The 57,671-nt window shown below is 68.2% G+C and carries 33 protein-coding genes (2 of these 33 running past the window's edge); 24 read left to right on the forward strand and 9 right to left on the reverse strand.

Annotated elements, in window-relative coordinates; translation table 11 throughout:
- The 4 genes from SPI01S_RS09815 to SPI01S_RS09830 form a co-directional block, all read left to right on the forward strand.
- Window positions 1-1,415, forward strand: partial view of a TonB-dependent receptor gene (locus SPI01S_RS09815; RefSeq protein ID WP_066721668.1) — the 3' portion only. 1,528 nt of this gene lie to the left of the window's left edge; the window shows 1,415 of its 2,943 coding nt (coding positions 1,529-2,943); its start codon lies off the left edge, out of view; the stop codon is at window positions 1,413-1,415.
- A gap of 913 nt (window positions 1,416-2,328) precedes the next feature.
- Window positions 2,329-5,340, forward strand: a complete 3,012-nt coding sequence (locus SPI01S_RS09820) for a TonB-dependent receptor domain-containing protein (RefSeq protein ID WP_218017593.1) — start codon at window positions 2,329-2,331, stop codon at window positions 5,338-5,340.
- Between the two features lie 136 nt (window positions 5,341-5,476).
- Window positions 5,477-6,148 (forward strand): response regulator transcription factor, encoded by a 672-nt coding sequence (locus SPI01S_RS09825; protein ID WP_066721670.1) that lies wholly within the window; start codon window positions 5,477-5,479, stop codon window positions 6,146-6,148.
- 91 nt (window positions 6,149-6,239) lie between these two features.
- Entirely contained in the window at window positions 6,240-7,235 is a 996-nt protein-coding gene (locus SPI01S_RS09830) for an AAA family ATPase (protein ID WP_066721672.1), read from the forward strand.
- A 52-nt stretch (window positions 7,236-7,287) separates the two neighbouring features.
- Here SPI01S_RS09830 and SPI01S_RS09835 read toward each other — a convergent pair whose 3' ends face one another.
- Window positions 7,288-10,050 carry a M16 family metallopeptidase gene (locus SPI01S_RS09835; RefSeq protein WP_169804492.1) on the reverse strand — a complete coding sequence of 921 codons (2,763 nt, stop codon included), beginning with the start codon at window positions 10,048-10,050 and terminating at the stop codon, window positions 7,288-7,290.
- Between the two features lie 186 nt (window positions 10,051-10,236).
- Here SPI01S_RS09835 and SPI01S_RS09840 point away from each other — a divergent pair, with 186 nt between their 5' ends.
- From SPI01S_RS09840 to SPI01S_RS09890, 11 genes are all read left to right on the forward strand, one after another.
- The gene (locus SPI01S_RS09840) at window positions 10,237-11,697 is read left to right on the forward strand and encodes a hypothetical protein (protein ID WP_066721674.1); all 1,461 of its coding nucleotides are present in this window, start codon (window positions 10,237-10,239) and stop codon (window positions 11,695-11,697) included.
- Window positions 11,698-11,776: 79 nt separating this feature from the next.
- A complete protein-coding gene (locus SPI01S_RS09845; RefSeq protein ID WP_066721676.1) occupies window positions 11,777-12,688 on the forward strand; it encodes a DUF58 domain-containing protein in 912 nt (303 codons plus the stop codon).
- Window positions 12,685-14,385 (forward strand): hypothetical protein, encoded by a 1,701-nt coding sequence (locus SPI01S_RS09850; RefSeq protein WP_066721678.1) that lies wholly within the window; start codon window positions 12,685-12,687, stop codon window positions 14,383-14,385. The genes SPI01S_RS09845 and SPI01S_RS09850 overlap by 4 nt, the downstream gene beginning before the upstream one ends.
- A gap of 8 nt (window positions 14,386-14,393) precedes the next feature.
- Window positions 14,394-16,832, forward strand: a complete 2,439-nt coding sequence (locus SPI01S_RS09855) for a VWA domain-containing protein (protein WP_066721680.1) — start codon at window positions 14,394-14,396, stop codon at window positions 16,830-16,832.
- Window positions 16,829-22,324, forward strand: coding sequence for a hypothetical protein (locus SPI01S_RS09860; RefSeq protein WP_157084630.1), 5,496 nt, complete (start codon window positions 16,829-16,831; stop codon window positions 22,322-22,324). The genes SPI01S_RS09855 and SPI01S_RS09860 overlap by 4 nt, the downstream gene beginning before the upstream one ends.
- A gap of 20 nt (window positions 22,325-22,344) precedes the next feature.
- The gene (locus tag SPI01S_RS09865) at window positions 22,345-23,811 is read left to right on the forward strand and encodes a sensor histidine kinase (protein ID WP_084253372.1); all 1,467 of its coding nucleotides are present in this window, start codon (window positions 22,345-22,347) and stop codon (window positions 23,809-23,811) included.
- A 75-nt stretch (window positions 23,812-23,886) separates the two neighbouring features.
- Window positions 23,887-24,765, forward strand: a complete 879-nt coding sequence (locus SPI01S_RS09870; protein ID WP_066721686.1) for a retroviral-like aspartic protease family protein — start codon at window positions 23,887-23,889, stop codon at window positions 24,763-24,765.
- Between the two features lie 74 nt (window positions 24,766-24,839).
- Window positions 24,840-25,802: an SGNH/GDSL hydrolase family protein gene (locus SPI01S_RS09875; protein ID WP_169804494.1), complete on the forward strand. Its 963-nt coding sequence runs from the start codon at window positions 24,840-24,842 to the stop codon at window positions 25,800-25,802.
- Complete coding sequence (locus tag SPI01S_RS09880) at window positions 25,799-27,079, forward strand: GDSL-type esterase/lipase family protein (RefSeq protein WP_066721690.1); 1,281 nt, start codon at window positions 25,799-25,801, stop codon at window positions 27,077-27,079. Before SPI01S_RS09875 ends, SPI01S_RS09880 begins: the two co-directional genes overlap by 4 nt.
- A 5-nt stretch (window positions 27,080-27,084) precedes the next feature.
- Window positions 27,085-28,488, forward strand: coding sequence for an MBOAT family O-acyltransferase (locus SPI01S_RS09885; RefSeq protein WP_066721692.1), 1,404 nt, complete (start codon window positions 27,085-27,087; stop codon window positions 28,486-28,488).
- 11 nt (window positions 28,489-28,499) lie between these two features.
- The gene (locus SPI01S_RS09890; protein ID WP_066721694.1) at window positions 28,500-28,862 is read left to right on the forward strand and encodes a hypothetical protein; all 363 of its coding nucleotides are present in this window, start codon (window positions 28,500-28,502) and stop codon (window positions 28,860-28,862) included.
- A gap of 290 nt (window positions 28,863-29,152) precedes the next feature.
- Here the strand turns inward: SPI01S_RS09890 and SPI01S_RS09895 are convergent, their stop codons facing one another.
- Complete coding sequence (locus SPI01S_RS09895; protein ID WP_066721696.1) at window positions 29,153-30,148, reverse strand: phosphatase PAP2 family protein; 996 nt, start codon at window positions 30,146-30,148, stop codon at window positions 29,153-29,155.
- Window positions 30,149-30,363: 215 nt separating this feature from the next.
- On the opposite strand from SPI01S_RS09895, the gene SPI01S_RS09900 reads away from it, so the two are divergent.
- A complete protein-coding gene (locus tag SPI01S_RS09900) occupies window positions 30,364-30,918 on the forward strand; it encodes a hypothetical protein (RefSeq protein ID WP_066721698.1) in 555 nt (184 codons plus the stop codon).
- Window positions 30,919-30,922: 4 nt separating this feature from the next.
- On the opposite strand, the gene SPI01S_RS09905 is transcribed toward SPI01S_RS09900, so the two are convergent.
- Both SPI01S_RS09905 and SPI01S_RS09910 read right to left on the reverse strand, forming a co-directional pair.
- Window positions 30,923-32,368, reverse strand: coding sequence for a hypothetical protein (locus tag SPI01S_RS09905; protein WP_245653542.1), 1,446 nt, complete (start codon window positions 32,366-32,368; stop codon window positions 30,923-30,925).
- On the reverse strand, window positions 32,365-33,099 hold the full coding sequence (locus tag SPI01S_RS09910; protein WP_066721700.1) for an ABC transporter ATP-binding protein: 735 nt from the start codon (window positions 33,097-33,099) through the stop codon (window positions 32,365-32,367). The genes SPI01S_RS09905 and SPI01S_RS09910 overlap by 4 nt, the downstream gene beginning before the upstream one ends.
- A gap of 115 nt (window positions 33,100-33,214) precedes the next feature.
- Between SPI01S_RS09910 and SPI01S_RS09915 the strand changes: the two genes are divergently transcribed.
- Window positions 33,215-33,424: a hypothetical protein gene (locus SPI01S_RS09915; RefSeq protein ID WP_245653543.1), complete on the forward strand. Its 210-nt coding sequence runs from the start codon at window positions 33,215-33,217 to the stop codon at window positions 33,422-33,424.
- A 114-nt stretch (window positions 33,425-33,538) separates the two neighbouring features.
- Window positions 33,539-37,273 (forward strand): LamG-like jellyroll fold domain-containing protein, encoded by a 3,735-nt coding sequence (locus SPI01S_RS09920; RefSeq protein ID WP_066721704.1) that lies wholly within the window; start codon window positions 33,539-33,541, stop codon window positions 37,271-37,273.
- A gap of 93 nt (window positions 37,274-37,366) precedes the next feature.
- Here the strand turns inward: SPI01S_RS09920 and SPI01S_RS09925 are convergent, their stop codons facing one another.
- The 4 genes from SPI01S_RS09925 to SPI01S_RS09940 form a co-directional block, all read right to left on the reverse strand.
- Window positions 37,367-38,857, reverse strand: coding sequence for a tryptophan halogenase family protein (locus tag SPI01S_RS09925; protein ID WP_066721706.1), 1,491 nt, complete (start codon window positions 38,855-38,857; stop codon window positions 37,367-37,369).
- 37 nt (window positions 38,858-38,894) lie between these two features.
- Complete coding sequence (locus SPI01S_RS09930; RefSeq protein WP_066721708.1) at window positions 38,895-39,602, reverse strand: SapC family protein; 708 nt, start codon at window positions 39,600-39,602, stop codon at window positions 38,895-38,897.
- Between the two features lie 69 nt (window positions 39,603-39,671).
- On the reverse strand, window positions 39,672-42,848 hold the full coding sequence (locus tag SPI01S_RS09935; RefSeq protein ID WP_066721710.1) for a TonB-dependent receptor: 3,177 nt from the start codon (window positions 42,846-42,848) through the stop codon (window positions 39,672-39,674).
- Between the two features lie 115 nt (window positions 42,849-42,963).
- Entirely contained in the window at window positions 42,964-45,195 is a 2,232-nt protein-coding gene (locus SPI01S_RS09940; RefSeq protein WP_066721775.1) for a beta-glucosidase, read from the reverse strand.
- A gap of 335 nt (window positions 45,196-45,530) precedes the next feature.
- Here SPI01S_RS09940 and SPI01S_RS09945 point away from each other — a divergent pair, with 335 nt between their 5' ends.
- The 3 genes from SPI01S_RS09945 (at window position 45,531) to SPI01S_RS09955 (ending at window position 48,595) form a co-directional block, all read left to right on the forward strand.
- On the forward strand, window positions 45,531-46,748 hold the full coding sequence (locus SPI01S_RS09945) for an MFS transporter (RefSeq protein WP_306305022.1): 1,218 nt from the start codon (window positions 45,531-45,533) through the stop codon (window positions 46,746-46,748).
- Window positions 46,749-46,760: 12 nt separating this feature from the next.
- On the forward strand, window positions 46,761-47,774 hold the full coding sequence (locus SPI01S_RS09950; protein ID WP_066721712.1) for a LacI family DNA-binding transcriptional regulator: 1,014 nt from the start codon (window positions 46,761-46,763) through the stop codon (window positions 47,772-47,774).
- A 65-nt stretch (window positions 47,775-47,839) separates the two neighbouring features.
- The gene (locus tag SPI01S_RS09955) at window positions 47,840-48,595 is read left to right on the forward strand and encodes an IclR family transcriptional regulator (RefSeq protein WP_066721714.1); all 756 of its coding nucleotides are present in this window, start codon (window positions 47,840-47,842) and stop codon (window positions 48,593-48,595) included.
- 12 nt (window positions 48,596-48,607) lie between these two features.
- On the opposite strand, the gene SPI01S_RS09960 is transcribed toward SPI01S_RS09955, so the two are convergent.
- Window positions 48,608-52,264: a TonB-dependent receptor gene (locus SPI01S_RS09960; protein ID WP_066721716.1), complete on the reverse strand. Its 3,657-nt coding sequence runs from the start codon at window positions 52,262-52,264 to the stop codon at window positions 48,608-48,610.
- 308 nt (window positions 52,265-52,572) lie between these two features.
- Here SPI01S_RS09960 and rpiA point away from each other — a divergent pair, with 308 nt between their 5' ends.
- The 3 genes in view from rpiA to SPI01S_RS09975 are tightly spaced (at most 58 nt apart) and all read left to right on the forward strand, a layout consistent with a single transcriptional unit that may run on beyond the window.
- Window positions 52,573-53,268: a ribose-5-phosphate isomerase RpiA gene (rpiA, locus tag SPI01S_RS09965; RefSeq protein ID WP_066721718.1), complete on the forward strand. Its 696-nt coding sequence runs from the start codon at window positions 52,573-52,575 to the stop codon at window positions 53,266-53,268.
- 58 nt (window positions 53,269-53,326) lie between these two features.
- Window positions 53,327-55,402 carry a transketolase gene (gene tkt / locus SPI01S_RS09970; protein WP_066721720.1) on the forward strand — a complete coding sequence of 692 codons (2,076 nt, stop codon included), beginning with the start codon at window positions 53,327-53,329 and terminating at the stop codon, window positions 55,400-55,402.
- Window positions 55,399-57,671, forward strand: the 5' portion of a protein-coding gene (locus SPI01S_RS09975) for a bifunctional transaldolase/phosoglucose isomerase (RefSeq protein WP_066721722.1). 538 nt of this gene lie beyond the right edge of the window; the window shows 2,273 of its 2,811 coding nt (coding positions 1-2,273); the start codon lies at window positions 55,399-55,401; its stop codon lies off the right edge, out of view. The genes tkt and SPI01S_RS09975 overlap by 4 nt, the downstream gene beginning before the upstream one ends.

Here is a 57,671-nt window from a genome sequence, read left to right on the forward strand (position 1 = left end):
CGGCCGGGACCCTGGGACTTACTCCCAATGCATTCCGCGGCAACGTGCAGGGCTGGACGAGCTGGTTGATGCCAAGCCGCCAGGGCATCGAAGGCAATGCCGCCGCGCTCCGCGAATTCTCGCGCCAGGCGCTGGTGCGGATCGTCGCGGCCAATCCGAACGACGGCGGCTATCGCGACGCGCTTGCCCGCTTCTCGGTGCCGGAAGTGCAGCTCGATCCCTTGCAGGCGTTCTTCGCAACGGAGAAGACCTACGCCTTCTACGGTCAGGCCAAGTATGAATTCCGCATCGGCAGCTTCGACTTCGACGGCTTGATCGGCACCCGTGTGGTCAACACGGTCGGACAGTATAGCGGGCGCGGGACCCTGCCGGTGGTGGTGAACGGGGTCGTCCAGACCGACGCGAACGGGGTTCCGATCACCGCCACGCAGGACGTGGCCGTGCGCCAGAACTTCATCGACGTACTGCCGAACTTCAGCCTGCGCATCCGGCCCACGGACAAGCTGCAGATCCGGTTCGGCTTCACGAAGACGCGAACCGTGCCCGATTTCGGCCAGCTGAACCCGGCATATTCGGTAACACCCAATCAGTCGCCGCGGCCGGGCACCGTCATCACCAATCCCGATGGCAGCACGACGGTCGTCACCCCGCCGCCGAGCGACCCGCGTTTCCCGGCGAGCCTCCAAGGCCGTCCGGACTATTTCGGAAGCGGCGGCAATCCCAACCTGGCACCGCTCACCTCGAAGAACTTCGACGCGACGATCGAATATTACTTCTCGAAGAATTCGTCGGTGTCCGTGGCATTCTTCTATCGGGATCTGTTCGGCTTCTTCAACAATTACGTCCAGCGTTTCCGCGATCCGGTCTACGGGCTTGTCGAGGTCAATCGTCCGCTCAATGCCGGCGCCGGTCGTATCCAGGGCGTGGAAGTCGGCGGCCAGACCTTCCTCGACTTCCTGCCGGGCGTGCTCAGCGGCTTCGGCGTGCAGGCGAATGCCACCTATCTCGACGGCCGGCAGCGCTTCCCTGCGGACCTGGTCCCCGCGAGCCAGCTGCCGCCGTTCGTGGCCATCCCCAGCCTGTCCAAGTGGAGCTACAACGCCGCGTTGTTCTACGAGAAGGGCAAGATCTCGACGCGCCTTTCCTACAACGGGCGCTCCCGCTTCCTGAACGGCAACCTCGTTGTCGACGGGGTTTATTCCGGCGAAGGCACCGAGGCGATCACGCGGCTCGACTTCTCGTTCAACTACACGCCGGTCAAGCAGCTGACGCTGAGCTTTGACGCGACGAACATGTTGGCGCAGCCGTTTCGCAACTATGCCGAATATGCCGTCAACGGCCAAAGCCGCTCCTACCCCCGCGATGTGCGGGATGAAGGGCGCTACTACGGTGTCGGCGCGCGGTTCCGCTTCTAGGAAGAAGCCCGTGAACAGAATCCCAGCGGCGTGAGGAATGTGATTCACCCTCCACGTGGATGTGGAGGGTGAGCGCTGCCGCTGGCAACAAGCCTCGGAGCGTGGCGCAGGTCGACGACCCTGGCGTGATCAGCGGCAGCCCCCGTCTTGCAGGGGGCTGCCGCCAGACGCGGTGCGTCGCGCGCCCATGGCCCATACAAGACGCTGTACAACCGGGATAAGCGCTGGCCGCAGCCGGCGGACTGCCGGCTGCGGTTCTGATCGACGGTACGCATGTGCAAGCCGATCGCTCGACTGCCGATGGGAAAGGGGGCTATCGCCCCGGCGATCGGCATCAGCCGTAGCGGCTGCAACACCAAGATCCACACCATCGCCGACGACCGGGGGAAGGTCGCTCGCTGCAGGTCTTGACGTCTGGTCAGGCAGAAAGGGTGGAGTCCCCTACATTCCGGCCCACGCCAATCGACGCCGGAAAAAACTGCTTCAGCCGTACCCTCTGCAAGGGCCCCACGCCATCGAACGCAGATTGCCCCGGCCCAATGACCACCAATGCCTCGTCACGCCCTGGTCGTGCCGCCACCGTCTTCCACGTCGGCATCGACCTCGCAGCGAGTCCTGGCGCGTCGGCACGCCGCCATCTGCTGGATACGCTGCCGCATGGTGCCGGACGTCACCCAATATGGCTCCAGCTGCCGCTCAACATGTTCGGTCGATCCCCCGTGCCCGCACCAAAGCAATGCCTCAGCGCACACCTGCGCAAGGTTTGTGCAAGCTTCGCGACATAGCCATTACAAAATAACGGACGCCGCAGCGCAAAAGCGTGCGGGCACATCGCAGTGGGAGCGCCGGTCACGAACCGGCACCGGTTGGAAACGCGGCGAACTCGAAAAGTTTCCGCATTGGGGGCACGACCTTGAAGAAAATTCGACAAAACGCTTCGATGCTCGCGGTGGCAGCCATGCTGGCGACACTGCCTTCCGCAGCCTTCGCGCAAGACGAGGCGCACACTGCGAACCAGACCGATCCAGACCAGACCGCGGCGCAGCAAGACAAGCCCGTTGTCCTCGCGCCGGAAGATCGCCCCACCTCCCGCCCGAAAGGGGCCAAGAATCGGGACGAGGACGCGATCGAAGTCACCGGCAGCCGCCTGTCGAACGGTGATCCGACGACGCACGTGATCGTGCTCACGCGACAGGATATCGAGCGGCGCGGCGTGACCAGCATCGAGGATCTGGTGCGCACCTTGCCGCAGAACCTCGCCACCATCGGGCCGATCACCAATGATCGGCGGAGGGGGCCTCTCACCAATGGCAACAACTCTACTCCGTCGGCGCTTACGACGCTGGGTGTGTCCGCAGCCAATCTCGGCGGCATCGGCGCAGGGAACACGTTGATCCTGGTCAACGGCCGCCGGCTTGCAGGTGCGGCCGGCTTGGAAGCCGGGTTCGTCAACCTGAACGGCATTCCCCTCTCAGCTGTCGAGCGCGTCGAGATCTCCCAAAGCGGCGCTTCCGCCATCTACGGCGCCGATGCCATGGGCGGCGTCATCAACTTCATTCTCAAAAAGGGCTATTCCGGCCTCACGCTCACCGGCCAATATGAAAACTCGAACAACGGTGCAGATCGGCTGCGCGTCAGCGGCTATTTCGGCAAGAGCTGGGGTTCGGGCAGTATTTCATTGACTGCCGACTATAGCCGCACGGATCCGGTCGAGAACGCCAAGACCGGTTACGTGACGGAGGATTACTCCTCTCGCTACGGCGGTGATCAATCTTACAACCTGCGCAGTTTCGAACGCGGCCTGCAGCCTGGCCTGATCGACACGTCCGGCTATGCGGTTGATCCCGTGACGGGCCAGACCGACTTCAGCAACTACATCCGCACCGCGATCACGCCGCGGGCGGGGCTTACTGCACGGCCGACGCTCAATGACTTCACGACGATCACGCCCGCATCGGCTCGCGAATACATCGCGCGATACGCAGGGCCACGATCCCATGCAATCAGTGCGACGTTCAACCTGGACCAGGATATTACCAGCCGGCTGCATTTCTTCGCCAACGGACTGATCAACCGGACCTCGAACAGCCAGCAGCAGGATCTGGGCACTGGAATGACGCTGCCCATCGCGCCGGGGCAATATTACAATCCATTCCCGGCCGGCTATTTCAATTCCTTCACGCCCAACATCTACGTCCCCTATTTCCCGGCTGCCGAAATCGCCGACGGCAGCCTGGTTGCGGGCACCCTTTCCAACCGTGCCACCAACTGGACGGTCAATACCGGCCTCACCTACCGGTTCGGTCGCGATACCAAGCTGAGCCTCATCTACACCCGCTCGCGCAGCTCCAGTTCGGCAACGGGAAGCACGCTCGGCTCGGTCGTCAGCTTCCAGGAAGACCCGACCTCGCCGAACGGCCTGTCCTGCTACGATTTCTCGCTGATGTCGCCCAGCAGCACGCTCTCCGCCCAGGAGCGCGCCGCGCGGCAGCAGGCCTTTGATCGCCAGTGCCGCGCGCTCACCAGCAGCGACCCTGCGGTCGCCTTCAACCCCTGGCGGTCGCCGACCTTCACCGGTGGCGGCAGCATCCAGGACTTCGTCTACGACAGCGGCTTCGAGACGCCGAGTTCGACGACCCAAATGTTCGAGGCGCGCTTGAACGGCGCGTTGGTCGCCCTGCCCGGCGGCAAGGTCCAATATGCCGTGGGCGGCGAATATTCCAAGGACGGCGTCAGCAGCAAATTGGTGAACACCTTGACCGGGGGCAGCCAGAGCCGGGATCGGTTCGCCTTCTTCGGCGAGGTGAACGTGCCGGTGGTCGGCGGCGACTTCACCCTGCCGCTCATCCGTTCGCTGCTGGTGAACGTCGCGGTCCGAAACGACACCTACCGCACCACAGGCGCCGTGGGGACCGTCGACAATGTACCGGTATCGGCCGGGGGGCAGTTCCTGTACCGCAGGAATGCGTTCAGCCGCTTTACGCCCGCTTATGGCTTCCGCTGGGAACCGGCGGACGGCCTCTCCCTCCAGGGACGCTGGACCACGGGTTTCAAGGCACCACCCTATACCCAGTTGTTCAGCCCGGCGGGAACTACCCCATTCACGACGACGATCTTCTCGGACCCCCTATTCAATAACCAGACCTATCGCGTGCAAGCAGTGGCAGGCCCCAATCCGAATCTGCGCCCGCAGACTTCAAACTCGCAGGCGTTCACTCTCTCCTATACGCCGCGGGACTTTCTGCGCGGCCTGCGCCTGAACGTCACGTACAACCACACGAAGATCAACAACGAATACGCCAATTCGCGCGACCTGAATCAGTTTCTTCCGCAAAACGCGATTTACGGCCTCAGTCTTTTCTATCCGCGCGATGCCACCGGACGGGTCACCGAAGCCCGCTTCCTAACGTACAATCTGATCGGGTCGGACTATAAGTCGATCACCTATGAACTCGCGTACGAACTTCAGACAGCGAAACTCGGATTTTTCCAACCGTCGGTAACCGTCGTCCAGAACATCAAGGCAGAGCGACGCACGCTGCCGGGCGCGCCCGTTGTCGAGCAGGTGGGCTATGTCCTGGGACCCGACAGCTATCGTATTCAGGGGCAATTGGCGTGGTCCAAGGGAGCGTTCAACGCGACTCTGCTTGGCTACTACACGCCCAGCTATCTGAACGACTATCGCGTACAACGCTTCGCCGGAACGATTTCCAATCCGGACGCGGAGGATCGGGTGAGCCCCTACACCACGTTCGATCTCTCGGTGACATGGCAGGCCACGCGTGCCGCGAAACTCAGCCTGGTTGGCCGCAACATCTTCGACGCCCAGCCGCCGTTCGCGCTGGTCGATGCGCGGCCCTATGATACCGCGCGCTACAATGTCGCCGGCCGCACGCTTTCGGCGCAGTTGAGCTACAGCTTCTAGTCCGGGGGGTAGCCGATCCTTGTCGTGCGCGTGTATTGTGCATCGACGGGATCGTCTGCTCTCCGTGGGGGCGGGTCCGTGTTTCCTCCTGGCCCGCCCCCGCCCCCCCACGAGGGAGATCGAGCGAGAACCGAAGATGCGCTTGCTGCTGGTCGAAGATGACGAGGACATCGCCGAGACGCTCGTCGCGTTCCTGGAACGGGACGGCTTTGTCGTCGACGTCGCCGATTCCCTCGCCATGGCGCAGGACGCGCTGGAAAGCGGCGGGTTCGACCTTGTGCTGCTCGATCGCGTACTGCCCGATGGCGACGGCGTATCGCTCATCACCGCGGCCAAGACGGCCAATCGGCCACAGCGCTTCCTGCTCCTGACGGCGCTGAGCGAGATCGACGACCGGGTCGACGCGCTGGAACTGGGCGCGGACGATTATGTGAGCAAGCCGTTCGAACCGCGCGAACTGCTCGCCCGCATTCGCAATGCCCTGCGCCGGCCGCTGAACAGCCAGCGCGAATCGCGCCGGTTCGGTCCGCTGGTGCTCGACGTCGAGGCCTGCAGCTTCACCGTCGACGGCAAGCCCTTGATGCTGCGCCGAACCGAGGCGCTGGTGCTGGAAGCGCTGATGGCGCGACCGGGTCAGCTGGTGCTGCGAGAGACGCTGGAAACCCGCGTCTATGGCTATGACAAGTTCGTCAACGCGAACTCGCTGGAATCGCAGATCTCGCGCCTGCGCCGCAACCTGACCGAACACACGCCGCAAGTGAAGATCAGCGCCGTGCGCGGCATGGGTTACCAGTTGATCCTGGAGTGAGCACCCGTTCCCCGGTGCGCAAGACTGGTGCAAGCAGGTCGTGCGAATGCGCTCGACCAGTTCTTCCCTTAAATGACGGAATTTCCACGTGATGCACGACATGGTTGAAGCCGCCCGCCGCGACGCGGCGGAGTTCAAGCAGATCTTCGGCGACATTCGCGCCGAGGTCGGCAAGATGATCGTCGGCCAGGAAGGCGTAATCGCCGGCGTGCTCACCGCGCTGATGGCGGGCGGCCATGTCCTGCTCGAAGGCGTGCCGGGCCTCGGCAAGACGATGCTGGTCAGCTCGATCAGCCGTGCCGTCCACCTGCCCTTCTCGCGCATCCAGTTCACGCCGGACATGATGCCCGCAGACATCATCGGCACCTCGATGCTGAGCGAGGCCGAGGGCGGCGGGCATGTGCTCAGCTTCCAGGAGGGGCCGATCGTCTCCAACCTGGTCCTCGCCGACGAGATCAACCGCGCCACGCCCAAGACGCAGTCCGCCCTGCTCGAAGTGATGCAGGAACGCCAGGTCACCGTCGGCCGGCGCACGATCCGCATGCCCGAGCCGTTCTGCGTGATGGCCACCCAGAACCCGGTGGACCAGGAAGGCACCTATCCGCTGCCCGAGGCGCAGCTCGATCGCTTTCTGTTCAAGCTGATCGTCGGCTATCCTACCGAGGCGGAATACCATGCCATCATCGACCGGACGACCAGCGGCGAACAGGTGGTGCTGAACCCCGTTACCGATGCGGAAGCGCTCAACCGGATGCGCGCGGTGGTCCGCCAGGTGCCGGTGCCCGACGTGGCCAAGGCCTATGCGATCCGGCTGGTGATGGCGACCCAGCCGGGCAGCGACTACGCGACCGATGCGGTCAATCGCAACGTCGCGCTCGGCGCGTCGCCGCGTGGCATCCAGGGGCTGATGCTGGCGGCCAAGGTGCAGGCGCTGGTGGACGGCCGCTTCTCGGTAAGCACCGACGACATCAAGGCCGTGGCGCTTTCCGTCCTGCGCCACCGCGTCGTCGTCAATTTCCACGCCCAGGCGTCCAACGTCACCGCCGACGATCTGATCGCGGAGCTGCTCACCAGCGTCCGCGCCTGAGGCCGGCGGTTCGGTCGGGGCCCCGGCAACGGCCGGGGCCCGTTCCGCCTGCTCAGCGCAGGCGCTTGCCGAACACGTCCCACACCTCGACCGGGCCGAAGTTCAAGGCCCGTACCTCAGCCTCGATCCTGGCGAGATCGCCGACGATCACCCACGTCATCGCGTCCGGACGATAGGTTTGCGTCGCCAGGGCCCGCACCTGATCGAGCGTGACCTCCCCGATCCGGAGCGTCGTCCCCTTGCCGTAATCGAGCGGCAGGCCGTGCGCGTCGGCCGAAACGATCGCCCCCAGATAGGCGCCGCTCCCGACATAGCCCAGCGGGATCGATCGGATCGCCGCCGTCTTCTCCCGCGAAAGCTCCTCCTCGGTAACCGGACGATCGCCGACAAGGGCGCGGATTTCGGTACGGATCTCGAGCATGCTCGCAGCCGTCTTGTCGGTCTGCACGGTCCCGCTGGCAGTGAACAGCCGGTTGCCCGCCACCGCATCGCCGATGCCGGCGGTGAAGCCATAGGCCCAGCCCTTGCGCTCGCGCAGGTCGAGATTGAGGCGGCTCTGGAAACTGGTGCCCAGCACCGAATCCGCCATGCGCTCGACGGACGCGCGCTCCCGGTCATAGGGGCCCACGAAATGTCCCGCCGTGATGCTCGTCTGCGGTGCACCGGGGGCATCGACCAGGATCACCCGCGGGCCCGAAGCCGAAGCGGCCGGGCTGGCAGCGATCGGCGTCGGCTGCACGGGCTTCCAGTCGCCGAAGTAGCGTTCGGCCAGCATGCGCGCCTGCGCCGGCGTGATATCGCCGATCAGGTACAGCGTCGCGTTGTTCGGGCCGAGCTCGCGATCGTGGAACTGCTGGATCGCCGCGCGGTCCAGCGTCTTGGCCTGCTCGCGGGTGACGAGGCGGCCGTTCGGATGACCGTCCCCCCAGAGGGCTCGGGCATAGAGCAGGCCCGCGGCGTCGATCGGGTTGCGCGCGAACGCATCATATTGGGTGTCGATGCCCTCGAGCTGCCGGGCCACCCTGTCTTCGGCATAGCCAGGGCGGCGAACGGCATCCGCGGCCAGTGCGAAGGTGGCGTCGAGCGCCTGCGTGGTCGACGACCAGTTGGCCGCCGAACGCCGTGCCCCGGCCCCGGCCGAGAAGCTGGCGCCGAGCGCGGAAAGCCGCGCCGCGAAGCTGCCTGCATCGAGCGCGCCGCTCCCTTCGTCCATCAGCCCGAACGCCTGCCGCGCCGCCCCGGGTCGATAGGCCGGATCGGCAAGGGTGCCGGTATCGAACTGCAGTTGTGCATCGACGATCGGTACCCCGTGCCGCTCCGCGACCACCACCCGCAGCCCATTGGCGAGGCGCAATTCCTGGATCGGCGGGAAGCGGATCGCCGCGGGCTGCGTATCGACCGGCGGGGGCGCGCGGCGATCGACATCCTTCGCCGTGGCGCTCCGCAGCGGGTTGGGCAGCATCCGCAGCTCGTAATAGGGCCGCGCCAGCCATTTGGCAGCGGCAGCCCGGACCTCGCCGGCCGTGGCGCTGGCGATCCAATCGCGCTGCTTCAGGAAATGGACGGGGTCGCCCTGATCGACCTCGCTGGCGAGCAGCCAGGCGCCAACGCCCGCAGGGCTCTCCATCAGCCGCAACAGCGAAACGTCGGTATTCGCGATTACCGAGCGCAGCGCCTGCGCATCCGGCCCTTGCCGCAGGAACCGTTCGAGGGCCGCATCCAGCGCGGCACCGGCCTGCTCCGGCGTCACACCGGGCCGGAGCGTCATCGACAGCGTGAAGGTGCTGCCAAGCTGGCTTTCCTCGAATTGCGCCGCAACGCCGAGCGCCACCTGCCGATCCTCCACCAGCTCGCGGACGAGCGGCGTGTCCGGCGTACTTGCCATGGCAAGGGCGGCGAGTTGCAGCAGTGTCTTCCCGCGCGGATCGTCGTTGGAGATCGGCCAGCTCCGGCCGATCGTGATCGAGCCGACGCTGTCGTACAATGTCTCGCGCTTGATCTCGCTGAAGCTGGGCAGCCATTGGTCGGTACGGTCGATCGCCACGCCGGGCCGCACGGCGCCGAAATAGCGGGTGATCTTCTCGCGCGCCGTGTCGAAGTCGATGTCGCCGGCGAGTACGATCACCGCGTTCGATGCACCGTAATAGTCGGTGAACCATTGCTTCACGTCCGCAAGCGAGGCGCGATCGAGATCGGCCATCGATCCGATCACCGAATGGGCATAGGGGTGGCCGGCAGGGTAGAAGCCGGCAAGGTAGCGGTCGACCGCCTTGGCGCCCGGCTGCAACTCGCCCTGGCGCTTCTCGTTCTGCACCACGCCGCGCTGTTCCTCGAACTCCTGCTGGGTGATGCCATCGGCCAGATAGCTCATCCGATCGGATTCCATCCATAGCGCATAATCGAGCGCGCCGGTCGGCACCGTCTCATGATAGTCGGTCCAGTCGGTCGTCGTCTGCCCGTTGACCCCGCTCGCGCCGATCGCCTCCATCGCTTCCATGAAGCCGCCGGCGCGATTGCGGGTGGATTGAAACATCAGATGTTCGAACAGATGGGCAAAGCCGGTGCGGCCGGCGGGCTCGTCCTTGGAACCGGTCCGGAACCGAATGCCAAGGTACACGCTGGGAGTCGTGTGATCGGTATAGACAATCGCGGTCAGGCCGTTGGGCAAGGTGAACTGCCGATAGGGGATCTTGACGGCGCCGCGAGACGGCGCGGCGGGCGGCACCGAACGCTGCGGGGCAGCGACGACGAAGGAAGGCAGGAAGGCGGCACCGGCGTACAGGCCAATGCGCAGGGCGGTGCGAGCGAAGGTCAATGGAAGTGTCCAGCGTTGGAGAAGGTGGGGAGATCCCACGCCGCCAGTCTGCACGAATAGCTTGCAGCAGCCTTGCAGCGCAGTTTTCGCCGGGCAAGGTTGGTGCAAGCCAGCAGCCGTAGCACCGGAGGGGAGTCGCGAAGCCTGCCCTGCGGGATTGCGAACGCCTCTCACCCGGGACCGTGGATGACCGACGAAGCTACCCTGCATCTGGCCGAACGGATCGCCGCGATCGAAGCGCGCGGCACCGGCCATTTGCGGGCGGCCGCGCGGCGCCAGGCGATAGAGATCGGTCTTAGGGTGGCGATCCCGGCGACGCTGCCGGTGCCGGCCCTCGCCGCCCTTGCCGGCTGGTTCGCGCCGCTCCGCTGGGACATGGTGGGCCCGGCAACGCTGGCCGTTCCGCTGGCCGCGTTCGGCATCGGTTTTCTGCACCATTGGCGCCGGCAGCGGATCGAACGCGCCGCGGCGCTGGCGCTGTTCGACCGCGAACTCGCCCTGAAGGACCGGATCACCACCGCGGACGAATTCCTGCGCTATCCGGGCAGCGACGGCTTCCGCGCGGCGGCAGTGCTGGAGGCGCGCCCCTGGATCGAGCGCGCCGCCACCGCAGCCGTTCCGCAATCCCCCCGCCCCGTCTCTGCCGGAAGGCGCTGGCCGCTGATGCTGGCCGGGGCCGCGCTGCTGCTTGTTGCAGGCGCCGTGGAACAGCGCTTCGTCCCTGCAACCGGAGCCGGCCGGCAGGTCGCTGCCGCGCTGGTCGCGGCGGGCATCGCCGCACCGGGCGCGGGCGCCGAACGGCTCGACAACCCCGCTCCCGACACCGCAGGAAGCAGCGGGGCGAGCACGGTAAACCCGGCTCCATCCGGCACCAGTGCCGCCCACGAAGCCGGGCAGCAGGCAGACGGCGCGGGTAAGGACAGCGGCCGGCTGGGCGGCGCGCAACCGGCGGCGGGCTCGGACCAACCCGGCACGCGTGCTAGCGGCACTGACAGTGCATCGGCACCCCAGCCCGGCGAAGCCCGCCAGGCAGGCGCCGGAGCCGGTGCCGCCGGCAACCCCGATCGCAACGGAGCCGACCAGGACCGTCGCCAGGGGGCGGCCGGACGCATCGACGCCGATCGCAACGCAGGGGCCGACGGCCAGGCCGGCCAGCGCAGCGGCACCGCACCGCAGAACGGCGCCAATGCCGGCAATCAGCCGCCTTCCTCCTCCCCGCTGGGATCCCAGCAACGCCCGCAAACGGGCCAGAGCGGCAATGGCAGTCAGCCGAACCAGCAAAATCGCAGCCAGCAGGGCGCGCAGGACCAGTCACAGCCGGGACAGGGCAAGGGACAGGGCCGCGACGGGCAACGCGCGGGCCAGGACGCGCTCAAGCGCGCCAATGGCCTCGCCGCCCTGCTGCTTGCCGTGCCGATGCGCGATCGGCTGGGTGGCACGGCCAATGCGGGGCCCGTTTCCAGCCTGCCGCGCCAGGCGCCGCCGCACGCCGGCAGCGCCGGTGCGGCAACGGCAGCAGATCGCGGCTCCGCGACGGGGGATGTAGGACGCATCGTCCACCAGCCCGCCACGCCGCAGGACCAGCAGCTTCTGCAGCGCTATTTCCGCCCCGCCCGACGCGCTTCCGATGGCGGAGGCGAACGCTGACCGATTCCCGCACCGCCCGTTCCCGGCCTGCGGACCCGCCCGCGCACGCCGCTTCGCCCTTTGCCCCCGGAGTCCGGTCTTGAACGCCCCGCCCCTCAGCTTCGATGCGCTTTTCGACCCAGCGTTCCTCACCCGCGTCCAGCAATTCGCGCTGTCGCTTGATCGCGTCCAAAAGGGCGGGCGGCTGGCGGAGCAAACCAGCACCGCACGCGGCCAGGGCATCGATTTCGCCGACTTCCGCCCCTATGTCGCCGGTGACGATCTTCGGACCATAGACTGGAACATCTATCAGCGGCTGGGCCGGCTGTTCGTCCGCGTGTTCGAGGAACGCCAGGACATGCCGGTCTATTTCCTGGTCGACGTTTCCAAAAGTATGTTCACGGGTGAATCGCCCCGCATCGCTGCCGGCCTCCGCGCCACGCTGGCCCTTGCCGCCATCGTTCTCGGCCAGCATGACTCGATCGGGCTCTTTCCGTTTTCCGATGCGATGACGATCCAGACCCGCCACCTTTCGGGCAAGAACAATCTGGTGCGCGCCGCACGCTACCTCGCCGACTATGAACCGGGCGGCGGCACGGCGCTGGCCGAATCGATCGAGCGGCTGGCAAGCATGCGGCTGCGGCGCGGACTGGCGGTGGTGGTCTCCGACTTCTTCGACGAAGCGGGGCTGGACCGGGTGCTTCCGGCACTCACGCTGCTGCAGCATCGTGTGCTGCTCGTCCAGCTGGTGCGCCCGGAGGACGCCGATCCGACGCGCCACCCCGCGCTGAACGGCGACGTGGCGCTCGAGGACTGCGAAACCGGCGCACAGGTGGAGCTGACGATCACCCCCGATCTTCTGGCACGCTATCAGCAGGCCTATGGCGCATTCAACGACCGGCTTCAGACCTCTGCCATCGAGCGCGGCCATGCGCTGGTGCGGATCGACGCCTCGCGCGATGTGCTGGACCAGCTGAGCACCGTCTTCCGGGGCGGGAAGCTGGCGTTGTGACCTTCGCAAGCTTCGGCCTCGGCCCCCTCCTGGTCGGTGCAATGCTGATCGCCGGCCTGCTCGCCCTGCTCCAGCGGCTGCGGGTGCAGCGGCAGGTGGTGCGGGTCGCAACGACGATGTTCTGGCGTGCCGCCGCTCAGGCCGCGCCCGCGCGCGTGCTGCTGGAGCGGTTCCGGCACTGGCTCGCCTTCCTGCTGATCCTGGCCATCGCCCTGACGCTGTGGTTTGCCGGCGCGCGGCCGAGCTTGATCCCCGCCGCAGGATCGCATCTCGAACTCTTCTACCTCGACGCTTCCGCAGGGATGACCGCAGGCGATCGCTTCGCCGAAGCCCGGCGCGCGCTGATCGCCGATGCGGGTGCCGTGCCGGCGCAGCGCCGTGCAATCTATCTGGGTGATCCCTACGGCACGCGGCTACTCGCTCCCGGCGAGGACCTCGCGCTGCTTCCCCAGCGGCTCGCGAACGTCCGTGCCGGGCTGTTCCCCTCGCGCTTTGCGGCCTGGGCCGAGGCGATCCGCGCGCAGATCGACGCCCGACGGCCGATCACCCTTCATTATTACGGCACAGCCGCCGCGTTCCGCGCGGCGGATGCCCCGGCAGCTGTGCCGCGGATCGCCGGCTATGTCGGGCCGCCCATTCGCGGCAACCGCGGAATCGTCGCGATCGGCGCGGTGCCGGCCGCATCGGGCGCGTGGGACAAGGCGGATCTGGTACTCCGGCTCGCCGCTGCCCAAGGCGTTGCAGCAGGCATCGACCAGCTGGTGTTTCGCCGCAACGGCGCCCCGTTCAAGCCGGGGCCGGCAACCGCGAGCCAGGGCCGGATCGCGCTGCGCGACATGCCCGCCGACGGCAGCCTGATCGAGGTCGCCTTCCGCGATCGTGACGGCTTCCCTGCCGACGACCGCGTCGCGCTGCGGCTACCCGAACGCCACCCGATCCGCGTCGCGCTGATCGGCGATCTGCCGGCAACCCTGCGCGCGGTGATCGCTGCCGATTCCGGCATGCGCATCGTCTCCCCGCAGGAAGCCGAGGTCGAGGTGCGGGGCCCGGCGGTCACAGGCTCCACCCGAGGCAAGCCGGCCTTCATATTGCAGCCGATGGACGTGCGTTCGGCTGCCTTTGCAGTGACCGATACGGCGTCGCGCACCGACCTGAACGACGCGCTTGACCAGCTTGGGCTCGGGCAGCTGGATGCGACCGCCATCGCTGACTCGCTGCACCGCCCCGTATCGATCGAATCCGGCATGGGGCCTGTTCGTACCGTCTCGGCCTGGCAAGCGCTGTTCGATTCCGGGAGCAGCTTCGCGCAGAGCCGGACCATGCCGCTGTTCGTCGCGCGGACCCTGCGCTGGCTGGCCAGCCCGCAGCCCTGGCTTCCCTATGCGGCCGCCGGCGGCACGCTGGTCGACCTGGACGGTGCCGGCGCTACCGGTTCCGCTGCGCTGGCCGGGCGCACGCCTGGTGGCGCCATCGCGCTGCCGCAGGCGGAGGACCGGGGGATCGCCGGCCTGCCGGTCGCGACGAGCCTGACGGACATCGAAACGACGCGCGGCGCCGGCGATATCCTCGCCGACACCGCTTCCGCACCCGCGGCCTCGGGACCCGCGCTCGACCTGCCCTTCACCCTCGCGCTGGTCGCCGCAGCGTTGCTGCTCGCGGTGGAATGGATCCTGTTCCAGCGCGGCCGCCTGCCATGAGAGACGTGTTGCCGCTCGACTTGACCCTGCTCCACCCGGAAATCCTCTGGGCGCTTCTGTTGCTGCCGCTGGTCTGGTGGAAGCTCGGCAGCCGGCCAGGCGTCGCGCAGCGGGCGCTGCGGACGGCGGTGTTCGCCTGCATCGTCGTGGCACTTGCGCAACCGAGCCTGTTGCTGCGACGCGCCGGAACGGCGCAGATGGTGGTGCTGGATGCGCGTGGCGGCCCCGCCGCGCAGGCGGCGTTGCGCCGCCTGCTTACCCGTGTAGCGCCGGCGGATCGGGTGACCCTGATCACCCTGGGCGGCGACCTCCGGGACAAGGATCCCCGCATCGTCGAGCGGATCTCCCTGCCGGCGGCCGCGCTTTCCGCCGGGCTGGACCGCGCCCTTTCGGAACTTCCGGCAGGCAGTCCCGGTGCCGTCACCGTGATCGGCGACGGGCGTGCCCGCGACGCGCATTGGGAGCGTGCGATCGACGGGCTGCGCCGCCGCCGCGTGCCGGTCAGTACGATCCTGGTGGAGGGCGGCGACCCCGCCCCGTTCCTGGCGGACTTGCGGGTATCGGCGGTCCGCGTCGGGGAGGTGGCGCAGGCGAGCCTGACCATCGCCGGCCGCGGGGAAGATCTGACCGTGCAGCTGCTGGCCGACGACCGCGAGGTCGCGCGCTCCGAACCTTTTGCGGTAAGCGGCGACGCGCGGCTCGATCTGCGCTTTCCGATGCACCGCACAGGTTTCGTGCCGCTTCGCGCCCGGCTGGTACGCGGGGGCACCGCTGTCGCGACGATCGACGGCGTCGCCGCCGTGCAGGATCCGCTGCCACTGCTCTATCTGGACGGGCGCCAGCAGGGCGCTGCGCCACGCCTGCAGGCACTGGTGGGCAACGCCTTCGCCGTCGATGCCCGCGACCCGCAGCGCCTGGCCGCCGGCATCGACTTTGCGGACTATGCCGCGGTGATGCTCGACGATGTTCCCGCCGCGATGCTGCCCGCCCCGCTACAGGCGCGGCTGCTCGACAGCGTGACGCGGGGCGGGACCGGCCTGTTCTACAGCGGCGGAGCGCACGCATTCGGCATGGGCGGCTATGCCGGCACGCCGCTCGCCGCTGCCCTGCCGGTGACGCTGCGGCAGGAAGACAAGCTCGAACAGCCAAGCGTTGCACTGGTGATCGTGATCGACACCTCGGGCTCGATGGCGGGCACGCCGCTGGATCTCGCCAAGCAGGTGGCCCGCTTCGCCGTGCGCAAGCTGGGGCCGATGGACAGCGTCGGCGTGGTGGAATTCTACGGCGCGAAACAATGGGCGGTGCCGCTGCAGCCGGTCCGCGATACCGTCGAGGTGGAACGCGCGATCGGCCGCATGCAGGCGCAGGGCTCCAGCATCCTGTTCCCGGCGATCCAGGAGGCATATTATGCGCTGAAAGGCAGCAACGCCCGCTTCAAGCACATCCTCGTCATCTCCGATGCCGGCGTCGAGGAACAGCGCTACCAGGCGCTGCTGACGCACATCGCCGATGATCGCATCAATGTCTCCACCGCGCTTGTCGGCAGCGATGTCGAGGGTGAGGAGCGGATGGTGCAATGGGCACGCTGGGGCCGCGGCCGTTATTATGCGGTGCCGGACGAGTTCAGCATGGTGGAGCTCAACCTCAAGCAGCCGCAGGACAAGCCGGCACCCGGCTACCGGAACGGCACGGTGGCGCTCTCTCCACGTCCGGGACAACCGCGCTGGGAGGGCGTGCAGATGACCGGCATGCCGCCGCTCGCCGGCTTCGTGCCCGCAGGAAAGCGCCCCGAGGCGGAGACCTTGCTCGCCACTGCCGGCGGTGACCCCGTGCTGGCGACCTGGCAATATGGCGCGGGGCGGATCACCGCACTGACCACCGAACCGCTGGGGGCGGGCACGATTACTTGGGCGCGCTGGCCCGGCTACGGGCAATGGCTTGGCCGCCTCCTCGCCCGCACCGCCAATCCCCAGCCGTCCGCCACGCTCAGCCTCGCGCGTCGTTTCGATCGGGTGACGGCGACGTTCCGCGACCCTTCCGGTAACGGTGCCGCGCCGCTCGTCCGATTCGTCGATCCGAACGGCAGGGCCATCGGCGCACCGCTGGCATTGGTCGAGCGGGCACCGGGCCTGTTCACCGGCGAACGCCGGTTCGATCCCGCCCGGCCGGCACTTGCCGAAGCCCGGCGCGGCGCGCTGGTGCTGCGTGCAGCGGACCGCGCGGGATCCGATGTCGGCGGGAACTACCGCCTCCCGCTCGCTCCGCTCGCCCGCCTCACGGGCGGCGCCTATGTCGAGAGCCCGGCTGCGCCCTTCCAGCCGCCCCGCCCCGCCGGTGCGACGCTGGCCGCGGTGGCGCTCGGCGGCTGGTTCGCGTTGCTCGCGCTCGCGACCTATCTCTCGGAACTCCTCCATCGCCGCTGGCCGAAGCGCCGGCGCACCGCATGAAGCCCCGGACAATGCAGCTCAGCAATCTTCCTCTTTCGTTGACGGCCGCGCTGGGGCTCGTGCTCGCCGCCGCCGATGGTACGCCAGCAAAGGCTATGGGCGACCGCGCTGCCGGGCACCTGCCTGGCGCGGCTGCGGCGCAGACCGACTCGCCGGCGCGCGAGCTGGATGCGATCGCCGCCGGCGGGGAACCGGTCGCGGTGCGCGCGGCGGCGTTGCTCGCCCGCGCGACCGCCGCGTGGCAGCGCGGCGACGCCGACCTCGCCATGGCCGCGGCCGACCGCGCCGTCGCGCTTTCCCCGAATACCGACACCCGGCGGCTGCGCGCCGAACTGCTCGATGCGCGCGGCCAGGAGGTCGCCGCCCGGGCGGCGTACGCCGAGGCTGCCGAGGCCAGTCGCGATCCGCAGGAACGGGCCCTGTTCCGCCTGCGCATCGCCCTGCTCGCGGACCGCCAGGAGCCGGCGGCACTGGTTCCGTTTGCCAAGGGCCAGCAAGCGAACGGCGTCGCCATCGCACTTGCGCTGCTCGGCGATGCCCGCGACGCGCTCGCCCTGTACCGACCGGCGGCAGTCGGTCCCGCCGCGTCGGTCGATGCGCTGCGCCTGGCCGAATGGGCGATTGCCGCTGCAGACCCCGCCGCCGCGCGCGACCATGCATGGCGCGCCTACCGGCTGGCGACCGGCGCACCCGATCGCCGCTATGCGCTGGCGCTGCTGGTCGAAAGCTTCCGCAACGCCGGGGACCTGCCGGGCGCGCTCGCCTTTCTCGAACCGCATGCGCAGGATGCAGAGATCGCGCAGCTGAGGGTCGACCTTCTGCTCGAACTCGAGCGCTACGATGCGGCGCTGGCCATGGTGGGCAAGGCGAGCGATCCCGCAATGCGCGAGCGGCTGCTCGGCATCCTCGACCTGGCGGGGCGCGCGCAGGAGGGCGAGGGAGAATATCGGCGCCTGATCGCAGCCGATCCGCACCGGCCCGAAGGTTATGCCGCGCTGGCTATCCTGCTGCTGAGCGAAGGTCGGCGCGACGCGGCGGTTGCGGTGTACCGGGACCTGTTCGCCGCCAATCCGGGACGGGCCGACCTGTTGGTAGCCGCGGCCCGCCAGATGATCGCCATGGGCCTGCGCGGGCAGGCGATGGGGCTGATGGAGGCCGTCGCCGGCGCACCGGGCATGGCGGTACCCTACCGCTTTTTCCGCGTGGAGATCGATCGCGCGCAGGGTCGCGATGCCGACGCGCTCGCCCAGCTCGCCGCGCTGCGCGACATCGTTCCCGCCGCCGCACCCGAGCGGGTGGCCATTGCCGACGCCTATGACGGCATGGGCCACAAGGAGGAGGCGCTTGCGGTGTTGCGCGGGCTGGAGGCCGCCGCGCCGACGCTGGATTATGACCAGCGCGTCCATATCGCCGCACTCGCAGGCCAGGCCGGCCATGGCGAGGAAGCGCTTTCGCGCTGGCGTCGCCTGTGGCGCGCCGCAGAACTGCCGGCCCGCAAAGCATATCTTGCCAAGCAGATCGTGAAGACGGCGCAGGCGCTGGGTACGCTCGATGCGCTAGCCGCCGAACTCGAACATGCACTAGCCAGCCGCACGGGCGAAGACGAACTGGCGCTGCTCGTCGAGCTGCGGATCGCCCAGAACAACCGCGCCGCGGCCGTCGCCGCGGTCGAGCGCGACGCGGGCGCCCACGCGACGGCGGAGACCACCAAGCTCAGCCGGTTGGTCGGCGTCTATGCGCGGCTCGGCGACCACGACCGCGTGAACCAGACACTGCGCCAGCTGATGCGCGCCGATCCGAAGAACGCCGATCTCTATCTTCGCCAGCTCACCCTCAATGCCGTGCGCTTCGCACCCGATGGCGAAGCACCGGCGGCGAAGCGCGTGCGCGTGGCTGCGCTGCTTGGTGAACTCGACCGGGCATCGCCTGCCTCCGATGCCCAGGCCACCCGTTTCGCCGCCGCCGTCTACGCCTCGGCGGGGCTCGATGAGGATGCCCTGCAGGCATATCGACGTGCGGCAGCGCTGCAGCCAGGCGACATGGAGGCGATCACCCAGATGTCCGACCTGCTGCGCAAACAGGGCAGGCAGGCGGAAGCCGTGACGATGCTGCAATATGCGGCAGGCCAGGCGCGCGATCTGCCCGCCTTCCTGGCCGCGATCGATGCGATGGCGGCCGTGCTCGCAGCTGATCCGAACGGCGCGCCCGCCCCGCCCGGTCTGGTCCGGCTCGCCGGCGCTCGCCTGCGCTGGGCGGAACGCCGGGCGCTCGAGCGGATCGCCGTTGGCGGCGAAGATCCGCGCCTTTACGCCCTTGTTGCCGATCTCGGCCAGGCAACGGCCGATTTTCCGCTCCAGCTGCGCGCCTATACCAATGCGCTTGCCGCGGCGGGGGACCAGCGGGCGGCGGTGCTGCGCGTGCTGGTGACGCTCGCATCGGGCGGGAACCCCGGCAGCGAAGGCGCCGGGCCGGTGGTGGGCGATGTCCATGCCAAGCTGGCGTTCGGCCGGCGCTTGCTCGCGCTGAAGCGTGATTATCCGCCCGACCTCTATACCGAACTGGCCAAGGCGCTGCTCGCGGTGCGCGACGTTGCCGGCGCGGAACGGGCGTTCGGCATGATGCGCGACACCGGCGGCCTGGTCGATCTGGATCGCCTGCGGGGCGATGCCTATGCGGCCAGCGGGTATGTCGACCAGGCGCTGCGCAACTATGATCGCGCCCTGCTGCGCGACCGCGACGACCCCGATCTGGTGGTCAAGACCTCGATCCTCCGCGAGCAGCGCGGCGACGATGCGACAGCCTTCGACTGGTACTGGCGCGCGACGGAGGCGCTGGCGCAGCGCCAGCCGCTGCGCAGCGGCGGCGAGGAGGCTGCACTCGACATCCGGCAATATGCGGGAACCTTGCTGGAAGGGCTGATGATGACCTGGCCGGACGAGGGGCCGGCGGCCGACCGCGTCGTCGCCCGGTTCGATGTCCTGCTGGCCGAGGCGGCTGCGGCGGTCGTGCCAAGCGACGGCGTCGGCCTGCCCGGCCATGCACGCCTGCGCTTCCTGGCGGATCTCGGTCGGCGCATCGCCGACCGGCGGTCCGACCCGGCGCTTGCCGATCGGATCGATGCGGCGATCGCCCCGCTGCTTCCCCGCGATGCGGAAGCACGGCGCGCGCGCGACCTGTTCCGCGACATCGAAGGGTGGCAGCCGGCCCGGCCGATCGGGCCCGACTGGATCGCCCGGGCGCTTGCGCGGCAGGCGGACGATACGGATAATGTCGAACTCGCCCAATCCATCGCGCTCGCCAGCCGGGATGTGGACGCGATCCAAGCGCAGGTCGCGGAGGCAATGGCCACGGAAGCGGAGAGTGTTGCCGCGGTGCAGCGCGGCGAGGCCCGGCAAGGCATGACCTCGCCGCTCTACGGCTTGCTGCTGAAGGGCGTGGACGCGCTGCCCGCAGGCCTGTTCCGCACGCTCCTGCTCGAACCGCTGGACAAGGCACCCTATCGCGATGCCATGCTGTTCGACATCTATCGCAGCGGGTCCGGCTGGTTCGATCGCATGGAGAAGGCGGCCGGGCATCCGCTTCTCGGGGACGCGCGGATGCTGAACCTGGTGGCCGAACGAGCAGGCCCCCTCCCCTATACCCGCGCCAGCTTTACCAGCCGGCGCGACGTCTCCGCCTCGCCGGCCGGTATCGTCGCCCGCTTCTCGATCCCGCAGAAGCTCAAGCTCTACGAGGACCTGGTCGAACAGATGCGCCAACAGGGCCGAGAGACGGGATATCAGGAGGCGCTCGTCGGCCAGCTGCTTGCCGCGCGCCTCGACGACGGCCAACGCACACGGCTAGCGGTCGCGATGGGCGCGGACATCGGGTTCGACCGACATCTTGGCGACCGCACGACGCCCTTCATCGTCCAGAAGCTGCTGGTGCTGGACACCGCGCCCGAAAACCAGGCGCTTTTGCTCGCGCGCGCCGCAGACGCAGCGGCGCGCTATGCCGATGCACGGCATCTGCCGGCGTTTCTGAAGGCGTTTTTCGGCGGCGATACCGCCACTGCCTATGCGGAACTCGTTGCACTGCAGGCGGATACCAGCGCGCGCTACCCGGCGCTGGACTATGCGACGCCCATCATCCGCCAGCGCTTCGCCGCCGAGGAACGACATGCGATCGATACATTCCTGGCCCGCGCCCAGGCCTCGCCGGCCGAAACCGCTTCGTTCTACCGCCGCTTCGTCGTCGCCGCGCAATCGGCTGGAAACAAGGCGGAGCGGGATGCCATCCCGAGCTATTACCGCAAGCTCGCGACCCTCGAACCCGACAACCCCACCTATGTGAGCGGCGCTGCGGATGCCCTGTGGGCGGCGGGTGACCGCGCTGGCGCCGTCGCGTTGTTGACGCGCTATGTCTCGGTGCATGCGAGCGACCAGGACGCGGCGTCGGTGTTGCAGATCGCCGAACGTCTGCTGGGACACGAGGATGCCTACGCCGCTGTCGCCAGGACAAGCCACGTCGATGTTCGAAACGACGACTGGCTGCTCCAGATGGTGAACCGCGCAAACGCGCCCGCGCCGGGCGGGTTCGAGTTCTCCTTCGCAGCGTTGTTCGGGCGCGTGTATCCCGACTATGCCGCGCGCTTCGCGAGCGACCCCGCGGTGGCCGAGATCGAACGCCGGCGCCACCTGGCGGAGGCCCAGCAGGCGGGCTCATCCTACACGTCGCCGCTGGCGCCGTTGTACGAGGCAGCGGGCAAGGCGCCGGCAACGGTTCTGGCCCAATTGCGGGCGCTCTGGCGCGGAACCGCGCCCCGAGAGGGCGACGAGGGCGCCTCGCTCTCCGGGCGCCAGCAAGTGCTGCAGGGATTGCCCGATCCTGCCAATCCGACTCCGGAAACCGCGCCCTTGCTCGCTATATTGCGGACGCCTGCGGGAACACGGGAGCTCGAACGCTGGCGCGGGGCTATCGATCTGCAGCTTCGCGGCTATGCCGAGCGGCTCGACATGCTGATTGTCGATGGACTGGTGCACCAGGGCGTGGCCCCGGCGAGGATTGCCGCCGGGCTCGCGGCCCTTTCGAACGGCACGTTGCGGTCGGATGCGCTGGACCTGCTCGCGCAACTGATGGTGCGACTGGAGACGCGGCTCTCCGCTCTCCAGGCACAGGCGCTGACCACCCGCCTCGCCGCCGCCCCCGTGCAGAGCGCCGATGCCAGGATCCGTTTCGCCGAGCTCTACGCGCGGGCGGGCGACACCCAGGCGGCGGGCCAGCTGCTCGAAGCGGCGTTGCTGCAGCTGGTCTATCCAGCAGCCACGGAAGCCATGTATGGTGGCGACGTTGCGGCGAAATTCGCGGCACTGCTCGCGTCGCTGCACCGCTGGCCGGACGCCGCGGCCGCGCAGGCAACCGAGAAGAAGCTGCGGGCACGGCTTCGCCAGGAGCTTGGCGATTCCGCCGATGCGCCGCCGTTCGGCACCGATGCCGACGCCGCGGCTTCGTAACGGCGAAGGGGAGAAGGGGCATGGCGCGAGCATGGCCGCATCGATCGATGTTCGGACAGATGGCGCTGCTCACGCTGCTGCTGGTCGCCTTAGGCGTCTATGTGCTCGCCATCCGGCCCATTCTGGACGTGCTGCCGCCAAGCGCCTTCGATCCGCTGGATGTCAGCGCCCAGAAAGTGAGCGAGACGATCAACGCCGAAATCTGGATGCTGGACGGGCATCCCGATCGTGCCGTGTCGCGCGAGTTCCAGGCGGTGATGACGGCGGCGAGGCAGCGCAATCCCGGCTTCCGCTACTATATTCGTGTGGGCGATCGAACGCTCGGCAATCTTTCGGCGCCCGTCTATTTCGAACGGACCGGCCTGGCCCGTCTCGAGGCGGTGCGCCGACAAACCCCCGTTCCGAGCCTGTGCATGCAGATGTTCGAGAACCTGTCGACCGCCGGTTCGATAGGAAAGATGGAATATATCTATTGCGCGTCTCCGCGCTATTATGAATATTTCGGTCTCCAGCATCCCTTTCCTACCGACATCGATCGCACGGACCGGGCATTTCGCAAGATATTCTGGAGCTATAGCGACCGCTTCCTGTTGTCGGTCGGCGCGGTGTTTGCCCTGGTGTCGCTCGTCATACTGTTCAACATGTGGACGATCCGGCGCGTGGCCCGCGTGGCGCAATCGTTCGATGGCAACCGGCTCGATCTTCAGCTCCCGGAGAAAGGCATTCCGCAGGAGGTGCTGCCGCTGGTGCGGGCCGTCAACCAGTTGATCGGCCGGCTGGCGACCACCCAGGCCCGGCAAAAATTCTTCCTCTCCGCCGCCGCGCACGAGATGCGCACGCCGCTTACCGTGCTTCGGACGCGGCTCGAACTGCTCGACGAAGCCCCGATCAAGGATAAGCTCATCGGCGATGTCCGCCGGCTCACGAACCTGGTGAACCAGCTGCTGACGCTGATGAAGATCAACACGCTGCTTGAGGTGGAAGGTACGATCGATCTCGTCGCAAGCACCCGCAAGGTGATCGCAAGCCTGGGGCCGCTTGCCGCCCCGCGCGGAATCGCGATCAGCTTCGCGCCGCAATCCGACGCCTTCCCTGTCGTCGGCAGCGCCGAGCTGATTGAAGTGGCCATTGCCAATCTGATCGACAATGCGTTGTCTTTCACGCCCGATGGGGGCGAGGTGTTCGTCGCGCTGGATGCCGACGGTCTCCTCTCGGTCCGCGATTTCGGGCCCGGGATCGATCCCGCCAAGGCCGTCACCCTGTTCGAGCCCTTCGTGCGACATCCCAGCAACCGCCGCGGCCATGGCTTGGGCCTCGCGATCGTCAAGGCCGTGGTGACGCTGCACGGCGGGACGGTGGCCGCCCGCAACGCGGAAGGGGCAGGCGCCGTGTTCGAGCTCCGGCTGCCGAACGATCCGGATCCACGACGCACCGGGGCCGCTAACGCCGCGACGGTGCGCATCCCCTCCTTCGACGCCACCTTCTGATTGGTACCGCGGCCAGCTCCAGGCAAGCTTGGCGTGGCAAGGCGGGCGGCAGTCCCATAGCCGGAATCCCTGCCGATGCTTCCTGTTGCGCTGCCCGCCATCTTCGCCGTCCTGCCGGTCGAGGACGCCTCCGAACCCCTGCGCTACGATCCGCGCGGCAGGCCGGTGGTGTCGGTACGCATCAACGGGCAGGGCCCGTTCGACATGGTGCTGGACACGGGCGCCCAGTCGAGCCTGCTGGCACCGGCACTGGCCGAGCGACTCAAGCTGCCGCCGATGGACAGCGACATGCGGATCGTCGGCGCGACCGGCGGCGCGGCCGCCACCCTGTATCCCGTCGATCACCTCGCCAACGCGCTGCTCGAACAGCGCGATGTCGCGCTGTTCCGCTTCCCCAATCCGCAGGTCACGACCGCGCTCGGCATCCTTGGCATGGAGTCGTTCGGCGATCGTCAGCTGATGTTCGATCGCGCGGCGGGCCGCGTCGTCGCACGCCCCTCGGCCGCGGTGCAGGGCCGCTTCGTTGCCCTGAAGGGCCGGATTGGCGACAACGGCCTGCTGCTCGTGCCGCTGATCCTCAACGGCGTTACGATCGAGGCGCTGGTCGATACCGGCGCATCTGCAACCATCGCCAATGCCGCCGCCCTTCGCGCGCTCGGATGGACGCCGGACGATCCCCGTCTGGCTGCGGCCGGCCAGATCCGTGGCGCCACGGCCGATCAACAGGGGGTCCGCAGTACCCGCATGGCGAGCGTCAAGATCGGACCAGCCACCCTGCACGACGTGCCGATCTACTTCACCGGCGCCGGCAGCGCCGACGCCAAGCCCGAAATCATCCTCGGCGCCGATCTGTTGAACCTTTTCGATGCATTCGCGCTCGACTTTCCGCGTGCGGAGTTCCAAGTCCGGATCCCGGAGCAACCGGCAGCAGCGCCACCCGCTCCGACACGCTAGGCATGACAACGCGCAAACCGTCGCAAGGGGACAGCGGCAGGTATGGCGCATCCACGGACCGAACGGAATCGAAGGTGAAACTGGTTTTTCCCCCGGATGCGACGGACAGCCTCCAGCATGGCGCCGGCGGCGCATCTCCTACCGGACCCGCAAGGCGATTTCTGCACCCGGCGCGCATCGTGATGGATCGCGGCGCGGTCCTCGCAGTCGGATTTGTCGCGGGTATCTGCGTCGGCATATCGTTCGACCTGCGACGCCCGGCGCCGCCGCCCCAGCCCGCGCCCGTCTCGGTGCCGGTCTCGACGCCGCAATCGTCGCCCCCGCTCCCTGCGGAGGATGCCGTCGACCGGCGCGTCGTTGCGCGCGTGGCGCAGCGTGGCATCGTCCGCGTCGGCGTATTCGGCGACAGCTTCGGCGTCGGATTGTGGGAAGCGCTGGACCACCAGCTCCCGCGCGACAAAGGCTTCGAAGTGTTGCGCTTCGCCAAGGAAGCAACCGGCTTCACGCAATATCATCGCCTGAACCTGGAAGATCGCGCCCGTGAACAACTCGCCGCGGATCCGGTGGACGTGGCGGTGATCTGCTTCGGCGCGAACGACGCCGTGCCCTTCTACGATGCGGGCCATGAACTGCCGTTGCTCAGCGAAGGCTGGAAGCGCGTGGTGGGCGAACGGATCGACCGGTTCGTCGCCGTGACCCGCTCGACCGGGGCGGCCGTCTACTGGGTCGGGCTGCCCGCCATGCGCGACGCCCGGCTCGATGCGTCGATCCAGGCGATGAACGCCTTCTATGCCGAACACATGCGCCGGCTGAACGTGCCGTTCCTCGAAACCCGTTCGCTTTCCGTGGACGCAGAAGGGCGTTACGCCGCCTATCTGCCAGACGACAAGACCGGCGCCCGCAAACTCATCCGTACCAATGACGGCGTTCACATGCTGGGCGTGGGCTATCAGCACCTCACCCAGGGCCTCGCATCAAGCATCGCGGCGATGCGCGACAAGCTGCGTGCCGGCACCGGAACGGATCGCGCCAGATGATCGCGGCGCTGATTGCCGCAATGCTGCTGCAGACCGCTGCGCCGCTCGCGCAGGAAGGGTGCAGCCGGTCGCTTTGCGATGCCGACCGGCTGGCCCCGGTGTTCGAGAAGCTGGCGACCGCGCGCAAGACCGCCCGCACGGTCAGGATCATCCAGATCGGCGACAGTCACACCGCTGCCGATCAGGTGACCGGAAGCTGGCGAACGCTGCTCCAGGCGCGGTTCGGCGCAGCCGGTCGAGGCGTTTTGCCACCCGGGCGGCCCTATGCCGGCTATCTGACACGCAACGTCACCGCCACGCAGACGGGCACCTGGGTCACCAGCGGCATTTTCGGCGCCGCATGGCATCCGGATTGGGCCACGCCGATCGGTCTGAGCGGCTACAGCCTTACCAGCGCCGCCCCCGGTGCCGCCATGGGCCTGCGCGCGGACGACAGCACGCAGCGCTTCGGCCGCTTCACGGTCTGCGCCCTCACCGGTCCGGGAGCCGGGGCGGTAATGCTCACGCTCGGCACCGAGCAACGCAGCTGGTCCCTGGCGGCGCCGGTGCCGGGCAGCGACTGCACCACCGTCGAGACGCAGACGCCGAGCGCCAGCGCCGCGCTCGTGGTTACCCAGGGCGTGGTGACAATCACGTCCTGGGCGACGGAGGCGCCCCCGGCAGGCGGCGTGACCTTGTCCAATCTCGGCACGGTGGGGGCACAATTCCTCCACTATGATCGCACCGATGAAGCGGTGATGGCACGCGAGCTCGCCGCCTATCGCCCCGACCTGCTCGTCCTCGCCTTCGGCACGAACGAGGCCTTCTACCCGCGCTTCACCGCCGGCGGCTACGCGGAACAGCTGAGCGCGGGCATCGCCCGATTGCAGCGGCTCGCACCCGGCGTCCCGATCCTGCTGGTCGGCGCGCCCGATTCCGCGACCAGGCTCGCATCGCTGCAAGGGGGCGCGGGCGGTGTCTCGCCTCCCTGCCCCGGCCTCGACCCCGCAGATCCGTGGCGCCCCACCGCGGCGCTGGCAACGGTGCAGGCGATTCAGCGCCGCATCGCGCATCAGCGCGGCATCGCCTATTGGGACTGGTCGACAAGCATGGGCGGGCGCTGCACCGCCACGGACTGGGCCACCCGCCAGCCGCCGTTGATGCGGGGCGATCATGTCCATTTCACCACGCAGGGCGCCGCAGAGATCGCCCGGCGCCTGGAGGAAGACCTCGAGGATGCGATGGCACCGTCGCGCTCCGAGCCCCGCACCAACGCCACCACATCGCCCAACCGTTGAGTTAGATGCAATTTCCCACGTTGAGCTTCGGGCTCTTCTTCCTGCTGGTCTATGCGGTCACCTGGGCGCTCAACCGTTCGAATGACTGGCGCAAGATCGCGCTGTTGATGGCGAGCTGGTTCTTCTACGGCGCGTGGGATCCCCGCTTCGTCCTGCTGCTGTTCCTGTCCGCCAGCGGCAACTGGCTGCTCGCCCGCGCAATTGCGGCCGCAGCGGCGCAGGCGCGGCAGCGCGGGCTGGTCCTGCTGGGGGTGGTGCTGAACCTGGGGGTGCTGGCGACGTTCAAATATGCCGGGTTCTTCCTCGAGCAGCTGGATGCGCTGCTCTTCTCGCTCGGGTTCGGCCGCGACGTGCCGTTGCTGCAGATATTGCTGCCGGTGGGCGTATCCTTTTTCACCTTCCAGGCGGTATCGTACCTCGTCGATGTCCAGCAGCGGCGCATTCCGCCCGCGAGCTGGTTGGACCTCACGCTGCTGATGTCGTTCTTTCCCCATCTGGTCGCGGGGCCGATCGTGCGCGGGTCGGATCTGCTGCCGCAGTTCCGCACGGCGCCGCGGCTGGACCGTGGGGCGGCCGCAGCGGCGCTGCTGCTGATCCTGTGGGGTGCGTTCAAGAAGGTCGTCGTGGCCTCCGAACTGGCGACGGCGCTGGTCGATCCGGCCTTCCGCGATCCGGCCCATCGGTCGAGCCTGGATCTGTTGTTCGGCGCCTATGGCTATGCGGTGCAGATCTACTGCGACTTCTCCGCCTATTCCGACATGGCGATCGGGCTGGCACTGCTGCTCGGCTATCGCTTTCCCCGCAACTTCGATCAGCCCTATCGCGCCGCCTCGCTGCAGGATTTCTGGCGCCGCTGGCATATCAGCCTTTCCAGCTGGCTCCGCGACTATCTCTACATCCCGCTCGGGGGAAGCCGTAAGGGCCGCTTGCGGACCATGCTGAACCTGTTCCTGACGATGGTGCTGGGCGGCCTGTGGCATGGCGCCAACTGGACCTTCGTGCTGTGGGGAGCGCTCCACGGCGGCTGGCTGGCGATCGAACGCGGGCTCGCACGGCTGGTCGCCGGGCGGGTGACGGTACCGCGGTGGATCGGCATGCTGATCACCTTTCATGTCGTGGTGCTCGGCTGGATCTTCTTCCGCGCGCCCGGCCTTACGGACGCGCTTGCCTATCTGCACGGACTGGGTGCGGGAGACTGGCGCAACACGCTCGTCACGCCGCTGTCCCTCGCACTCGTCGCGATCGGGCTGGCGATGCACGCACTTCCGCCGCGCGGACTGCAGCAGCTGGCGGAACGCATGCGGCACTGGCCAGCACCGCTGGTGGGTGCGTTGCTCGCGCTCGGCCTGCTGCTGATCGGTGCGATGCGCCCCGAAGGCGTCGCCCCGTTCATCTACTATCAGTTCTGAGGAGACGCGGGATGACCATCGGCGCCGAACGGGGCGAAATCGCCGAAATCGGATCCCCCGTGAACCTCGTGCCGGCGCAGGTCGACCGACGCGCACCGTGGCGTTGGACGACCGCCTCGATGGTCGTCGCGGCGCTGCTGCTTGCGCTCGGCAACGGGACGGGGCTGTCCGAATGGGCCGACGACCTGCCCCCCGGCCCCGTCGCCGCCGCGCTGCAGGAACCGCTTCATGCCTGGGCAGCATTCACGGTGCGGTGGCACCAGGACCGACCGGCGCGCTGGTTGCGGAGCCAGTGGATGCAGGCGCGAAAGGCCCGGTTCGGCAACGAGCAGCCAGATGCGGCAGGCGCGGCGGATTCCACCACCGCACCCTAGAGATTGCCGCATTTTCCGAGCCGTTGACCGTAAACGGCCAACTCGAAAATACTGTAGGTGTTTAGTCCCGGCCCTTCGGTGAAGACCGCTTCGAACGATGACAACCTGGAAACGGGACCGCCCTCCCTTTCGACGCCGCAGTGTCGCGGCCATCGGCGTGAGGCGGCCGAGGTATCCCCAAGCCTAGCAGGTTGATTGTAAGTGCCTAGCCCTCGCGCGATCTCCGGCGGAAGCGCAATCGCCACCCCCCGCGACCCCGTGTCGCAGGTCTGCCCGCGCCGCCGCGTCCGTTATTGCGACAGTGCCCCCGCCGTCCGCACCCGCCAGCGGACGAGCAGCGTCGCGAAGAACCAGGCGACGAGCGCAACGCCGGCGCCGAGGATCAGGTCGATCAGATAGTGCGTGCCCTCCACCGGCGTGGAGAGCAGCATCGCGCAGGGGATTGCCGTCAGCCACCAGCGCAAGGGGCCGCAGCGCTGGGCGGCGGCAATGTACAGCGTCGCGGAGGCGGCATGGAAGCTGGGCGCGGAGACCAACCCGCGCAGCTGGCCGACATCGACCACGGTCAGCGTGTGGTCGCGCAGCGCCGGAATCAGGTCCGGCTGCCATAATTCGCTTACCGGCATATAGGGAATCGGCCCGTGCCACAGATAGGAAAACGGCCCGACTGCAGGCATCTGGCTGTAGATCGCCAGCGTCAGCACCGCGGCGATACCGAAGGCGGCGAGAAAGCGATGCGCCTCGCGCCGCTGCCCGGTCACCGCGAACCAGCCGAGCAGCAGCGCCGGCGTGAGGAAGATGCTCTGATAGGCGATGATACCCAGCAGCTGGAGCGAGCGATGCGCCGCAACGGTGCGGTACCAGGCCAGCCAGTCGAACTGGAGAAGCTCGTCCATCCGCTGCAGGCCGGCATCGGCGAACCCCTGGCTCATCGCGGCCACCGGATAGGAGGTAATGGCACCTACCAGCGCCAGCGCCATGAACAGCGCATAATATTCCACCACCTGCGCGAACACGATGCTCCAGCGCCGACCATCGCGCTGGCACCACAGCCGCAGCAGCGGGGCGATCGCGAGGATGGCGTAGTAGGGAATGTTGCTGTGGGCGAAGGGGTCGATCGTCAGGCCCGCCATCCAGAGCAGCAACGCACAGGCGGATACCGCGGCGATCACGGCCGCACCGACCTGCCCGCCCGAAAAGCCGATGGCGGCGCGGGCATCGTCACAAGCCTCGGGAAGCAGCGCGGCTGGAACGGGAAGTGCGGAAGAAGAGTGCGGATCGGTCAAGGAACGTGCTCGTCGAGAGTGCGGGGCGACCCGCCTGCCATTGCTGTCCGCGCGCCGTTTCCGACCCTACCGCGCCGGTGCGTCCCCGCCTAGCCCAGTTCCCGCCTGCCATCCATGGCACTTTACCGCCGGGCAAAGTGCCATGGCTGGTCCAAATGCACGTCGCCGTACGGAAGGGATTCACAGGCGAATCGCGATGTGCTTAGATTCCTGCTATGTTCCAGCCCGATCTCTTCGCCGCCGCCACTCGCGTCCGGCCGGACGCGGCCTCCCCCGCTCCCGCGCTGGATCTGCCTGCCGTGCTCGACCGGCTGAGCGCAACCTGCGAGCGACCGCGCTACAGCTTCATGGTCCTCCAGCTGATCGCCCAGGCAAGCGACCGCACCGGCTGGGCCGGCCCCTGGATCGAACGCGAAGGCCGCCGCCTCTCGGTGCGCGACTGGCTGAGCGAGGCGCTGTCCCCCGTCGCGCGGCGCGATCCGCGCCGGCTGGGACTGGCGGCACGCGCGCGCGCCGATCTGGAGAAGGCAGGTACCCTCCCGGCGGATCCCGAGGCGGCGCGCGCGGCAATCGACGCGGAGGTGCAGCACCGCATCCGCCTCTCCGGCCGCACCAATGTCAGCCGCGCAGTGTCCGAACTGGTGCGCGCCGGCCTGGTGCGACGGCACTATCAGGGCTTTCGCGTCGATCACCACAATCGCGGCGCCCAGCGCCACGCCGTCTATGCGGTGACCGAAGAGGCACGCCGGGCGCTCCACCCGGGCGCCTGACGCCTCAAAGGAAGTAGACCACCACCCCGGCCGCGAGCCCCAGAAGCAGCGCGATCACGAATTCGATCAGGTTGCGCACGATCCCCCCGCCCTTCTGCCGGCGCTGGAAGGTGGAGCGCGGCGCCGGCTGGGCATGGGCGACCTCGAGATAGCCGACCACCCCGCCCGCCCCGGCGGTGAAGACCAGCGTCACCAGCGCGCCGGGGATCGTTTCCAGCGCGATGCCGATCGGCAGCAACACGCCCAGCGGCGCCGCGAGCGCCATCGCCGCGAGCAGCTTGGCGAAGTCGAGATCGTCCTTGGCGACCGGCGCGACCTTCAGCAGATCGGGCGCATCCTCGGCGGAGGCGGCGAGCCAGGCGAGGCTCGACACCAGCTGCCCGGCGATCACCACGCTGGTGAAGGCGAGCGTCGGCGCCATCGGCAGCGATCGCCCGTCGCGAAAGGCGAGCAGCAGGATCGGCGCGAGATACACGATCCGCAGCAGCACCTGGAAGATCAGCGCCGGATCGCGCAGCAGCAGCCGCAGCTCCTTGACGAAGATGGAGGTGAACAGACCGCGGTGGAAATGGCGCGCGATTCCGCCCTTGGCGGTCCGGTTCGCCGCGGGGCGGGCGCCCCCGGCACGGTAGCTGTGCAGAAAGGCGTGGCGCATCCCCCAGGCAGCCAGCGCGAACAGCGCGAGCGCCCCACCGAGCAGCAGCGTCATCGCCAGCGGGTCGCCGAATGCCGCACGCCCCGGCAGGCCGCTGAGCCCGCCGCTGCCATAGCCGCGGCTGCGCAGCGCCTCGAACAGCAGCATGGTGCCCGACTCGCGGCGATCGTCGTGCTGGTTGAGGATCTGGGTGGCAAGGAACACGCTCGCGCCGGTGAGCGCCGCAAGGATCTGCCCCAGCGTCCGCGCCGCGCGCGGGCCCACCGTCCGCGCGAGCAGCAGCGTTACCCCGAGCCCCAGGCACGCTGCCGTGCACGCCAGCGCCACCAACAGCGCCAGTGCGCCGAGCAGCTCGGGATGGCCGAGCAACGCCACCGGCAGCAGGATCGGCAACAGGAAGATCGAGAAGGTGAGCATCACCCCGCCGGCGATGCCCAGCAGCTTGGCCGAGACGATCGTGCGCGGATCGAGGGGCGCGGAGAACAGCAGGTCGAGATCGCCCGCCTCGTACAACGTCCGCTGGCTGGCGAGCAGCGCCTGGGTGGTCATGAAGGTGAACAGCAGGATCGCGGCGATCAGCACGACCAGCCAGGCGAGCGGCCCGGGGCGGAACGGTTCGTCCGCGAGCACCGTCCCGAAAAACACGCCCAGCCCGGTATAGCCGAGCAGCACCAGCGCGCCGACGATCCACCGCGTCTTGCCGCCCCCGGCCGCGCGCGTGGTGCCGCGCAGCTCGTGCAGCGTCAGCCAGGCAAGGCTCCCGGGCGGCAGCCGCCGCATCGCCCAGCCGATCATGACCGGCTCGTCAGGCGGATGAAGGTATCCTCCAGCGTCGCCTCGTCGGATCCGGCGAGCGCGCGCAGCTCCTCCAGCGTACCCTCGGCGAGCAGCGTGCCCCCGGCGATGATGCCGATCCGGTCGGCCAGCCGCTCGGCGACCTCGAGGATATGGGTGGTCACGATCACCGTCTTGCCCTGGTCCACCGCCGCGCGCAGCGCGTCCTTCACCGATCGCGCCATCGCCGCGTCGAGGCCGGTCAGCGGCTCGTCGAGGATCAGCAGCTGCGGATCGTGGATCAGCGCGCCGGCCAGCGCGACCTTTTGCTGCATGCCGCGCGAAAAGCCCTCGCAGCGCGTATCGCGCACCTCCCACAGTTCGAGCCAGCGGAGCAGCCGCTCGGCCTCGGGCGCGGCCTGGTCCGGGGGGATCCGCCAGAGCCCGGCGACGAAGCCGAGATATTCGGCCGGGGTCAGCTTGTCGTAGAGCATCGGCTCGTCGGGGAGCCAGGCGGTGATCGCCTTGGCGTCCTGCGGGCTGGTGCGCGCGTCGATGCCGAAGATCTCGATGCTGCCCGCATCGGGCTCGGTCAGGCCCACGGCCATGCGCAAGGTCGTCGTCTTGCCGGCGCCGTTGGGGCCCAGCAGCGCATAGAGCTGCCCCGCCCCCACCATAAGGTCGAGGCCGGTGATGACGGGCTTGCCGAAGGACTTTTGCAGGCCGGCGATGCGGAGCGCGGGAATGGACATTGGCGCCGATCCTAGCGGCCGCGCGCTTCGTCGCAAGCGCGCCGTGATGGACCTTTTCTGGCGTTCGTTCGTCCCCAGCTTCCGCTACGGACCGGGAGGGGTAAGGATGTTCGCAATGCCAAGCACGATCGCGCCGGAAGTGATCGCCTGCATCGCCGAGGGGCGGCCGCCGACGCCGCACGAACTGGAGCGCGTTGCCCAGCGGGTGCGCGCGGATCTGGGCAACGCACGCCCGGCCTTCGCCTGGGGCGATGCCGATGCTGCGGCCGCGGACCAGCTCAGCCTGCGCGTCGCGGAGATCGCCCTGCTCGGCAGCCGCCGCTAGGGCTGCCCATCGCCCATTGGCAGCGCCGCCCCGAGTTGCTACCGGTGTCAACAACGGTACGCATGGGACGGTGAATCGCATGCGACCCGAGGACAGGATAGTCGGGAGGATCGCATGCGGCATTGGGGCATCTCGGCATGGGCGCTCATTGCCGCGGCACCGGCCCTGGCACAGCCCGCGCCCCGGGAGGATGGCCTCCTCTTCCACCTCTCCGCCGACAAGAGTCTGACCGCGGACGTCGCGCAGGGGGACCCGGTCCCCAACTTCCGGTCCGCCGTCACCATCACGCCCGACGGGGCCGTGGGCGGCGCGGCGCGCTGGGCGGACGAGGGCTATGTCGCCTGGAACGCACCGGGCAACATGCGCGCGGCGCGCGGCACCCTCGCCTTCTTCTGGCGGGCGCGCACGCCGCTGGGCGAAGCGCCGTTCGTGATCTTCCGCGCCGGTTTCGCCGACCATTCGAGCTGGGACATGGCGTTCCTGCGGATCGACTGGAACGGACACGGCTTCGACGCCTTCGTCACCGATGCCAACCTCTCGCGGATCCGCGTCTCGTTCCAGCTGGACCGCGTGCCCGCGCCCGAGGAATGGCAGCACCTCGCCTTTGCCTGGGACGAGACGCAGGGCGTGCGGCTGTTTCGCAACGGGCGTGAAGTTGCGCGGCGCAACCAGGTCGCCGATCTCGATTCCGGCCTCGACCAGTTCGGCATGGCCGGCCGGGTGATCAGCCCGCACCAGGTGCAGAGCCGCTATCATTTCATGCGCGGCAGCGACCTCGATGAAATCCGGGTCTATGATCGCATGCTCGGCCCCGCCGATGTCGCGGCGCTGGCCGACCGCCGCCTGCCGGGCACCCCGCCCCCGCCCGACACCGCCGCCGAACGCGCCGCCTGGCTGCACCGCTATGGCTGGGACAAGGGATCGCCGCCGCCGCTCACCGACAAGACGACGCGCGTCCGCAAGGTCGAGTTCGCCGATGCCCGCGACCAGAAGCAATGGATGTGGAAGGGCGTCGACGGCATCGCCGAGACCACCTGGCCCGGCGTCTACAACCGTTCGCGCCTGCCCGGCCGCGACGACTATTTCGAGCTGCCCGACTGGAACACCTATGTCGAGGGCGGCAAGGCCTACACGCTGACCGTGCCGGCGGGGGAGACATTCAACCGCGTCGAGATCCGCGGCGCCGCCTATGGCGACCTCGCCTGGTCGGCCGATGGCGCAGCTTTCGCCAAGGTAGCGGATCGCGCCAAGGGCGTGGTGCGCTCGGTCGATGTCCTGGCCGAACGCAAGGGCGGCCTATTGCGCTTCAGCAACGTGATGCAGGAGCAGCCGATCCAGGAGTTCTGGGCCTATCAGGTCGATGGCGGCCGCGAGCCGGAGGGTAGCTTCAAGCTCAGCTACCGGGTCAACGCCAAGGCCGCCGCGAACCTCGCCGCGCTCGACAGCCTCAACGCCTATATCGCCGGCCGCTTTTCCCCCGACGAGCGCAGCACCGTGCTGGCCATGCCCAAGTCGGGCGTGCGCGCCGCCGTGGGCGCCGGTGCGGCCGGCGACAGCGGCGCGGCGGTGCGGCCCGCGAACCCCCGGCCGATCGTCCACATCCTGATCCCGTCGAACCTCAACCAGGCCCCGCCCGACCAGCCGCTCGCCCGCGCGTTCAACTATGGCTGGCGCAACCTGCACGACGGGCTGGACGGCATCGCGATCGACCTGCCCGCGCTCAAGGCGAAGCCGAATGCGGACGGGCTGATCCCGCTCAACCTCCGCGTCCATGACCCGATCTGGCCGCAGCGCGACCTGCTCGATTTGTCGGTCTCGGTCCGCCCCGGCGAGGCGCGCACCCTGTGGCTCGACCTGCGCGACCGCATCCTCAGCGACGACAGCCTGTTCCTGACGATCGCGTCGGCCGCGCCCGACTTCGATGCCGAGGCGCTGGAGGGCGCCGAGATCCGCCTGGTCTTCAAGCCCCGCGCGGAAGCCTTGAAGGAACATGTCGCCGATCGCTTCCACCAGGTGAAGGACAATTGGGGCTTCCTGGTCGAGGAACACACCTCGTCCGAACGCGCCGCGCTCTATCGCCGGGTACGCACCGATGCGAGCGACCTGCTCCGCGTCGACCCCGAAAACAGGGAGATGCGCGCCTATTGGGCGGACATCGATTATCGACCGGAAAACATGCCGACCGAGGCGCTACCGCCCATCCCCGCCGGCGTCCCCGCCTGGGCCGCGCGGCAGCTGCAGGACCTGGCGCTTACACGCCGCTTCGTCGAATGGTGGATCGACAACCGCCAGGTGCCGTACGGCGATTTCGGCGGCGGGATCAGCGACGATTCCGATCTGATGCAGCAATGGCCGGGTCTCGCGCTGATGGGGGTGATCCCGGACAAGGTGAACGCGTCGCTGCGCGCACTGGACGACGCCGCCTATCGCAACGGCATGATCGAGGGCGGGCTCGGCACGATCACCACCGACGAGCTGCATGCCTATGAGGAGGGGCTGAACGCCGACGCGGCGCGGCTCTACCTTAACTGGGGCGAGCCGAAGACGGTGGAGCGCCTCTTCGCCACCACCCGGGCGCTGGGCAAGGTGATCCTGCCCAACCCCGCGGGCCATCTCCACTTCGCCAGCAACTGGTATGGCGCGCGGAAGATGTACCGCGAGGGCGCGTTCGAATGGCAGAAGCCCTATAGCTATGTGGTGATGCACGCGCCGATCCTGCTCGGCCTGTTCAACGCGGGACCGCAGGCACGCGGGCTGGTGACCGGCCTCGCCGATGGCTGGCTGGCCCATGGCAAGCAGGATGCCGATGGCCGCTGGAGCTTCCCCAACGAGATCAACTGGCGCACCGACGCGACCCGCGCGGGCGACGGCGGCGGCGTGAGCACGCCGCTCCAGACCGCATGGTCGGCGTACAGCTTCACCGGCGACGCCAAATATCTCCGGCCGCTGCAGGCGAGGCCCGGGTCCGTTGGCGAGATCAACGAGAACGGCCCACTGCTCCCCGAGACGCGGGCGCTGGTGAACGCCAAGGGCGATAGCGAGGCGGCGCGCATCGCCGCCTGGACCCGCAGCGGCGATCCGGCCCCGCTGGTGGCGCTGCACGAAGCAGCGATTCTCGAAAAGTCGGCGCGCCTGTACATGATGACCGAAGGCCATTGGTGGACCGACCGCGTGGAAAGCGAGAACCAGTGGCTCCAGCGTGCCCGGCTGGGCGGCATCGCGCTCCGCCGCAACCAGACCTATCCGGGCAATGCGGTGAGCTGGCGCTTCGCCGACGACGCTGCCGCCGAGCAGGTGGCGCTGCTGGTGCCCGGCGCCACGCCCGCCGGCTTCACCGTAGAGGCGTTCAACACCAGTGCGACACCACAGGACGCGACGATGACGACCTGGAACGTCACGGCCGGCCGATGGACGATGCGCGGCCCCGACGGCACGGTGCGGTCGCTCGATCTCGGCCGGTCGAGCGACGTCGCGATTCACTTTCCCGTGGGTGCCAGCAAATGGGTCTTCGCGCTGGAGGCCGCAGGGGATCCGGTCGAGCGGCGCCCCGACCTGGGTATCGGGCGCGACGATGCGGTGGTGCGCGGCCGGACGGTGACGGTGACCGTCCACAGCCTGGGGCATGTGGGGATAGCGGGCGGCACGGTGATCGTGTCCGGCGCGGCTGGCGAACTGGGCCGCGCGACGATTCCGGCGCTGGAAGCCCCCGACGATCTCCGTCCGCGCACGGCCACGGTGCGGGTGCGACTGACCGGCAGCGCGACGCCCACGAACGTTCGGGTGGCATTACCGGGCGACGCGGCCGAAGTGACGTTGCACAACAACCGCGTGCCGCTGGGAGAACGCTAGGGAGCGCTGCCCCCGGCTCCCCAAAAGACCATGATCATCCCCGCGCAGGCGGGGATGACATTGGGTTGGATGATCCTCGCCGCGATGCCGCCGCTACGCCGCCGCCGGCACCTTCGCTGCGGCATAGCGCGCGATGAACTCGGCATGCCCCGGCAGCTTGGCGAGCCGCGCCGCGATGCCCGCACGCAGGTCGCCGAGCGCGCGCTCCAGATCCGCATCCGGAATCTGCGACGGCATGGGGTGGTGGTGGCGCGGGCGCACGCCCTGGCCCAGCATCACCGCGTTCCAGCTATCGACGCGGAACAGGTCGGTACCTTCCTGATAGGCGGAGGCCCCTTCCTCGAACAGCGCGATCCGCGCGGCCAGGCTGTCCGGCACCGCACGCGCGGCATGGTCGCGCCAGAAGGGCTCCGGCCGGTCGTTGAGCTTGTAGTGGAGGATGATGAAGTCGCGGATATGCTCCGATTCCGCGCGCGACTGGGCGTTGAAGCGCGCCGACAGCGCGGCCATGTCGCGGCGGAACGGAAAGTTCTGGAGCAGCCGCGTCACCGCGATCATCACCAGGTGGATGCTGGTCGATTCGAGCGGCTCGATGAACCCGCTCGCCAGCCCCAGCGCGACGCAATTGCGGTTCCACGCCTTCTTGCGCATCCCCGTGGTGAAGCGGATCAGCCGCGGATCGAACAACGCCCTGCCCGGCACCGCCGACAGCAGCTGCTCGCGCGCCTGATCGTCCGGCAGATAGTCGCTCGCATAGACGAAGCCGTTGCCCATCCGGTGCTGCAACGGAATCCGCCAGCGCCAGCCGGCACCATGCGCGATGGCGCGGGTATAGGGCACCGGCGCCTCGGTCGTCTCCGATTGCACCGCAAAGGCGCGGTTGGTCGGCAGCCAGTGGCTCCAGTCGTCGAAGCCGGTCTTCAGCGTCTCCGCGATCAGCAGCGCGCGGAAACCGGTGCAGTCGATGAACAGGTCGCCTTCGATGCGCAGGCCGCCTTCCAGTACCAGCGCGGCGATGTCGCCATTCTCCGCCTGCTCGACCTCGGTGATCCGTCCTTCGACCCGGCGCACGCCTGCAGCCTCCGCCAGTCCGCGCAGGAACGCCGCATAGGCGGTGGCGTCGAGATGATAGGCATAGGCGAGCGGCATCGGATCGCCGGTGGCGAACTTCTCCGACAGCGCCGCCTGGGTCTCCAGCGAATAGTCGCCCAGCGCCCCGCCGAAGCCGCGCGCCTGCGCCTCCAGCCAGAAATGCTGGAAGTCGCACAGCGGCAGTGCGCGGCCGACCGCGCCGAACGGGTGGAAATAGCGATCGCCGTCGCGCAGCCAGTTCTCGAACGCGATGCCGAGCTTGAACGTCGCATTGGTCTCGCGGAGGAAGACCTGCTCGTTGATGCCGAGCAGCTTGTGGAAGGTCCAGGCGGTCGGGATCGTCGACTCGCCTACCCCGACGGTGCCGATCGCGTCGGATTCGACCAGCGTAATGTCGAGATTGGGGCCCAGATGCCGCACCAGCGCTGCCGCCGCGACCCAGCCGGCCGTGCCGCCGCCGGCGATCACTACCCGAAACTTCTGCTCGTCCATCGCCAGTTCCCCTCCGAAATTTTTTGTCGTTCTACCCTCAGCCTTCGCGGCGTTCCTTGCGCGCGATCAGTCGCGGCAGGTTGCCGAGCGAGGAAAGCTGCCACACCGCGCAGCGCAGGAAATCCTGCGCGTGGAGCGCCGCCAGCGCCTCGGCGCCAAGCGCGGCGAAGCGGCTGCCCTCGATCACCCAGCAATCGGGGACCTTGTAGCGGCGGCCGCTGGCGAGTTCGATGTCGAAGGTGACCGGTTCGAGCAGCCCGGCGGCCTCGAATGCCGCGAACATCGGCGCCGACAGCTGATCGCCGACATAGACCGCCTGCAGCGTCGTCGCGATCCGATCCAGATAGGGCGCGTTGCCGCCCTGGTCGAGGAACAGCGGCGCGCCCTCGCCGGTCGAGACGCGGGGATGGTCGGTGTCGATATGGATCATCGGCTCGCCGCCCTCGCCGGGACGCGGCAGGCCGATCGAGAAGGGGCCGATCTCCATCAGCGCAGGGATCTGGTCCGCGTCCCAGCGGTCGCCGTCCAGGTAGAGATTCTCGTCGGCGTCGAGGCCGAGCAGCACGGTCGAACGCCAGTTTCCGTCCGCGTCGCGGCGGAAGATCAGCACATAGTCGCGCTGAAGCGCCTCGAACTCGGTCGGGAACACCGTCATCTGGTTGACCGCGTCCCCGAACGCGGCGCCACGGTCGAGCCGGATCCGCAGATCGGCATGGTCGATATTGTTGAGCACGGCACGGGGCATGATGTCCGGGACCTTAAACGAGAAAGGCCGCCCGAGGCGAGCGGCCTTTCCCTAGTGTACAGGCGGGCTTCAGAAGCGGAAGCGCGCGCCGACCAGATACCGGGCCGAGCCTTCGGACTCGTACCAGGTGTTGATATAGTCGCGGCTGTAGCTGCGGACGCCTTCCTCCAGGAGGTTGATGCCTTCGAAGCTGAGCGCGATATTCTTGGTCAGGTCGTAGTTGATGCTGAGATCGACCTGGCCGTACGGATCGTTGAACACCGGGTTATGCGCCGCGCCGCGATTGAGATCGCTCAGGAACTTGGCGCGCCAGTTGTACGACAGGCGTGCCGAGATGCCGTGCTTGTCGTAGATCAGCGTTGCGTTGGCAGTGTCGCTCAGGCCCGACAGCGCGAACTGGTTGGCGGTCGGATCGGCCGTGATGTCGAACCCGACATTGCCGCGCACCAGCGTGTAGCTCGCCGCGATGCCGAGGCCGGTGTTGCCGAGGAAATACTGTCCGGCGATTTCGACCCCGTAGATTTCCGCATCGCGGTTGTTGATCGGCGTGTTCACCGCGAAGTTGAGCAGCGGGTCGGCCGAGGTCGGCATCACGTCGATCGCGGCGAGCGTGTTGCTGATGTAGCTCGAACCGAAGGTCCGCGTCGCCGGCACGTAGTTGGCCTGCAGCTCGGCGGTCGCCGCGGCGACGTTGCCATTGTACTTCTGCAGGATCGCGGTGCTCGTGAACAGGTTCACGTTGCTGATGTCGCCGCCGAGGCCGGTGACGATGTTGCGCGCCGACTGCGCCAGCGGGCCGGCGGTGGGATCGCGCAGGCCGAACAGGTTGCGCTGCACCACCGAGTTGCCGATGAAGTTGTGCACCCGCTTGTCGAAGAATCCGACCGAGAGATACACGTCGCGGCGCGGATACCATTCGAACGAGACGTCGAAGTTATCCGAATCCAGCGGCTTCAGTGCCGGGTTGTTCTGGTTGCCGGTGGCGACGCCGCCCAGCGACGTCGGGTTGTTGAGGGCACCCGCACCGGTCGACGCGAACAGATTGCCGAACGGCGCGCGCGAGATCGTCTTGCTGTACGAAACGCGGCCGATCAGGTTCTTGGCAACGTCGATTTGAAAGTCGATCTGCGGCAGCAGATTGTCGTAGCTGCCACGGCCAGATACGGCCTGGCGATCGGCGGAGTTGAGCACGGTGAAGTCGTTGTCGGCCTGCCACACCACGGCGAGCGGCACGGTCTGGAGCGACGTCGCCCTTACCGTCGTGTGCTCGTAGCGCACGCCGGCCACCAACGTGGCGTTGCGGCCGCCGATCTCACCCTTCCAGGTGAGCTGGCCATAGGCCGCCCAGATGTCTTCCTTCACCCGGTTGTCGTTATTGGCCTCAATGACGTTCGCGTGGCTGACGCCGTCATTGGTGATGCCGATATAGTGGTTGTAGAGCGCGTTGTAGAGCTTGGTCGCGTCCTCGGCGCGCCAGGCCACCTTGCCCACCGCATCGGCGGTCGCGTTGTTGTGGTGGAACTGGCAGACCAGGCAATATTGCTGCACCGTGCCGGGCGCGAAGGCAGCGACGTCGGGCGGCAGCGCGTTGTTCCAGTCACCGAGCGTCTGGCGGGTATTGTACTGGGTCTGGCGGGTGTTGGTGGTGCGGAAGTCACCGCCGAAGTCGAAGCGGCTGCCGCCACCCAGATCCCAGCCAGCGTCGATGCGCGCTTCCTTGATCTTCTGCGACTGGGTCGAGGCGAACTGGCGCTGCACCGCCGCCGAGAGGTCGCCCGCATCGAACACGCCGTTGCAGTTGCCGTTGGTGAACGCGACCTTGTTCGGCGTCTGCTGCTGGTAGCAGTCGTTGATCGTCAGCGTCTGGGTCGGGAAGCCGTCATTGTCCCAGGTCAGGCCGTGCGACGTGACGATGTTGCCGTTGAACGCCACCGCCGTCGAGGTCTGTCCGTTGGGATTGTCGGGCAGGCTCTCCGCCTTGCCGATATGGCCGTCGAAATTCAGCGTGAAGTTGTCGGCCAGCTCCCACTTCAGGTTGCCGCCGATATCCCACAGCCGGTTCTTCTGCGCACGATAGGCGTTCTCGAAGCCCTCGTCCTTCACGCCGTTGAGCGTCTCATGCAGATACTTGGTCGTCGCGATGCCGTTGCTCGAATCGTCGAAGGTGACTTCATCGAACGGCTTCGAAAACCAGTTGGACTGTGACGAGCGGCGCTCGGACGAGCGCAGCTGGGCGAACAGGCCGTCGACCGTGAAGGTCATGCTGTCCGACGGGCGATACTGCAGCACCGCCTGGCCGTTGATGCGCTCGCGGCTCGCCTCCGAATAGTGGTGGCGATAGTCGTCGGGCACCGCGACCAGCGTGTTCGGATCGGTCGGGCGATTGTTGATCTTGGTGCCGGCGGTGACGTAGCCCTTCGACGGATCGAGGAAGTCCGACAGGCGGGGCATGTTCCAGTAATTGTTCGCCTGGCTCGGGAAGCTGAAATTGCGCTTCTGGTAGCTGCCGAACAGGGTCACGCCGAAGCGCTGCTCCTGGTCGCTCCAGCTCGCCACGCCCGAGAATTCCGGCGTCACATGGCTGCCGCAGCTGATGCAGTCGTCGGCCGAGGTGTCGTAGCTCGCCTTGGCGCCGATCGAGCCGGTGAAGCCGGCCTGGCGATCGAGCGGACGCACGCCGACGATGTTGATGGTGGCACCGATGCCGCCCGACGGAATGGCGGCCCGACCGGTCTTGTAGACCTCCAGCGTCTTCACGCCTTCCGAGGCGAGGTTGGCGAAGTCGAACGAACGGCCGAAGCCGCCGGCGCCGTCACCGCCCTGGTCGCCGCCGACCGCGACGATGTTCGAGGCCGCGAGCTGGCGGCCGTTCAGCGTCACCATGTTATACTGTGCGCCGAAGCCGCGGACCGTAACGGTCGAGCCTTCGCCGTTGACGCGGTCGATCGACACGCCGGTGATGCGCTGGAGCGATTCCGCCAGGTTGGTGTTGGCGAACTTGCCGATGTCTTCCGCCGAGATCGCATCGACGATGCCGGTCGAATCGCGCTTAATCGCGATCGAGCGCTCGAGCGATGCGCGAATGCCGGTAACGATGATCTCGCCGCTGTCCTGCGGCGCATCCTGCGCGGCGGGCGAATCGGTCGCGCTGCTGGTCTGCGCCGCGGCGATCCCGGGCATGGCGAGTGCCGTCGCAACGGCGAGCATGGATACCGCGCGAACGCGCGATGATGAACGAATACGCATGGGTTTCTCCCCTCCTGAACCGGCCCTTGGGCCATTTTTATCCGCCGATTACCGGCAAGCGCCGGGGACAACGTTGTCTAGATTTTGCTCTGCATTCACCCCTTTCGATTTGTTTTCAATCGGAAATTTGTCCTGCGGGCACATCCACGGCCTGGACCGTGGCGACAGATGCTGCGTCCTGGCCGAGTGCGAGGCTGTAGCGCCCGGCCGGGATCGTCCAGCGGCCGCCCTGCCAACGGGCGAGCGCATGTGGGTCGGCCGCCAGTGTCAGCTGCACGGCCTCGCCCGGCTTCAGCCACTGGCGCTTCCAGCCGGCGAGGCGCGGCGCGCCCTTGTCGGGGCCGGTTACATAGAGCTGCGGGACCACCGCACCGGCACGCTTGCCGAGGTTGCGCACGGTGAAGGTCACCGCCGGCTTCGCGCCGCCCGTGACGCGCGCGTCGCTGAACGCGAAGCGCGTGTAGCTGAGACCATAGCCGAAGGGGAACAACGGCCGCGTGCCCTTTGCGGCGTACCAGCGATAGCCGACATTCGCGCCTTCGCCATAGACCACGTCCCAGCTCGGCAGCGTGCTGCCGTCGCCCGCGCCTGCATCGCTCGCCGCGTCGGAATTCAGCCCGGCAGGCACCACCGGCCTGGGCCGCGGCAGCTGGTCGGCGGTCTTCGGGAAGCTGATCGGCAGGCGGCCCGAGGGATTGACGTCACCGAACAGGATGCCGGCGATCGCCTCGCCGCCACGCTGCCCGGGATACCAGGCCTGCAGCACCGCGGGCACCTGCTCCAGCCACGGCATCAGCACCGGCCCGCCGGTTTCCAGCACCACCACCGTCTTCGGGTTGGCCTTGGCCACCGCGACGATCAGCGCGTCCTGCTGGTCCGGAAGCGCGAGCGAATCGACGTCCTGGGCCTCGGTCGTCCACTGCGTCGCGAATACCACCACGACATCGGCGCCCCGCGCGGCCGCAGCGGCAGCAGCGGCATCGCGACCGTCGACATAGGTCACCACCGCCTGCGGCGCCTTGGCGCGGATCGCCAGCAGCGGCGAGGAGGCATGCCAGGTCACGCGTGCGAACGAGGCGGCCGCGCCGGTGGTCAGCGGGATCTCGACCGGTGCGCCACCGACCGAGCGCACCTGGCTCGACCCGCCGCCCGAGAGGACGCCGACATCGGCATGGCCGCCGATCAGCACGATCTTCTTCGCGGTCTTGGCCAGCGGCAGCACGTCGCCCGCGTTGCGGAGCAGCACCATGCCCGCCTCGGCAACCCGCTGCGCCACCTGCGCATGCGCGGCATAGTCGATCGGCTGGGCGGTCGCTGGCGTCGGATGATCGTAGAGGCCGCTCGCGATCACGCCGGTGAGGATGCGCTTCACCATCTCGTCCAGCCGCGCTTCGGAAAGCCGGCCCGCCTGGATCGCGGCATCCATCTTCTCGGGCGCGAAATAGATGTCGCGGTCGAGTTCCTGGCCCGATTCCTGGTCGAGCCCGGCCGCCGCCGCCTTCACGGTCGAATGGACGGCGCCCCAGTCGCTCATCACCCAGCCAGTATAGCGCCAGTCGCCGCGCAGCACGTCGGTGAGCATGCGATGGCTCTCGCAGGCATAATCGCCTTCGATGCGGTTATAGGCGCACATCACCGAACCCGGCTTGCCGGTCCGGATCGCCAGTTCGAAGGCCAGCAGGTCGCTCTCGCGCAGTGCCGCCGCATCGATCCGCGCGTTGAGCACGGTACGCCCCGTCTCCTGGCTGTTCAGGATGAAGTGCTTCACCGTCGAGACGATATGGTTCGACTGGACGCCGTCGATCGCCGCGCCGGCCATATATCCGGCGAGCAGCGGGTCCTCGCCCAGATATTCGAAGTTGCGGCCGTTCCACGCGTCGCGGGTGAGGTTCACGCCGCCTGCGAGCAGCACGTTGAAGGTCTTGGCGCGCGCCTCGGCGCCGATCATCGCGCCGCCCGCGCGGGCCATCTCGACATCGAAGGTCGCGGCGGTGGCGAGGCCGGAGGGCAGTGCGGTCGCCACGTCCCCCTTGCGCTGCTCGACCTGGTTGGCGACGCCCAGGCTGGCATCGCTCTCGCGCAGCGTCGGGATACCAAGCCGGGGAATGCCGGGCACATAGCCGGCCGAAGGGATCATGTCCGCCGGTGCGGGCGTGGCGCGGGGCGGGAACAGGCCGTGGACGAGTTGCAGCTTCTCGGCATGCGTCATGGCGCGCACCAGCGCGTCGGCGCGCACTTCGGGCAGCGCCCGCGTGTCCTGCCACGCGGGCGCTGCCGTCTGGGCGGAGGCGGCGATCGGCGCAACGCCGGCGAGGAGAATGAGGGCAAGGGCGCGAACGGCGTTCATCGGCGCGGGCATTCCTGTTGCTGGGAGAAGGGCAGCGTAGCGCCCAGGGGCACGGCCCGAAAAATGCGGCCGCCGCCTATCGGGGGAGGCGACGGCCGCAGGTAATCCGCCCTTGAGGAGGGGGCCGGAACCGGAAAGCGATCGTCAAGGAAAAGAGGCGTCGGCGCGGTCGCGCGGCAGACGGCAGCAATGCCCGGCATGTCCTCTCCCCCTGAATGCTCCGCATTTTTGCGGGCTTGTTTTCTGACAGCGATGTCTGATGCGATCTGACATCGATGTCAAGCACAAACACAGGTCCGCATTGCCACGTCGCCCGCGCCCGCTAAGCTCGGTTCGTGCAGTCTCCCCCCTCTCCCACGCCGTCGTCGGATATGGTCGCGGCGTTGTTCCACCGCTCGATCGGCATCTTCTTCATGGGGGGATTCGTCACCGCGCTGGTGGGCCTGCTGGTGCCGCGGCTGACGCTGATCGACCGGCTCGACTATACCCGCGCCGCGCTGGTGCAGTTCGCCTTCCACTCGAGCTATCTGCTGTTCGCGCTGCCGATCACGGCGCTGCTGGTGCGTACCGGCTATATGCGCGCGATCGCCGCCGGGCTGGGCGTGATGACGCTGGCGTGCGTGGCGCTCGGCGGGGCCGCCTGGATCGGCAGCTATGCCCTGCTGCTGCTGGCGCTGCTCTGCCTTTCGACCGGCATCACCTTCCTCCAGATCGCCGCCAACGTCGTCCAGCCGCTGGTCGCGACCGAGGGGCGGGGCGCAGCCCGGCTGACCCTGCTCCAGGGCTTCAATTCGATCGGTACCGTGCTGGCGCCGCTCGCCGGGGCCGGCTTCCTGCTCCAGCTGGGCGCCCTGGGACGGCTGCAGCTCGCGCTGCCGTTCCTCGCCTGCGCGGGGGTGCTGGCCTGCCTCGCCCTCCTCTTCTGGCGCGCGCGCGACCTGCTGGCGACGCACCCCGCGCCCAGCCGATTGCCGCTGGCACAACTCGGGCGGGTGCTGCGCGAACGCCGGCTCGCCTGGGGAAGCCTCGCGATGTTCGGCTATGTCGGGGCGGAGGTGACGATCGGCAGCCTGCTCGCCAATTATCTGGCGCTCCCCGCCATACTCGGTGCCGATCCGGCGGCCGCGGGCCGGCTGGTCAGCCTCTATTGGGGCGGGGCGATGCTCGGCCGGTTCGCCGGGGCGATGGGCCTGGTGCGTATCGCACCGCCGCGGCTGCTTGCCGGCGTGGCGTTCGGCGCGGTGCTGCTCGTCGGCGCCGCGAGCCAGCTCGAGGGCATGGCGGGTGCCGCAGCGCTGCTCGCGGTAGGACTGTGCAATGCGATCATGTACCCCACCATCTTCGCGCTGGCGCTGCCCGAGGATCGCGGCCTCGCACCCTATGCCTCGATGATCCTTTGCATGGCGGTCGTCGGCGGCGCCCTCGTTCCGCTGGCAACCGCCGCGCTGGCCGACCGGATCGGCCTGCCGGCCGCGCTGGGGTTGCCGCTGCTGTGCTATCTGGGGATCGCCGCCTTTGCGTTGATGATAGCGCTATCGCCCGCAAGGCGATAAGACTGCATGCGCATGAAGCCGCTCACGCTCAAGGACGTCGCCCAGCACGCAGGTGTTTCCCCCAAGACAGTGTCGCGCGTGATCAACGGCGAGGCCTATGTCCGGCCGGAGGTGCGGTCGGCGGTGCAGAAGGTCGTCGACGAACTGGGCTATCGGCCCAATGCCTTCGCCCGCGAGCTCTCGAGCTCGCGTTCCTTCCTGCTCGGCCTGTATTTCGACGACCCCGCCTCCACCTATGCCGCCGATCTCCAGCGCGGCGCGCTCGCCCGCTGCCGGGCGCTCGGCTACCATCTCGTCGTCGAGCAGGTCACGCGGGACCAGCCCGACTGGCTGGCGCAGTGCGAGGCATCGCTGCGCGCGATGCGGCTGGGCGGCGCGATCCTCACCCCGCCCCTGTGCGACTGGCCGGAGCTGCTCGATCTGTTCGCGCGGATGGGCGTGGCGGTGGTGCGCATTTCGCCCGGCGATTTTCACGACCGCACCGCCGCGGTGGAGATGGACGAATCCGGCGCCGCCCGTGAACTGACCGAGGCGCTGATCGCGCTCGGCCACCGCGACATCGGCTTCATCCAGGGCAATCCCGAACACCATGCGGCAGCACGCCGGCAGGAGGGGTTCGAGGCGGCCATGGCGGCGGCGGGCCTGCCGGTGCGGCCCGACCGCACGCTGCAGGGCGACTTCACCTTCCGCTCGGGTCTCGCCGCCGGCGAACGGCTGCTGACGGGGGCGAGCCGGCCGAGCGCGATCTTCGCTGCCAATGACGAGATGGCGCTGGGCGTGCTGGTATCGGCCATGCGCGCCGGGATCGCGGTGCCCGATCAGCTCTCGATCGCCGGCTTCGACGATGCCGCGATCGCCCGCATGGCGTGGCCGCCGCTCAGCACCGTCCATCAGCCGCATGTCGAGATGGCGGCAGCGGCGGTGGAGCTGCTCACCCAAGCGCCGGCCACCGCCGCGCGGGGCACCCTGCTGCGCCGGCTGCCGCACCGGCTGACCCTGCGCGACAGCACCGGCCCGGCCCGGTAAGCCACTTTACCCGGTGCATCGCCGCCCCTAGTCCTTGGGCGGTTGAGCGCACCGATGGGAACCCGATGACCGACGACAAGGCCGCGCCGCGCGCCGGCACACAGACGCTCGAACGCGGGCTGGATCTGCTGGACCTGCTTGCCGAGCGCCCGCACACCGTGCGCGAGCTGGCCGCGGGCGCAGGACTCACGGTATCGACCGCGCGGCGACTGGCGCTGGCACTGATCGACCGCGGCTTCGCCGTCGGCGAGCGCGACGGAAGCCTGCGTCTCGGCCCCAAGCTGATGCAGCTGGGAGTCCGCGCGCAGGAGCGGCTCAACATCGTCGAACTGGCGCGCGACCGCCTGCGCAGCCTCGCCGATGCGACCAACATGCCGGCTTTCCTCGGCGAGCGCGACGGGGATCATTCGGTACACCTGCACCGTGTCGGCGGCGGGCAGCGGGTGGTGGTGACGACGCCGGTCGGCACCCGGCGGCCGCTGCCGGAGACCAGTCTGGGCAAGGCGCTGCTGCTCGACGAGCCGCCCGCCGCGCTCGAGGCACTGCTCGCGCGCCGTCCGGCATCGCAACCGGGCTTTCTTGCCGATCTGTCCGCCGACCGTGCGCGCGGGGCGGTGATCCACCGCAGCCCTCCGCCCGACGACCTCCGCGCGGTCGCGACGCCGATCCGGGACGCCGCTGGTCGGATCGTCGCCGCGATCAGCGTGGTGAGCCCGGCGCAATATGTCGACGATGCCGCGCTCGACGGCATCGTCGCACAGGTTCGGGCAGCGGCAGCGGAGATCAGCGCCGCGCTGGGCCACCCGACACCGGCCGGGTGACCCGCCGGCGGCTCAGCGGCCGAACTGGACGCGCACGCCGCCCATGATCCGCCGGCCGCCATAGGAAAGGCGCATCACGCGCGGCGTTCCGTCTGCGAAGGGCACATACTCGCCGGTCGACAGCGTCTGTGCTTCGCGGCGCATGTTGCGGCCTTCCAGATAGACCTGGAAGCTGCGGCTGATGTTGTACGAGATCTTGGCGTCGATGAACGTCGTGCCGTCCTGATAGCGCGGCACGCCCGGATTGTAGCCCGGCGCCACGAGGCGGACGTTGGTCCACTGCTCGCCCGGATAGTTGATGTCGCCGGTCGTGCCGCCGCACGGCGTGATGCAGAGGAAGGTCGAGCTCCGCTTCTGATAGGCGATGCGGAAGTTGAGCTTGCCGTCGTCATACCAGAGCGATGCGTTGGTATAGTATTTGGACTCGTTCGGCGGCAGCATCACGTCGCCGGTCAGCGGATCGAGCTGCCCCGTCGTCGCCGACGAGGCGAGGATCGAGAAGTTCAGGTCCGCGCCGGTGTGCTTGAGGAACCAGGGCAGGAAGGTGAATGCCGACTTGGCCTGGAACTCCCAGATGTCGCGCTTGTAGCCGGGCCCGTTCGCATAGGTGGGCACGCCGAACTCCAGGTCGGCAAGCGCGGCGCCGGTCGCCGGATCCTTGGTATCGGTGCCGGCGAAGGGCTTGCGATTCTCGGTCACGGCGATCGGGCTGCCGATCTTCACGTCGAGCTTGCCATAGGCGACCGAGAACACCGTGTCGGCGTTGGGATACCATTCCAGGCTGGTATTGTAGTTCCATGCCGTGAACGGACTGAGGCCGGGATTGCCGACGCGGCCGGTGCAGCCATAGACGTCGTCCGGGTTCGTATCGAGCTCGACGCGCTGGTCGATGTTGCACGTCCCGCCCGGAAACATCAGCGTCGGATTGGGTCGCGCGACGGTCTTGCCGCCATAGAAGCGCAGCACGACCTGGTCGTGGAAGCCCCAGAAGTTGACGTTGAAGCTCGGCAGCCAGGCGTTGGTCTTGGCGTTCAGCGTCACGTTCTGGCTGAACGATACCGTGGTGATGCCGTTGGCGTTGTTCGGATCATTGGGATTGAACAGCGGGGTGACGCGGATCGAGTTCAGCGTGAGCAGGCCCGATCCCTTGGTATTTGCGAACACGCCGCGGATGCCGACATTGCCGTCCACGCGGATGCCCCGGAAGAGATCCTGCTCGAAATCGGCCATCGCATAGATGTTCTTGATCGTCTCCCGCGTCCGGCTGACCGGCTGGGCATAGGTGTTGCCGTCGCTGCCCACGCAGGTCTTGAGACAATCGAAGTTCATGTACTGCGCCGCGCCCAGGGCGGCGAAGAGCTCGTCGGTGCGGATGCCCTGCCAGGCGGGGGGCAGGTTGCCGCGATTGGGCAGGTCCCCGAAATAGGCGCTGTCGGACGGCTCCACGGTACGCGCCCAGAGGTCCTGCAGCGCCTGCGGCGTCAGCGTATCGACGCCCGAGCGGATATTCGCCGGATTGGTGGCCGCGACATAGCCATAGTTGCACGACAGGGTGGATGTCGCCGTCGGCTGGCACGCGCGCAGCGAACCGCGGACGTTCGCGGTGGGCACGATGACCGCCGGCACATAGCCGGGCTGGCCGAAGGTGCCGATCTGACTCTTCGCGGTGTAGCCGCCGCCGCCCCAGCGATCGAGATCGTTCTTGCGATACTGTCCGCCCACCTTGATGCGGGTGATGAACGGCAGGACTTCCTGGGTACGATAGATCAGGTCCAGCTTGGCGATCTTTTCGGAGGCCTCGCCGAGCGCCGGCGAATAGGAGACGCCGAAGGTGGGCGTCGTCAGCGGCATCTGCCCCACGGTATAGGCCGGCGTGGCCGGTCCGTTGGGGCCGGCTGCCACGGCGTTCTGCCCGATACAGGTCGGCGCGGTGCCGGCGCCGATGCACGCAGGTGCGGACAGCTGGACGAAATTGGCCGGGTTGCTCTCGTCATAGTTGCTCGGCAGCTGCACGTCCCACAGGCCATTCGGCTGCAGCTTCAGCGTCGCATTGCCATAGCTGTACGAGCGCGCCGTGCGCATGTCGCCGCGGCTGGTGGTCGCGCGGGTCATGCCGGCCATCGCGTCGATGTCGAGCCGGTCGCCGCGAAACTCGAGACCGCCCTGGAAATATTTGGTCTTGGTGTCGATCGTGTTCTCGATCTGATCGATGTTCACCGAATTGTTGGTGAGCGTCATCTCCGTGACGTTGTGCGCGCTGTCGACCTTGACGCTGCCCGGCACGATGTTGACCACGTTGCCGTTCGTGGCATTGCCGCTGACATTGTTGAGACCGTCGAACAGATAATAGCCGGCCGCCGCCGCCGCAGGCGTGACGCTGCGGGTGCGCGGGTAGCCGGTGGTCGTATCCAGGAAGGTGCCGGGGACGTTCTGGCCGAACAGCGTCACCGGATTGCGGCTGCGGTTCTGGTCGTGGACCTTGCGATTGGCGATGGTGCCCTTCGCGAACACGGTCAGGCGATCGGTGACACGATAGTCGAACCGGGCGTCGAAGGCTGAGCGCTGGTCCGTCTGGGTGTTCATGAAGTTGCGGATCAGCGACGGCGTATAGTCGTTCCACTGATTGAGGCAGGTCTGCTGCTCCAGGATCCGCTGGCCCTTCTGGGCCGTGGTGCCGGTGGCATTGTTCGGGAAGATCTGGAGGCATTCCGCCTTGGTCTTGGCGCCCGCCGACAGCGTGACCAGCTGGCGCGGCGTGAGCGCGCCGCCACCCGGCGCCGTGCTGTTGGCGAAGGCGACGTCCGCAGCGTCCGTCCCGACCGTCGCAGGGTTGAAGCTGAAGGTCTTTTCCGGCGACTGGTCGAAATCGAACAGGCGCGCATAGCCGCGGTTGTTGCTGGTGGTGGTCTCGAAGCCATGGCCGTTGTTCTGGAGCTTCGAATAGCTGCCGCTGACGATCATGCCGACGCGATCGTTGAACAGACGTCGGCCATAGACTGCGTTGAAATCGGGGGTCCAGTCGCGGCCCAGCGAGTTCTGGCCGGCGCCTGCGCGCAGCGACAGATAGGGCTTCTTGAAATCGAGGCCGGTGCGCGTCTTGATCTGGACGGTGCCGCCCAGTCCGCCTTCGGTCATGTCCGCGGTGGAGCCCTTGACGACGTCGACGCTCTTCACGAGCTCTGCCGGCAGCTCGCGCAGATCCGCGCTGCGGCCGTTTGCGGCGCCGATCGCCAGCCCGTTGGTGCTCTGCACGCCGATGCCGTCCAGCTCGACGCGCGTAAGGTCCGGTCCGTTGCCACGAACGGCGACGCTTTCACCCTCGCCGAATTCGTTGCGCCCCAGCGCAACGCCCGGGATGCGCGAGATCGCTTCGTTGACGTTGCGATCCGGGAAGGAGCCGATGTCGTCCGCCACGATCGAATCCGTGGCGGTACGGGCGTTCTTCTTGCGCGCGTTCGAAGATTGCTGACTGGCGCGAGAGCCGACCACCACGATCGCCTCTTCCTGCGAAGTAGTGAGCTGGCTGCTCATGTCCGGCGCGGGCTGCGCCTGTGCCGATGCATTGGTCTGCGCCGCTGCGGTGCCGATGCCCCCGCCCAGCATGGTCGCCAATGCCGCCCAGCTCGCCGTCGCGGCGATATGCCGGCGTGAATGAAGTCCCCTGTCCATCCCGTTCCCTCTCCTATCTGGTCGGCGGCACCTTTATGGATGCTCCTTGGCCGCCTTGGTCCCCGAGGGAGTGCAGGTCTTTGCCCCCTACTCCCACATTGTGAATGTACGCTTCACTTAATGCAACATTATCAGGTTTCGGCTAGGGCGCAAGAGGCGGCGATCTGCGCAGACAAATCCCTGCTGCAACGAGGCGATGCCGCGGATGAGCGACCGCGCGGGGCAGGGTCCGCACGGACGCGTGCGGTTCGGGACCAGACCCTTGTATAGCAGCCGGAACGGGCGGGAGGCTGTACCGTTCGGATGCCATGGAGCCCGCCGATCCCGAGCGCTGGAAGCGCGCCGCCGCCGCTGCCGCGATCGCCGAGGTGCAGGACGGCATGATCCTGGGACTCGGCACCGGCAGCACGGCGGCGCATGCCGTTCGGCTGGTGGGCGATCGCGTCGCGCAAGGGCTGCGGATCACCGCCGTGGCGACCTCGCGCGCCACCGCGACGGCGGCGCGTGCCGCCGGCATTCCGCTGATCGCGCCGGATGGTCTCGCCGAGATCGACCTGTGTATCGACGGCGTCGACGAGATCGACCCCGGTCTGCGCGCCATCAAGGGTGGCGGCGGCGCGATGCTGCTCGAGAAGATCGTCGCGACGCTGGCCCGCCGCAACATCGCCATCGCCGATGTCGCCAAGCGTGTGGAGCGGCTGGGCGCACGGGCGGTACCGATCGAGGTGCTGCAGGCTGCGCAAGGGCTGGTCACCGCCACGCTGACCCGCCTCGGCGGCACGGGGACCTTGCGCGCCAGCAGCGCCGGCATGGTCCTGACGGATTCCGGCCACCCCATTCTCGACGCCACCTTCCCCGCCATCCCCGACCCGCTGCGCCTCGCCCGGGCGCTGTCCGAAATCCCGGGCGTGCTCGGCCACGGCCTGTTCCTGACCGAGATCGACGCGCTCTACTGCGCGGGTCCGGACGGGCTGACCCATCAGGAGCGCCCGGCGGATGCGTAAGCGTGCAGCCATTTGCGCGCCCACCCGTTGCATCGCGACGAACGGAGTTGCTTGATCCATGTCCGAACCCGACCAGCGCATTCACGAAGACGGCTCGCCCGATCGCCTTGCGATCGACACCATCCGCACGCTCGCGATGGACGCGGTGCAGAAGGCGAACAGCGGCCACCCCGGCACGCCGATGGCGCTCGCACCGGTGGTGCACACGCTGTGGAGCCGCTTCCTCCGCTACGACCCCGCCGCGCCCGACTGGCCCAACCGCGACCGTTTCGTCCTCTCGGTCGGCCATGCCTCGATGCTGCTCTACGCGGTGCTCCACCTCGCCGGCGTGCGCGAGATCGATGCCGATGGGCAGCCGACCGGCAAGCCCGCAGTGAGCCTGGACGACATCCAGCAGTTCCGCCAGCTTTCGTCGAAGACCCCCGGCCATCCCGAATATCGCATGACCACCGGCGTCGAGACGACGACCGGCCCGCTGGGCCAGGGCTGCGGCAATTCGGTCGGCATGGCCATTGCGGAACGCGCGCTGGCCGCACGCTACAACCGCGACGGCTTCGACCTGTTCGACCATGACGTCTACGTGCTGTGCGGCGACGGCGACATGATGGAAGGCGTGTCGGGTGAGGCGGCGTCGATTGCCGGGCATCTCAAGCTCTCGAACCTCTGCTGGATCTACGACAGCAACCATATCTCGATCGAAGGCAGCACCGACCTCGCCTTCGATGAGGATGTCGGCCAGCGCTTCCAGGCCTATGGCTGGAACGTCCTTCATGTCGACGACGCCAACGACACCGAGGCGCTTGCCGAGGCGATCGCCACTTTCCGCGCGACCAGCGACGCGCCGACCTTCATCGTCGTCCATTCGGTGATCGGCTGGGGCTCGCCCCGCGCCGGCAGCGAAAAGGCGCATGGCGAGGCGCTGGGCGAGGATAATGTCCGCGCGACCAAACAGGCCTATGGCTGGCCCGAGGACGCGCAGTTCCTGGTGCCCGAGGGCGTGGCGGAGCGGTTCAGCGCCGCGCTGGCCGATCGTGGCAGGCCGGCGCGGGAAGCCTGGGAAGCGCTGTTCGCCCGCTACCGCGAGACCTACCGCCAGGAAGCCGCCGAAATCGACGAGCTCCGCCGTGGCAAGCTCCACAGCGGCTGGCAGCAGGCGCTCCCCAGCTTCGACGCCGACCCCAAGGGCCTCGCCTCGCGCGACAGCAGCGGCAAGGTGATCAACGCGGTTTCGCCGCATTTGCCCGCGCTGCTCGGCGGCGCGGCCGATCTGTCGCCCTCGACCAAGACCGACATCAAGGGCGCGAACTCGTTCGAAGCCAATGAGTACGGCGGCAAGAACCTGCATTTCGGCGTGCGCGAACACGCCATGGGCTCGATCGCCAACGGCATGGCGCTGAGCTACCTGCGGCCCTACACCGCGACCTTCCTGGTGTTCGCCGATTACATGCGCGCGCCGATCCGGCTGGCGGCGATCATGGAGCTGCCGGTAGTGTTCGTGTTCACCCATGATTCGATCGGCGTCGGCGAGGACGGGCCGACCCACCAGCCGATCGAGCATCTCGCCACGCTGCGGGCGACCCCCGGGCTCGACACGATCCGCCCGGGCGATGCGAACGAAGTCGCGGTCGCCTGGAAGGTCGCGCTGGAGCATAGCCACGAACCGACGGCGCTGATCCTGTCGCGTCAGGCGATACCCACGCTGGATCGCAGCAAATACGCTTCGGCGGAAGGGCTGGAGCGCGGCGGCTATGTGCTCGCCGATGCCGAGGGCCGCGTTCCGGAGGTGATCCTGATCGGTACCGGCTCCGAACTGCCGATGGTGGTCGATGCGCATGAGCGGCTGACCGCGGAGGGCGTGCGCTCGCGCGTCGTCTCGCTGCCGAGCTGGTATCTGTTCGAGAAGCAGGACCGCGCCTATCGCGAGTCCGTGCTGCCGCCGGCGATCACTGCCAGACTCGCGGTCGAGCAGGCCGGCTCCTTCGGCTGGGACCGCTACGTCACCAGCGACGGGGGCACGATCACCATGTCGACCTTCGGCGCCTCTGCGCCGCTCGCCAAGCTGCAGGAAAAATACGGCTTCACCGTCGACAACATCGTCAAGATGGCGCGTGAGCTGATGGAGAAAGCGCAATGACCGGCGGCGACACCAGCAGGCTGAAGCAGCTGCACGACGCCGGCCAGGCGGCCTGGCTGGATTTCGTCGACCGCACGTTCCTGCGCGAAGGAGGCTTGCGCACCCTGATCGAGCAGGACGGCCTGACCGGCGTCACCTCCAATCCGTCGATCTTCGAAAAGGCGATGGGACATGGCGACGCCTACGACCAAGGCTTTACCCGGTTTCTCGGCACCGGCGATGCCAGCGTGCAGGACGTGTATGAGAGCCAGGCCATCGCCGACATCAAGGCGGCCGCCGCCGATCTCCGCCCGGTCTATGATCGGCTGGGCGGTCGCGACGGCTATGTCAGCCTCGAAGTCTCGCCCTATCTGGCCGACGGCACCGACACGACGATCGAGGAGGCGCGGCGGCTCTGGACCCATGTCGACGAACCGAACCTGATGGTGAAGGTGCCCGGCACCACGGCCGGCGCGCCCGCGATACGCCAGCTGATCGAGGACGGGATCAACATCAACGTCACGCTTCTGTTCTCGCAGGAGAGCTATCAGGCGGTGGCCGAGGCCTATCTCGCCGGGCTCGAGGCACGGGTGGCGCGGGGCGATTCGATTGATCGGATCGCGAGCGTCGCGAGTTTCTTCGTCAGCCGGATCGATATCCAGATCGACAAGAAGATCGATGCACGGATTGCCGAAGGCGACCCGGAAAGCGGCGCGCTGAAGGCGCTGCGCGGCAAGGTCGCCATCGCCAACGCCAAGCTCGCCTATGCCTGGTATCGCGAGATGATCGCCAGCCCGCGCTGGCAGGCGCTTGCCGCCAAGGGGGCGATGCCGCAGCGGTTGCTATGGGCATCGACGGGCGTGAAGGATCCCGCCTATCCCGACACCCTCTATGTCGACACGCTGATCGGCCCCGACACGGTCAACACCATGCCGCCCAAGACGATGAACGCCTTTCGCGACCATGGCACCGTCGCCGACACCCTGACCCAAGGGCTGGACGACGCGCGCCACGTTCTCGCCGAGGCCGATCGGCTGGGCCTTGGCCTCGACGATATCACCGACGCGCTGGTGCTGGACGGCGTGCAGCAGTTCGGCGACGCCGCCGATGCGCTGCTCGGCGCGGTGGCGGCCAAGCGCACCGCGCATCTCGGCAAGCGGCTCAACGGCTTCGATGCCCAGTTGCCCGAGGCGCTGGCGAAGGCCGTGGAGGAACGGCTGGAAACCGCCCGCGCCGATGCATGGTCGCGCCGGCTGTGGCAGGGCGATGCGGCGCTGTGGACCGGCGGCGACGAGGCGAAGTGGCTCGGCTGGCTTCCCGCCGCGCGCGGCGAGCAGGTCGACATGGCGGCGCTCCGGCAGCTGACCGAACAGGCTCGCCATTTCCGCGATGTCGTGCTGCTCGGCATGGGCGGGTCGAGCCTCGGCCCGGAGGTGCTGGCGCAGATCCTGGGCAGCGCTTCGGGCAGTCCGAAGCTGCACGTGCTCGACACCACCGATCCCGACCAGATCGCCGCGGTGGCAGCCCGGATCGATCCCGCGCAGACGCTGTTCATCGTCTCGTCCAAATCCGGCTCGACGCTGGAGCCTGAACTGCTCCGCAGCTATTTCTTCGAGGCGAGCGGCCGCAAGGGCGACCATTTCGTCGCGGTCACCGATCCGGGGTCCAGGCTGGAGGCCACGGCCAGGACGGACGGCTTCCGCGCCACCTTCCCCGGCGATCTCGCGATCGGCGGACGCTATTCGGTGCTGTCGGTGTTCGGCATGGTACCGGCCGCCGCGATGGGCCTCGACCCGGGCCGCTTCTTCGAGGCCCTGCAGCCGATGGTCTTCTCGTGCGGTGCCGACGTGCCGCCGGCCGCCAACCCGGGCATCCGTCTCGGCATTCTGATCGGCGAGGCAGCCCGCATCGGGCGCGACAAGCTGACCATCGTCGCCGAGCCGCCGCTGGCCCCGCTCGGCGCCTGGCTGGAACAGCTGCTGGCCGAATCCACCGGCAAGCAGGGCAAGGGCATCGTCCCGGTCGATCTGGAGCCGCTGGGCGCACCCGAGGTCTATGGCAACGATCGCGTCTTCGTGCAGTTCGCGCTCGCCGGCGAACGCGGCAGCGAAAATGCCGCGAGGCTCGATGCGCTCGCCGCCGCCGGCCATCCGGTGGTGCGGATCACGCTCGATACCCCGCGGCTGATCGGGCAGGAATTCTTCCGCTGGGAAGTGGCCACCGCCATCGCCGGCGCGGTGATCGGCATCGATCCGTTCGACCAGCCCGATGTCGAGGACGCCAAGGTCGC

Origin of the sequence: Sphingomonas pituitosa NBRC 102491, from assembly GCF_001598435.1 — a bacterium.
Lineage (GTDB): Bacteria > Pseudomonadota > Alphaproteobacteria > Sphingomonadales > Sphingomonadaceae > Sphingomonas > Sphingomonas pituitosa.

Excerpts from the sequence above, each read along its gene's own strand:
- SPI01S_RS09905 (WP_245653542.1), bottom strand. The coding sequence starts at position 32,368 with ATGATCGGCTGGGCGATGCGGCGGCTGCCGCCCGGGAGCCTTGCCTGG.
- tkt (WP_066721720.1), top strand. The coding sequence starts at position 53,327 with ATGTCCGAACCCGACCAGCGCATTCACGAAGACGGCTCGCCCGATCGC.
- SPI01S_RS09900 (WP_066721698.1), top strand. The coding sequence starts at position 30,364 with ATGTTCCAGCCCGATCTCTTCGCCGCCGCCACTCGCGTCCGGCCGGAC.
- SPI01S_RS09910 (WP_066721700.1), bottom strand. The coding sequence starts at position 33,099 with ATGTCCATTCCCGCGCTCCGCATCGCCGGCCTGCAAAAGTCCTTCGGC.
- rpiA (WP_066721718.1), top strand. The coding sequence starts at position 52,573 with ATGGAGCCCGCCGATCCCGAGCGCTGGAAGCGCGCCGCCGCCGCTGCC.
- SPI01S_RS09860 (WP_157084630.1), top strand. The coding sequence starts at position 16,829 with ATGAAGCCCCGGACAATGCAGCTCAGCAATCTTCCTCTTTCGTTGACG.
- SPI01S_RS09825 (WP_066721670.1), top strand. The coding sequence starts at position 5,477 with ATGCGCTTGCTGCTGGTCGAAGATGACGAGGACATCGCCGAGACGCTC.
- SPI01S_RS09950 (WP_066721712.1), top strand. The coding sequence starts at position 46,761 with ATGAAGCCGCTCACGCTCAAGGACGTCGCCCAGCACGCAGGTGTTTCC.
- SPI01S_RS09885 (WP_066721692.1), top strand. The coding sequence starts at position 27,085 with ATGCAATTTCCCACGTTGAGCTTCGGGCTCTTCTTCCTGCTGGTCTAT.
- SPI01S_RS09865 (WP_084253372.1), top strand. The coding sequence starts at position 22,345 with ATGGCGCGAGCATGGCCGCATCGATCGATGTTCGGACAGATGGCGCTG.
- SPI01S_RS09890 (WP_066721694.1), top strand. The coding sequence starts at position 28,500 with ATGACCATCGGCGCCGAACGGGGCGAAATCGCCGAAATCGGATCCCCC.
- SPI01S_RS09960 (WP_066721716.1), bottom strand. The coding sequence starts at position 52,264 with ATGGACAGGGGACTTCATTCACGCCGGCATATCGCCGCGACGGCGAGC.
- SPI01S_RS09940 (WP_066721775.1), bottom strand. The coding sequence starts at position 45,195 with ATGAACGCCGTTCGCGCCCTTGCCCTCATTCTCCTCGCCGGCGTTGCG.
- SPI01S_RS09915 (WP_245653543.1), top strand. The coding sequence starts at position 33,215 with ATGCCAAGCACGATCGCGCCGGAAGTGATCGCCTGCATCGCCGAGGGG.
- SPI01S_RS09920 (WP_066721704.1), top strand. The coding sequence starts at position 33,539 with ATGCGGCATTGGGGCATCTCGGCATGGGCGCTCATTGCCGCGGCACCG.
- SPI01S_RS09930 (WP_066721708.1), bottom strand. The coding sequence starts at position 39,602 with ATGCCCCGTGCCGTGCTCAACAATATCGACCATGCCGATCTGCGGATC.
- SPI01S_RS09830 (WP_066721672.1), top strand. The coding sequence starts at position 6,240 with ATGCACGACATGGTTGAAGCCGCCCGCCGCGACGCGGCGGAGTTCAAG.
- SPI01S_RS09925 (WP_066721706.1), bottom strand. The coding sequence starts at position 38,857 with ATGGACGAGCAGAAGTTTCGGGTAGTGATCGCCGGCGGCGGCACGGCC.
- SPI01S_RS09870 (WP_066721686.1), top strand. The coding sequence starts at position 23,887 with ATGCTTCCTGTTGCGCTGCCCGCCATCTTCGCCGTCCTGCCGGTCGAG.
- SPI01S_RS09880 (WP_066721690.1), top strand. The coding sequence starts at position 25,799 with ATGATCGCGGCGCTGATTGCCGCAATGCTGCTGCAGACCGCTGCGCCG.
- SPI01S_RS09840 (WP_066721674.1), top strand. The coding sequence starts at position 10,237 with ATGACCGACGAAGCTACCCTGCATCTGGCCGAACGGATCGCCGCGATC.
- SPI01S_RS09955 (WP_066721714.1), top strand. The coding sequence starts at position 47,840 with ATGACCGACGACAAGGCCGCGCCGCGCGCCGGCACACAGACGCTCGAA.
- SPI01S_RS09935 (WP_066721710.1), bottom strand. The coding sequence starts at position 42,848 with ATGCGTATTCGTTCATCATCGCGCGTTCGCGCGGTATCCATGCTCGCC.